Here is a 51780-nt window from a genome sequence, read left to right as displayed (position 1 = left end):
GCCGCGGTCGAAGCTCTCGCGCCGTGGGCTGCGGTGGGCGCTCGAAGCGCTGGTCGTGCAGCACCTCACCGTCACCCGGATCGCCGAGGGACTCGACGTCGCCTGGGACACCGCCAACGACGCCGTGCTTGCTGAAGGCCGACGTGTTCTCATCGACGACCCGGCCCGCTTCGACGGCGTGAGGGTCATCGGCGTCGATGAGCACGTCTGGAGGCACACCAGGCGCGGCGACAGGTACGTCACCGTGATCATCGACCTGACCCCGATCCGCGACAAGACCGGCCCCGCCAGGCTGCTGGACATGGTCGAGGGTCGCTCGAAGGAGGCCTTCAAGACCTGGCTCGCCGCCCGACCCGACACCTGGCGCGACGGGATCGAGGTCGTCGCGATGGACGGGTTCACCGGCTTCAAGACCGCCGCCGCCGAGGAGCTCCCGACGCGGTGGCGGTCATGGATCCGTTCCACGTCGTCCGCCTCGCCAGGGACGCGCTCGACCGGTGCCGGCGCCGGGTGCAGCAGGCCATCCACGGCCACCGCGGGATGAAGGGCGACCCGCTGTATGCCGCGCGGCGGACCCTGCACACCGGCGCCGAGCTGCTGACCGACAAGCAGGCCGCTCGACTCCGCACGTTGTTCGGGGCCGAGGAGCATGTCGAGGTCGAGGCGACCTGGGGGATCTACCAGCGGATGATCGCCGCCTACCGCCACGAAGACCGCCACCACGGCCGCGAGCTCATGGCCAACCTGATTGCCTCGATCAGCAGCGGTGTCCCGAGGGCGCTGGTCGAACTCACCACACTCGGCCGGACGCTGAGGAAGCGCGCCGACGACGTGCTCGCCTACTTCGACCGCCCCGGCACGTCCAACGGTCCGACCGAGGCGATCAACGGCCGCCTCGAACACCTCCGCGGCAGTGCTCTTGGGTTCCGCAACCTCACCAACTACATCGCCAGGAGCCTGCTCGAGACCGGCGGGTTCAGACCCCGTCTACACCCTCGACTGGGATGAGCCTGCAAACCCGTGGGGCCAGCCTCAAACATCCAGTAGACCAGCAGCGCCGACAGGTCCGCGACGATCATGTTCGCTCGCATTTGCTCCCACCTTCCCTACGAGTTCCGCGCTTGTGTGAGGGCCTCGATCAGCCCATCGATCAATGTCCCGGTGTTGGCGTGGTCGGCATCAAAAGCGATCCAACTCGGTATGACCGACCACTCGCCCGCTGAATCCATCCGCAGCGCCTGGTGCTCCTCGTTAGTCGAGAGCACCCTGATGACTAGCTGCCCCCGACTGTTGACTCCGGCCTCGAACTGATCCCCCTCACGAATCGAGAGGTAGGTGTCGCGTTCGTCGATAGGCAACCCCTTCACTGCGAACACTGGCCTATCGGCACCCATCACTGGTCTCCGTTCTGGCGAGGTTTGTGCTGGCAGTAACAGACCCGCTGAGGTCCCGTCCGACCCGCCTTGGTATCGATGCAATCGGCTGCGATGTGCGGCTCGCGGCAAGGTTCGCAGATCATGACGCATGCTCGTCTTGGGAGGTACGCCGCGGGAACCGCACGACCTCGAACCCTACGAACACCACGGCGAGCAGACCCAGCGCCCAGAAGTTGCTAGACCCGGCGCAGATGAAGGCTGCGGCCGCCGCTGGTGCGGCGTCTATTACCGGCCACGCCGCTGACGTGAGGGCTGATCGCGGCTCGGGCCGATGCGGGAGCTGATTCAACAGATGCCTCCGCCCGGCGAAAGCGGTGTAACCCGGGACCGCGATCCAACCAGCCGAGCTATGCAATGCCTGGCTCGCGAATGCGGCGACCGCCGCCACGAACGCTAGGACAGCGCAGATGCCCAGCACCCACGCCCGGACCGTGATCGCGACTTCCTCAGCCGCGCTCAGACCGGACCCTGTGCCGACGTGATCCTCGTCCGTCACCATCAGCCCTTCTCCTTCGTCCCGCGCGCCCAGCTCTTCTTCTTTGATCCACTCCCCCCAGTCTGGCCTCTTGCACCGACAGTAAGGTCCGCGCTGGTCGCCGCCCATTGCTCGGCGTACCGGCGCAACGCCCGAATCTGGTCAATGACGGTGTTCGCTTCGTCCCGCACCATCGCGTCAATGTCATTGCTCGCGACGGTCGAGGATCTTGCCGTAATCCGAGCGGGACGTCCCGTCGTCTGCAGCTTCGCCCTCGAGTCGGGAATGACATTGACGCGATGGTGCGGGACGAAGCGAACACCGTCATTGACCAGATTCGGGCGTTGCGCCGGTACGCCGAGCAATGGGCGGCGACCAGCGCGGACCTTACTGTCGGTGCAAGAGGCCAGACTGGGGGAGTGGATCAAAGAAGAAGAGCTGGCGCGCGGGACGAAGGAGAAGGGCTGATGGTGACGGACGAGGATCACGTCGGCACAGGGTCCGGTCTGAGCGCGGCTGAGGAAGTCGCGATCACGGTCCGGGCGTGGGTGCTGGCATCTGCGCTGTCCTAGCGTTCGTGGCGGCGGTCGCCCGCATTCGCGAGCCAGGCATTGCATAGCTCGGCTGGTTGGATCGCGGTCCCGGGTTACACCGCTTTCGCCGGGCGGAGGCATCTGTTGAATCAGCTCCCGCATCGGCCCGAGCCGCGATCAGCCCTCACGTCAGCGGCGTGGCCGGTAATAGACGCCGCACCAGCGGCGGCCGCAGCCTTCATCTGCGCCGGGTCTAGCAACTTCTGGGCGCTGGGTCTGCTCGCCGTGGTGTTCGTAGGGTTCGAGGTCGTGCGGTTCCCGCGGCGTACCTCCCAAGACGAGCATGCGTCATGATCTGCGAACCTTGCCGCGAGCCGCACATCGCAGCCGATTGCATCGATACCAAGGCGGGTCGGACGGGACCTCAGCGGGTCTGTTACTGCCAGCACAAACCTCGCCAGAACGGAGACCAGTGATGGGTGCCGATAGGCCAGTGTTCGCAGTGAAGGGGTTGCCTATCGACGAACGCGACACCTACCTCTCGATTCGTGAGGGGGATCAGTTCGAGGCCGGAGTCAACAGTCGGGGGCAGCTAGTCATCAGGGTGCTCTCGACTAACGAGGAGCACCAGGCGCTGCGGATGGATTCAGCGGGCGAGTGGTCGGTCATACCGAGTTGGATCGCTTTTGATGCCGACCACGCCAACACCGGGACATTGATCGATGGGCTGATCGAGGCCCTCACACAAGCGCGGAACTCGTAGGGAAGGTGGGAGCAAATGCGAGCGAACATGATCGTCGCGGACCTGTCGGCGCTGCTGGTCTACTGGATGTTTGAGGCTGGCCCCACGGGTTTGCAGGCTCATCCCAGTCGAGGTGTAGACGGGGTCTGAACCCGCCGGTCTCGAGCAGGCTCCTGGCGATGTAGTTGGTGAGGTTGCGGAACCCAAGAGCACTGCCGCGGAGGTGTTCGAGGCGGCCGTTGATCGCCTCGGTCGGACCGTTGGACGTGCCGGGGCGGTCGAAGTAGGCGAGCACGTCGTCGGCGCGCTTCCTCAGCGTCCGGCCGAGTGTGGTGAGTTCGACCAGCGCCCTCGGGACACCGCTGCTGATCGAGGCAATCAGGTTGGCCATGAGCTCGCGGCCGTGGTGGCGGTCTTCGTGGCGGTAGGCGGCGATCATCCGCTGGTAGATCCCCCAGGTCGCCTCGACCTCGACATGCTCCTCGGCCCCGAACAACGTGCGGAGTCGAGCGGCCTGCTTGTCGGTCAGCAGCTCGGCGCCGGTGTGCAGGGTCCGCCGCGCGGCATACAGCGGGTCGCCCTTCATCCCGCGGTGGCCGTGGATGGCCTGCTGCACCCGGCGCCGGCACCGGTCGAGCGCGTCCCTGGCGAGGCGGACGACGTGGAACGGATCCATGACCGCCACCGCGTCGGGGAGCTCCTCGGCGGCGGCGGTCTTGAAGCCGGTGAACCCGTCCATCGCGACGACCTCGATCCCGTCGCGCCAGGTGTCGGGTCGGGCGGCGAGCCAGGTCTTGAAGGCCTCCTTCGAGCGACCCTCGACCATGTCCAGCAGCCTGGCGGGGCCGGTCTTGTCGCGGATCGGGGTCAGGTCGATGATCACGGTGACGTACCTGTCGCCGCGCCTGGTGTGCCTCCAGACGTGCTCATCGACGCCGATGACCCTCACGCCGTCGAAGCGGGCCGGGTCGTCGATGAGAACACGTCGGCCTTCAGCAAGCACGGCGTCGTTGGCGGTGTCCCAGGCGACGTCGAGTCCCTCGGCGATCCGGGTGACGGTGAGGTGCTGCACGACCAGCGCTTCGAGCGCCCACCGCAGCCCACGGCGCGAGAGCTTCGACCGCGGCTCGGCCGCACGGGTGGTGTCTTGGCGCCACACGTGCCCGCAGCCGGTGCAGCGGTAGCGACGCACCGCGACCTCCAACACCGTCGGTCGCCACCCCAGCGGCTCGTGCGCGAGCCGACGGATCACGGTGTCCCGAGCAGCGCCTTCGGCGCCGCAGCGTCGACACCACTCGTCCGGGGTCAGGACTCTGCAGGCGAGCACCGCGCGGTCGGGCTCGAGGCGCTGGCCGGTCACGACGAGGTCGAGTTCGTCGAGTCGGCAGAACGTTGTCAGGTCCGGGCGAGCGAAGCGGGCCCGAGCGGTAGCGACAGGCAACGACGTCAGACCTCCGGATGTCAGGCGTGGAACGTCATCTTCCGAAGACCTCGACCACGATCTAGCCACCGTCGCGCCGGAGTCGCTTCGATCAACGAGTACACCTCATCAGAAGCCCGTTGCCAAGGCCTTGCTCCGTTGTGAGCGACGACGTCGTGGGGATGGGGATCTCAGTCAGTGCAGGGCGCCGAGCTCGACGAGAAGAACGCCGGCGATGATGAGTGCGATGCCGCCCATCATGAGCGCGGTGAGCGGCTCCTTGAAGAGGGCTTTGGACGCGACGGCCGTTAGGGCAACTCCGGACGCTGCCCAGATGCCGTAAGCGACACCGAGGCCCAGGCCCTCATTAAGGGCGAGGGTGAGAAACGCGAAGGCCAAGAGGTAGCCGCCGGCGACGGCGGCGTAGTAGGCGCGGACGCCAGTAGCTGCCATGCGCAGCGAGAGGGTAGCGCTGACCTCGGCAATGATGGCTCCGAGGAGGAACAGGTAAGCCATCAGGTGGCTTCTTCGAGGTTCTTGACCGCGTGCTGGGAGCCGAGTTCGACGGTGAGGACGCCGGCAATGATGAGGACGATGCCGACGCCCATGAGTGCGGTGAGGGTTTCATCGAAGATCAGCGACGACATCACGGCGGTGGTGGCGACACCGAGGGCGCCCCAAATGCCGTAGGCGACGCCCAGCGCCATGCCCTGACGCAGAACGAGAGCGAGGAGAATGAACGAGGCGATGTAGCCAGCCGCGACGAGCACGTACAGTCCGGGTCGATCGAGTGCTCCCTTCAGCGACAGCGAACCGGTGACCTCGCTGAGGATGGCCCCCGCGAGCAGTAGCCACTTGGTCATGAGTTCTCCTGGATGAGGTGGTGTGCGAGTGCTCGAATGGCGTCGGTGTCCTCGTCGGATAGGGCGATGCCGTTGCCGGCGGTGTTGAGCCAGATGCCGTCGGCCAAGAGTCGGACGCCGTGGAGGCGGGCCCGCTGGTCGGCCGGAAGGGTCTCGGGGACGTCGACCCAGGCCCCCATGCGGCTGTTCCATCGCTCGGTGAGCGGCTCGCGCAGGCGGGGGTCGGTGAACATGACCAGGTCGCCGTAGTCGAACGGCCCGTCGCAAGCCCAGTCAACGTAGGCGGCGAGGCGTTCGCTGATCGTGGGTACGTTTGGGTTGGTGGTAGCCAGGCGGGCGGCCAGATCCCGCTCGTAGCCGTCGAGGAGGTAATCGATGACGGCGGTCATCAGTGCTTCCTTGGTTGGGAAGTGGTACATCAGGCCAGCCTTAGTGATTCCTGCAGCGCGAGCTGCGGACACCAGGGAAACAGAGGCGCCAGTGCGGGCCCACGCAAGAGTGCTGGCGAGAACGCCGCCTCGCGCCGACGGTCGGTGGGCAGGTGCACTAGTACTCATATCGACAACTCTACCTACCGGTAGGGTAAGTAACAAACTCATGGTGAGCTGGGCCTCCCGAGCTGAGCGTCAGCATGCTAAGAGCGTGACCGCCCGGCACCTACGACGCCCCGGCCAAGGCGATCAACGGATGACTCGAACACCTCTGTGACTTCCGCGCGTGGGTTCCGAAACCTCATCAACTATCGCTAGGCCACTACTCAAAGCCGGCGACTTCCAGACCGCGACTACACCCTCGATTGGGATGAGCCGGTTTGCAGCGCACTGTGGGGATGGTGGTGTCCGGTATCGCCATCGTTGCTCTGGCCATTGCCACGCTGATTGATCTCGGTATCACGATCCGCAGAGAACTTCGAGGTCGAGAGTGATGCCGCGGACCCTGTTGTTCATCCCGGCCGGGGTATCGGTGCTCCTGGCTCTGGTTGCGATCTGGGGCGTTCCTGCCGCACATCTGAGTCACGGGTCGGCGCTGGCCGTCGGCTGGTCGCTGACCGCGCTGTCCGTGGTGTCAGCGGTTATGTCTGTGGTGCTCGCTCGCGAGTATTTGAGGGATCAGCGGTAGGGGTGCGCCGCCGCCGGTAACGGTCGTTACCGGCCGGGTCGACCTACCCTCTCGCACTGAAGGCTGCGCGCACCTCTTGCTGCTCCTCGGCTGTGATCCCCTGGGGCAGGATGGCCCACTGTAGGTTGTGAATGGCGTCCTCCCTGCTGAGCGGTGCCCATCCTGCCCGCGCTCTGGCCGCGTTGAACGAGACGAGGTAGGCGTCGACGACCTCGGCGGCCAGACCCGCGCCCGCGAGACGGTATGCGTCAGTGATCACACGCCCGGTGTCGTCCCCGAGATGGTGGATCAGATCGTCCGGCTTACTGCCGGACTTAGCGATCCCGAGTTCGAGCTCGGCGGCGTAGGCACCGATTTCTTTGGCTCGGGCGAGCAGCTCGGCGGCACGGTCTGAAGTGGACATTGGCTATCTCCTTGGTGGTCGGCACGTTCGATTCTGTCTTGGTGGTCCGACAAGGGCGCTACGCGGCGAGTCGATCTGTAGGAAGTCGACAGGACCTCTCGACGGCGCAGATTCGGTCGTTTTCGGCGCACCCGAACCGGTGCAGCGTCACCCGCGAGATTCCGCGGGTGACGCTGCACCGAAACTCGGAGCCGAAACCAATTTGCGCCGAAACTAGATCGGACCGTTTTTGACGTGATCCGCCGTAGACTTGGCGAAGGAGATCTCCACCAGCAAGGAGCGGTCATGGCATTGGACGTTGAGCAGCGTTGGCCCGAGTTGTTCGAGCAGCTCGACGCGAGGCAGCGGCGAGCGGTCCTGAACGCGCTGGCCGCGTCCTGGCATGAGGGGTGGGTCCCCAACCGCGAGGACGTGGAGAACCTGACGGATGAGGCCCGGGGAGCCATCGACGAAGAAGAATTTGTCCGCCGCGCGTTGGCAGCGGCTGAACGTCGCCATCCTGCCGCGGCGTCGACGGTCGCGTGAGCGAGTTCGATTCCTGGGAGTCGTACTTCTATCCAGAAACGATTGACTGGACCGGCAACGGCACACTCCGTAACAACTTCGGTCTGCGCGACGCCGACCGGCTCAGCGACATTGAGTACGCCATCACGGCGCGCGCTGCGCGCGAGTGGGCAACGACACCCCATCAAGATCTGGGGTGGGGCGAGGCGCGAGCAAAGGCGATCCATAAACACCTGTTCCACCGGATCTATGAGTGGGCGGGGGAGTACCGGACCGTTCCGATCGGCAAGGGGCAGAGCAGGTTCGCCCACCCCGATGAGATTCCGGCAGTGCTGCAAGCGGTCGAGGGATTCGTGCGTAGCCGCGAGTGGTCAGAGTTGGGCCGGGAGGAGTTCGCGCGCGATGTCGCAGTCACGTTCGCGTGGGTCAACGCGACCCACGCTTTCCGTGAGGGGAACGGACGCACAACCAAACTGTTCTTGGATGACGTTGCCCGGCAATCGCCGTGGGAGCTGCACTTCGATGAGGTGACTCCCGACTGGTGGAACGAGATCTCGGAGCGTACGACGCTGCGTGAGGATCGCCATCAGCCTGACCCGGCGCCGATGGTTCCGGTCCTTGCGGCGATCACTCACCCGCGCAGCACCGCACAGCCCGCAGGGTCATCGAGTGGTCTGTCGGCTGCGGTGAGGGCGTCGTACCCGCTGGCGCCGGGTTCTAGCGTGCCTGAGTCGCCGTCGAGCAGCCCGCGGCAGCAGGGCGGCTACCGGAACGACGAGCGCGGCCGTGGCCGGTGACTTGATCGGGTACGCCCGGGTCTCAACCAGGGACCAAGACCCGGGCAGCCAAGAGACCATGCTGCGGGCGGCGGGGTGTCGTCGCGTATTCGTCGACCACGGGGAGTCCTCGCGCACCGTCGACCGGCCACAGTGGCGCGAGTGTCTGACGTTCTTGCAGGAGGGCGACACGTTGGTCGTGCGCGCCTTGGACCGGTTGGCCGGCACTACGACGATGGCGATCCAGATCATCAACGAGCTGCACGATCGAGGTGTCAATATCAAGTCGTTGACCGAGCCGGATATTGACACCACCACGCCGATGGGGCGGGCGCTGTTCGGGATCGTGGCGGTGTTCGCGCAGTTACGGGTCGACACGATCCGGTCGAACACGCGCCTGGGTTTGGAGGCTGCCAGGGCGCAGGGCCGGGTTGGTGGTCGACCGTCGGTGATGACCCCGGACCGGGTTGACCAGGCGCGCAGGATGCGTGCCGAGGGTCTCACCTATGCGGCGATTGCTCGCACGCTGGGCGTCGGGGCCTCATCGGTCCGTCGGGCCCTTTAGAGCCTGAACGATCGGGTGGCAGGCGATCACTTGCACGTACCGGGTGGCCAGCTTGCCCGGTGTGACGACGGCTTCGTAAACGTCGTCGACGAGGAGTTGTGGAGCGTAGATGACTGCTTCTTGTTCGTCGGCCAGGCCGTCGTCCCGGTCGCCGACGTACAGCAGTCGTTCGACACGGATCTTGAGCAGCCACCCGCTGCCGAGAGAGGCGCTGCCGGTCCCGTAGGGGCAGAACTCGGGATTAGCCGCTGCGCGTGGTGACAGTGATGTGGACAGCGGTATTGGGACACGTGTCAGTACGTGCCCGGGCTGAGCCTCGCGCGCGGCTGCCGTGAAGCTGGTGCGGTGAGTGCTGGGACTCTCGCCGCGCCACACGGTTACGGGTCGGCGCAGTTGGCCGAGCGGACTTTGGATGAACCGGATGATGGCGGCCTCTGTAGGTGTCGGCTCCGTCCGCACCCATGACGTGCTGGGCTTGCTGGTGGTGTCGTGTGACTGCATTAGTTCAGCCGCGCGATCACCGGCGTCTTGGAACGCTTCACGGACGACTTCGAGGTCGGCCTGGACGGCTTCGAGTTCGTAGCCGCCGTGGATGGCTCGCATCAACCACGCGTCGGGTAACGGAACACTGAACCCAACCGCTCGGCGCACATCTTCGCGGACCAACTCGGCGCTGGGGCGCCCCCAGCTTGGAGCCCCCGGGGGAGGACTCAGGCGTGCCACCGACTCGGCTACTAGCGCCCGGCGCGACCCGATGACGGCACCGTCGCGCCTGTCCCTGGCGTCGAACCTCCTCTGATCCGCTCGACGCCGCCACCACCGGCTAGTGGACGCGTCGTAGCTGTCATCTGCCTGTCGCGCGGCATCACATAACGCACGGACGTGAAGCGTCACAGGCGAATCCGTCGGCCCGGGAGCGGAGCGCCCCACGTTGCCCGTCATGCCTTAATTGTCAGCCGTTACGGCAGGTGCCTCGCCCGTGCCACGCCGTGACCTACGGGAGCGTGCTCGCGCGGGTTTGGTTGGCTCGCTGATCCCGAGTTCGGCTAGCTGTTCGGGGGTCCATCCTGCCTTCCTTGCGGCCGCGTAAGCGGCCTGGTCGGCGGTTTGCGCGTCGGTGAGGCGCTGCCGCGCGTCGACCAGGCTCCGCACGGATTCCAGGCGCTTGTCGTTCATGACCCGCGCGGCGTTTTCGACTGCTTCTGCGTTGAATTCGCTCATGCCGATACTGTACGCGCCGAAACGGTCCGCGGCACGTTATCGGCGCACCCAAGCCCGCACCTACGGTGCGCAACGACCAAAGGCTGTGCCTGACGGAGCAAGCTAGGCATTTAGCATGGCTAAATGGGGTTCCGCGGCTGGACGCGCGGCGGAACTGGGGCCACACTGGGGTGTGGCCGGTCCCCGCTGGGGCGGGGTCGCTGCGCTGGGCCGAGGGACGGGCAAGGAAGGAGGCGGCGGGCGTGGATGGTGAGCAGGTGAGCGGTCGCCGTTTTGGGCGTCGTCGGCGGGCGAATGCGGCCGGTGGGCGTCAGCATCAGCACCAGGTGAAGGTGACACCGGAGGAGGAGGCGTTGTTGTTGCAGCGTGCGCTTGCTCAGGGTGTGACGGTGCCGCGGTTGTTGGTGGAGTCGGCGTTGGCTGCTGAGCGTGGTGAGACGGTCACGGAGCGGCGGAACGCTGCGGCGGAGTTGTTTGGTGTGCACCGGTTGTTGGGGACTATCGCGAACAACGTGAACCAGATGGCGAAGGCCACGAACGCGACGGGTGAGGTGCAGCGGGAGTTGTCCGGGGCGATGGCTGCGGTGCGCCGGGTCGCGGACCGGATTGATGCTGTTTTGGATGAGTTGGTGCGGTGATGGTGCCGTGATGCCGAACGTGACTCGTGGCGACCGCGCCGCGGGTTTGATGTGCTACTTGGTGGGCGAGGGTAAGCGCAACGAGCACACCGACCCGCACTTGGTTGCTGGTGACGGCGCGATGCTGGCGTGGCATGACGACAACCAGCTGGGTAAAGCGTCTGCGATGGCGATCGCACGTCACTTGGAACGTCCGAACAAGGTGTACGGCGTGGACGTTCAAGGCGGTCATGTGTGGCATTGCTCGCTGTCGCTTCGGGCTGATGAGGGTGAGTTGTCCGATGAGCGGTGGCAGGAGATCGCGAACGACTTTGTGAGTCGGATGGGCTTTGACGATCAGGAGGGAACCAAGGCCCCGTGCCGGTGGGTAGCGGTCCGTCACGGACTGTCGACGAACGGGAACGACCACATTCACGTGGTGGTGAACCTGGTCCGTGAGGATGGCACGAAGGCCGCGCCGTGGCGGGACTACAAGACCGCTCAGGACGCATGCCGGGAGCTGGAAAAGAAGTACGGCCTGATGCCAGTCGAGGGACCAGAGCGCGGCCTGGCGACGCGCGGTTACCACCCGGCCGAGGCCGAAGCTCAGGCCCGCTCGAAGGCACGGGCGAAGTACGACACGTGGCGCGAACAGGAGGCCAGGCAGGGACGCCAGCACCCGGTGTGGCGGCAGCTTCCCGCGGCCGAGCGTGGCGCCCGGATGAACGCGGAGCTGACCGCGGACCAGCCCCGGGTTGCGCTGGCCCGGGCGGTGCGGGGGTGCGCGGCCGCGGCTAAGGATGAGGCGGAGTTTGTGCGCCGGATGCGGCAGCAGAACTTGCTTGTTCGGCCGCGGTACGCCGATGGTGGAACGGACGTGATTACCGGGTATTCGGTGGCGGCGCGACCGGTCGCGGGTGAGCGCCCGATTTGGTACGGCGGGAACCGGTTGGGTCGGGATCTGTCGTTGCCGCGGTTGCGGTCGATGTGGGAGGACACACCGCAGGGCGCGCAGGCCGCAGCGGATGAGTGGGCGGCCGCCAAGCGCGGGAAGCGGCCGGTCGCACCGGGTCGGGAGACGCGCACACCACCGCCCGCGGTGTGGGAGAAATACCAGGCCGAGATGGCCACGCAGTTGAAGATCCTGGCGCAGACCCCACCGGGTGATCAGGCACGGTGGGCGATCGCGGCCCGGGACGCAGCGGGTGCGTTCGCGGCGTGGTCGACCAGGGTCGAGGCGACGCCGGGACCGTTGGCCCGGGCGGCGGATGAGCTGTCGAAGTCGGCGCAGACGAAGCGGCCGGTCACGGGTGTGCCGGTCCACAAGACCTCGTTCGCTGCGTCCGCGATGTTGCTGGCGGCCGCGGGCGGTAAGAACAATGCCGCGGCGCAGGCCGCGGTCATCGCGCAGCTGTTCCGGTCGGCCGCGGCGATCAGGGACATGCGCGCCGCTTCTGGCCAGGTCCGCAGACAAGCGGCGTTGGACCAGTTGATGCGTGAGGAGCTGGTGCAGGTTGCCCGGGCGTACGCACCGGCCGGTGTTGCGTCGTCGACCGTGCCCCAGTCGACGACGCACTCGGTTACCGGCGAGACGTTGACACCGGCTCAGGCGTCGTTCCCCAGCCCGATTCCGGGCCGGTTGACCCCTACGGGCGGCAACTCGCAGGCCCGGCCGACCGAGGCAGACGCGGCGCGTCGCCGGGGTCGCGGTCGCTGACCAAACCGACAAGACATAAACCGGAGTATCGTTAATTTTTCGCTACTGGTGTATAGTTATTGGTGGAGAGGCGGACTGACCGCATCGAGGAAGGCCGAAGATGAATACCACCGAATGGGCCAGCACCGCCGAGGCGTTGGACTGCATCAAGGACGAGACTCGGTCCCTGATCCACGAGCTGGGAACTGGACCGGCGTTCTCGTTCCTGGCCGGTGCGAATCTGCGAACCGGCGAAGGTCTGGCCGCGTGCACTTGGCAACTGGATGCGGTACGGGCCTTCCTGACCGGAAACCAGAGCGCGGACCGGACGCTCATCGCTGGTGAGTGCGTCGCCTACGCCGGTCGGCACACGGCCGGGTCTGAGCGCTACGAGTCGGCCCGTCGGCTCCTCTTCGAGCAGGGCGCGGCCGAGGCGTTGCCGTGGACCGGGCTCGCTTACGCTGCCCGCTGGTTGTCGGCCTACCTGACGGCCCAGCAGTGGGTGGAGAACGCGCAAGGTTTCGGTCGGGTCACCGACTTGGCCGACGCGATCACGGACGCCGATTGGGCTGAGATCCAGCGCGGTATCGGCGCATGAGTGAGGACCTGGCCCGCAGCGTCTACGAGCTACCCGCACGGCATGAGGAGAACCCGTGGTGGGCGGCGACGATCATCGATGACCACGGCAACCGGTTCCCCCTGGCCTACGAGCCGAACCCGGCCTGGGAGCCGCATGGGGACGAGCCGCGCGGTTTGTATCGCGGCAGCATCCCCGGCTCACGGCACACCCGGTTCTCATTGTCCCGGTCCCCGCAGGTCGGCAAGGCGATCATCTTCCACTTTGGGGAGGCGTACCCGGCACCCGACGCGGGGACCGCTCTGACCCGGATCAAATCGCATCCCGTCGTGGAAATCCTGCGTCACGACGACGGACCGGACGGCTCGGACTACAACCTCGCACCGTTGCGCCAGGCGTTGGAGGCCTTGGAGCGAGCAGAGGAGGCGATCAAGAGCGCCCGTTTCGAGCGGGATCGTCAGATCGAAGCTCTGCTGTCGCAGGGTGTGAAGGCTGCGACGCTGGCCCGGGTGAGTGGACTATCCCCGGCGATGGTCGGCCGGATCGGCACCTGGGGCGCGTTCCCCGGCGACGACGTGACCGCGCCGGATGCGGAAGGCCGCACACCCTGACCGAAACGGTCACGGCATGTCTACCCGCCTCATCACCACATCTGGTCGCTAACACGCGAAACTGCCCGCCCCTTCTTCTGGGGCGGGCAGTTTGCACGGAGTTCAGCGACGACGGCCGAGCTGCTTGCGTTTCGCCTTCGTTGCGGTGGTCGTCGCTGAGGGCGAGGACTTCTCCGGGCTGGTTGCTGCTGTCGCGGGTGCGCCGTAGGACACGTCTGCGCGGAGCCGGGTCTGCACGTTCTTTTCGGGCACGCCTTCGGCGCGCATCGAGTCCGCGAACTTCTCCCGCCGGTCGGCGCTGTCGTAGCTGCGGTCCGCGGCTCCTGCCGCTGTTGCGGCTGCTTTGCGGAATGCGGCTTCGTCGACGCGGCCGTTCTCGCTGTGCCATTCGGCTCGGTAGCCGAGTGTTTCTGGGCTGAGGTCGATTTCGAGGTCCTTGTCCGGGACCAGTTGCCCGTGCTCGGTTTCGTAGTAGCGCTGCTGGTCGTCTGCGACCGAGTTGCCCGTCAGGATCACGGGTATGTCGCCGTCCTCTGAGCGGTAGAGGGCCGGTCCGGCCGCCGGGTCGGCCTGGTCGGTGCTGAGGTCGTCGACCGGGCCGGTCGACGCTTCGCTGGTGCCGGGGGTGTCCATGTCGGGGTCGTTCTCGGCGTCGCGGTGCTCGGTGTGGGCTGAGTCCGCGAGATCGTCGAGGCCGTTGGCTCGGGCCATGAGCCGCTCGGCTTCCACCACGTCGGCGTCTGCTCGACCCTGCTCGGTGTCGGCGGCTTTGGTGTTGGTGGCGTCGTCGAGTTTGTCTTTCAGGCTCTCGGGGGTGTCATCGGGGGTGATCTCGACGTTCCACCGTTCCTTGACCTCACCCGCGATCAAGGCGGCGTTATCTGTGGCCCATTGCTGATCGGGCCAGGCGGTAGTGGTGCGGTAGGCCTCGACAACTTGGTCGGGTGTGGCGTTGTCCCACCAGTCGGTGCGGCGCAGCGGTTCTAGGGATGCCTGAGCGGCGCTCTGCTGGGCATCCAGGCGTGGCCCGCTCGGGGCGCTGTCGTCGCCTGCGGCAGCGCTTTGGCGGTCGTTGATCTTGGCGTGACGGCGCCTGGCCCATTGCTCGGCGGCCTGGGCGGCGGCCGCGACACCGGTTCGTATGGTGGAGTCGAATTCGTCTGCGATGCCGTCTGGCTGGTCGTGGATCTCGCTCATGGTGTTGTGCTCCTGTTCGGTTAGGCGGCGATCGGGTCGGCGTCGGTAGTGGTGGCGTGTTCCCCGGGTGCGGCGAGCCGCTCGTCGGGGAACATGCCCGGCGGGGGCGGGGTGTACGGCAGTGGTTCGCCGGTCCGGTTCTTGGAGTCGGAGTTGGCGAACGGGCCGCGAGAGTCGAGCAGGACGGCCATGTGGTGGTCGGCGTGGTCTTTCCACCACACGCTCATCCCGGTGGCTGGGTCGAGCCGGAGTTGTTCCCAGGACCGCCACAGGGCGGTCAGCCGGATCACGGCTTCGTCGTAGTCCCACCAGTTCGCGGCCCACACCGCTCCTTGCCCGGTGCCTGCGATGACGCGCCGGTAGGTCTGGATCAGGTATTCGCGCACGAACTCATCCACCGATCCGTACACCAGCGGCGGCGGCTCGTCTGGTGATGGCGCCGCCGGGGCTAGGCCGTTGACGGCTTCTTCCCACTCGTCAGTCGCGCTCATCTCAGTGGTGCTCATCGGTGTTTCCTTCCTGTTGGTCGACCTGGCGAAGCTGGGTGAAGGCGTCCGCGATCGTCGCGGCGCCGTTGGGGTCGTTGAGGGTGATGGAGGCTCGCACGTCGTGGGCGTGCGGACCGTTCATCCAGGGTTTGGTGCGGATCATGGCGGCGCGGTTACCAGAGGACAGCACCACGGCCCGGCCCTTGGGCAGCGCGGCGAGCTGCTCGACGTCCAAGATCCGCTCCCGGGTGAGCTGGCGGCTGGTCGACCGGTAGCCCTTGCCCGCGCTGATCGAGCTGGTGAGTTTGTCGTAGTCCCCGATGAGCTTGGACAGTTTGTCGAGGAAGTCCTCTTCGGAGACACCGCCGCCGTAAACCTTCACGTTGGCCGAGGACCAGAGCTTCTGCATCCCGGAGGCACCCCACACCTCAACGCCCTGCGACCAGGATTGAAGGATCGTCATGATGATGATTCCGCGAGATCCGAAGTGGGAGTAGAGATCTGGCAGGCGCCGCCAGCGGCACACGTTCGCGGCCTCGTCCAGGACACACAGCATCGGAGTAGCGAGCCGGCCGCCGGCCATTCGGGTGGCCAGGTCGGTCGCGGCTTCGGTCACGGCCACCGTCAAGGCGGTGGTCAGCGGCCCGGTGGTGCCTTCGCCTTCCATGCTCAGGGCGTACAGCGTTGAGCCGTCGCGCACGAAAGCGTGCGGGTCGAACTGTGGCCGCTCGTCGAGCTGGCCACGCTGGGCGGGCGAGGTCACCCAGGCAGCGACCGCGGGCGAGGTCAGGCAGGTAGCCATCTGCTTGGCCGTGCCGTAGACGCCGCCGCGCTGCTCATCCGGGTAGGCCATGATCCCGGCGAGCTGATCGGCCACCAGGTCGTAGGGGCTGTCACGCAGGATCTCCACCGGGGACTGGTCGTTGGGGCGGATCAGCCACCGGTACACCTCAGTGATCGGGCGCCGACCCAGGGCAGCGGCCAAGATCAGCGAGGCGAGGAGGTTTTGCGCGTCGCCGTCGAAGTACGCATCGGACTTGGCATCCGCCGAGCGTGACCCGGCGATGAAGTGCCCCGCCAGGCCGCGGGCCTTGGTGTCGTCGGTGACGTACGTCAGCGGGTTCCACCACCAGTCCGCCGGTTCGAGGGCAACCTGTTGAGGGTCGAATACCCACACCTGGCCGTGCCGTTCGCGGATCAAGCGGGTTGCGTCCAACAGGTCGCGTTTGTTGGAGGTACAGACCACCGCGCCCGGTGCGTCGAGCACAGCCGGGACCGCCCGGGAGGTCGTCTTACCGGTGCGTGGCCCCCAAATGTCCAGGTGCATGTCCTCCCACGAACCCAAGAGGGTTTCTCCGGTGCCGAGGGCGGCACCGATAGGAACCCCGGGCGAACCAGCCACGCCCAGCCGGGTCGCGGTCGCGGCCACGCTCTTGCGACGGATGCCTTCTACGTCGCGGCCACGGCCCATGTACGCCGCTTGGGTGTCAACGCGGCTGCGACGTGCCTTACGGCGCGAGCGGGACACCAGCACGAACACCGCCAGGACCGACAGCACCACGGCCAGGACCGCGGCCACGATCGTGACCGTCATGGTCCAGTGACTTTTGCCCTTGAAGGTGTTGAAGAACAGCTCGAAGGGGCTGGACGGGTCTTGCCCGGCAGTCCCGTCGATCAGGTGCCCCAGGCGCACGGCCAGGTTGACGAACCCGATCGCCAACCCGAAGCAGACGGCCGCGATCAACACCCAGATCCCGTCAGCCCCGGTGCGGGGTTGGTCCTTGCGGTTACTCGGAGAACTCATGATCCCGGCCCTTTCAGGAGCGCAGTTTGACGATGTGATCGGGGCGGGCCATCAGCACCGCCGCAGCGAGGGCGCAGCCAACCACCGCAGCCCAGCAGCAGCCCGGCCACCAGGCCGGGACCGCCGGGTCGCGCAGCTGGGGCAGCGTCAGCAGAACGGCCGCGACCACCGCGCCCGCCACAATCAGGAAGGTGGCCGCGGCGCGGCAGGACACCGTGCTGGCCAGTACCACCGCGACCGCGGAGAGCACCAGGTACAGGGCGAACGCACCGCCGGCCCATTCGATCTGCCGCAGCAGCTCGGGGTCGATGAGGTTCACGCCGCACCTTCTTGGCCCTGCCCGCCCTGGCCGATCCGGGACTGTTCGTGCCACTTCTTGTTCGTGTCGTTGACGCCACGCTCGGCGTCGGTCAGACCCACCCGCACCGGAACCCCGGGCCGGTGTCCGACTTTCAACAGGAACCAGCCACGCCCGGGCGGGTCGGTTTCCTCTCCGGTCTCTGCGTCCCATGCGCCGGGCGCAGTCCACTCCACCAGCGTTCGCTTCTCCACATCGGACAGGGCGACCGCCGTTGACAGCAAAGGCATCTCGGCCGAGGGCAACCCGGCCAGGCACACCATCCCTGCGCGCTCGACGAAGCCCTTGGCCTTCTTCACATCTTCGGGGTCGGCCAATGCTTCCAGGTCGGCCATCGTGTGGGAGATCATCACTTGCCCGACTCCGATGTTCCGGTTGAGCCGGGTCAGTCCGTCGATGCGGTCGACCATGCCCTTACCGGAGCGGATCGCCTTCCACAGCTCGTCGAGGATGATGAAGTAGTGCCGCTGCGGCTCGACCCCGGCCGCGGCCAGTTCGTTGGCGACGTTGATGGTTGCGAAGCCGCTGGACCAGCACGCCAGCAGCGCCGCCGCTTCGACGGAGTCGTCCTTTTGGTACAGGCTCGACACGTCATAGACGCACGGACGGTCCCGCCGCATCGGCACCGAGGTCTGTCGACCGAAGATCCCCCAACGACCGTCCGGGTTGGCCAGGCCGACCAGGGACCGTTCCAGGTCATCGACGCGTTCGTAGTAGGTGTCCAAGCGGCCCCGGTCGACCGCGACCGCGCGCAACGTTTCGGGGGCTTCCTTGATGACTTGCAGCATGTCGCCCATCACCGGGACGCCGTTGTGCCGCTCATCCAGCAACCGCAAAACCTCATCGACCAGGTTCATTTCGTGGTCGCTCGGCTCGCTGTGACGAACGATCGTCAGCAACGCTTCGAGCATGGTGCGCCGCCGGGCACGACTGTCGGCCAGGATCACCTCACGCGCGGACCCGCTCAGCAACCGACTGGCCGCAGACGCTTCTCCGGGGTCCAGGACGTTGATGGCACCCAACCCGGGGCCGAGTTTGATCACCTGGCCACCGATCCGTTCGATGATGTCGACGTGATCGGGTTTCAGGTCACCCAGGGCCACCGGCAGCACACCGCGTGCCGCCAGGCCCACAGCCCAACGTCGCGCCAGCGTTGACTTGCCCAGGCCGGGCACGCCCAAGATGAACGCCGAGGGGTTGCTGATGAGCTTGGCGCGTTGGAACCACGAGATCGGGTCACCGCACACCGCGGCCGATCCGTTACGGCCCGTACCCAACGGCACCCCGACCGTGGGTGCCCCCGAGGCGGCCGACCACGGCCACAACCCGCAGGTCTGCGCCGTTGAAGACCGCCACTGCGGCGGGTCCTGCAACACCACCGACGAACCGTTACCCGGCCCGCGCCAACCCCGCGGCCCGGGCCGGTGCCGCATCTCCTCACGCAGCTCGGCTTTCTCCTGCTTGCGTTCCGCGCGGGACGGGCGGGCGTCCTGCTCCTGACGCTGACGCGCTTTACGCGCTTTGCGGGTCTCCACGGTGCGCCGCAGCGACACCAGTTCTTCTGCGATCGGTTCCGCGCCCGTCTTAGCGGCGCGGCGCGTCACAGCGACCACCGCCCGTGCTCGACGCCATCGCCGGTCGCGCTCGCCTCAGCGGCCACGACCGGCACCGGCTCCACGTCCCGGCACTGCACATTGAGCGGGTCCGGCTCCCGCAGGCCAGGCAGCGGAACGTCCTCCCACCGCTGTCTGGTCAATACTGTCGCGCTGGTCTGTGACTGTTGGTTGGTCATGCGTTGGACCCTCCGATCTTGGGTGCCCGCAGGTGCCGGGATGGCACCAGCCCGAGCGGTAGAGCGGCCACGAAGGCCGAGTCTTGGGAGCCGTAGACGGGGCGAAGCTGAATCGCGGATTCCGCGCCCAGGTGCTCCACAGCGGTAGTCATGTCGTCCAAAGAGGCCGGGTCCAGGGCGGTCGCGGTCACGAGCATCGCGAACTGCCCCAGTCCTGCTCCCCCGGCTTCTTCCTCGGCCGTGGCCAGTGCGCTGCGTTGCGCGGCCAGCGCCCGACGCGAGGGCTTCTCTGAGGTGGAGGACAAGAACGAGGCGACCTTCACGTCCGCCTCGACCATCGCCTTGGCCCGTGCGCGGTCGATCGGCCGGTACAAAAAGGTCACCCGCTTACGGGCGAACTCGGCATCGGCCGACAGCAACGCCGACAGGATCGAGGACCGGACAAGACCGGTGGGGGCCTCCGTCATCTGCCATGTCACCGAGACACCCGAGTCGTGCCGGTAGTGGTCCCAGGCAGCCTCAGCCCCCACCGGACCCACGTCCTGCCACGTGATCAGAGGCGGCGACCCGTTCGCGTACGCCTGGTCGATCAGCTCGGCCACGGCCGGGTCGTAGGCGCGGCGGATGACCTCGCACAACCGCTGCGCGGACAACGGCCGGGCTGCACCGGCACCGGAGGCAATCAGGCCTCCGCACAGGCCCGGAATCCGCAACGCGAGATCCCGGGCCATCTGCTCATCGGTGCGACGTTTCCCACCGACCCGCACCTGCGAGTTGTACGTCAGCGTCACGTACGCCACCGTCGAGGCGGCAGCGGCCGGGAGGTGGTCGACCAGATCCAGCACCACCGCCTTGGCGAATTCGTCGGCGTGCGGGTCCAGCGTTGCGTGGACCTCCTGCGCCAGGCGCACGCCCGTGTCGGGTGCGGTCTCCACACACACCGACACCGCATCCAGGCCGCGTTCGTTGTCCAGGTTGCGCAGCCAGGACTCCCAACCGCCGACCCAGCCGTCGATCTGCTCTTGGTCGACCAGGCCCGCGCCGTCCGGCTCAGCGGCCAACACGATCGTGTGCTGGCGGGTACGCGGCCAGTAGATGATCGCGAACTCATCACCGTTAGGCAGCACGCCCGTACGTAGCCGCGTCGGTGCCGCCAACCCAGGAAGCTGGTTAGTGCCCCACCCCGCCTTACCCAACGGACCCGAGCGGTACGTCGTGGTCCCCGACGCCTTCGCCCGCGCGAACCCGACCCGCTCCGAGGACCGGTCGACCAGCGACTTCTGGTGCTTGTCGCGGCGCACCACCAGGAAAATCAACACCGCGATCACGGCAAACACCACCAGGCCGATGAAAACACCGGCCAGCATGATCGTGATCGTTCCGACCGCTACACCACCCAAGGCCAGGAACGTCCCGGCCTGACCCAAGCCGAACAGACCAATCGACGCAGGGCGTCGCCAGTTACCGAACGTCAATTGCTCACGATTTGTGGACATACACGTATCTCCTTATTCCTCAGTGCTTTTCTCGGCGGCGCCGCCGATGACCTTGCCGCCGGTACCGATCGCTTTGGCGCCCAACTGAGCGGCCACCACCGGCACGGCCGCCACGGCGCCGGCTTTCGCCCCGCTGCCGGCACCCTGGGTAGCCCCGGTCGCTCCGCTACCGGCACCCGGGGCAGCCCCGGTCGCCCCGTTACCCGCGGGCGAAACACCCTTAGCCGTCGAAGCGGACCGCATCGGGTTACCGCCCGACCCATTGCCGCCACGAGTGCCGGTGGCCGATTTACCGCCGGAGGTACCACCAGAACCGCCCGATGAGGAATGCCGCCCACCACCAGCACCGCGGGCACCCGACGGCATCCGGCTCGCCAAACCGGCCACTCCGGCCGCGCCCAGCAGGGCAGCCCCGCCAGTGCCGGAAGCCACGGCAGCGGCCAGCGGGTTGACGACCTTCACAATCGCCCCAAGGGCCACGATCGCCAGAGCGAACATCATCACGCCCTGCGCCAAGCGCACCGGTCCCTGACCGGACAGAGCATTGTTTTGCAGCAACTTGAAACCAGCCGCGTAGAACAGGGCCGCCGTCGGCGCGTACAGGATGAACGCGACCGTCCAGGCCAGCAGCCGTTGAAACCACTTCTTACCGATCTCGGCCTGCGTGAACGACCCCGACAACGGCAGCACACCGGCCAGAACGATCAGAATGTCCGTGCGGGCCAGCAGTAGGAGCCACTGCAACACCGAGGCCAGGAACCCGAAAAACAGGATCCCCAACGCGACCAGGGTTGTGACACCCGCCGCCAACCCAGACCAGTTATCCAGTTGCAGCAGGCTCTTGAAGGTCGCAGCCAGCGCGTCACCTGACCCCGCCGCTTTAGTGCCCAGCGCCGATTGCAGGAGCCACCGCGCCAACTCATCGGAGATCACCACACAGACACCGATGATCGTGGTCGACATCCCGACCGCGAGCATCTGATAAACGATCGCCACGAGAATGTCTTGCACGTTGCGATGGCCCGGCCGCAGCGCCATCTTCACGCCCGCGATGATGAAACCCATCACCATCATTCCCAGCGTGTAATACAGGAGGTGATCCCGAATCCAGGTGATCTCCGGGGGCGCCCAGCGCGTGTTATTGCCGGAACCAGTGGTGCCCGGGGTGCTGCCCAGCCACCAGGTCGCCGACCACTCGATGCCCTTAGCGAAAGCCTCCGCAGCCCACTCGATGCACTTATCAACCGCCTTCTCGAACGCCGAGGCAGCAGCCTCGCTGATCATGCACGTGGGCTCCCAGATGGCGCACATCAGTTGCCACCACCGATCGAGGACCAGGACGTGAACCCATCCAGTGATTGCAAGACCTGGGTGCCTCCTTGCAGCGGCATCCCGGCATCGGTCACCGGGGCCTTCCAGTCCCCGTCCTTCCACTGCAACGCCAGCGGGATCGCCGCATACCCCCCGTTCTCAAAGGAAAAGCCGATCGAGACAACCGCCGAGGAAGAGTCGTAGGAGGTCACCTTGAAAGCGGAGATCGTTCCCGACGGACCATCACTCAAAGCGGCCGGGACGAGCTGCTCAACAGCCGAATCGACATTCCCTCCGATCACCATCGCCTTGACCTGAGCAACGCCAGCTGAGCGAGGCACGGCGTTCACCATCGCCAACAGCGTTGCCGCTGCCTGCACCGCTCCGGCCGGTGAATGAGCAAAACAGGTACGGGACCCGTCGGCGTTCGTCACGCCCGGACCCAGCGTCTTAGGCGCAACGGGATACGACAGCTTCCCCCCGTTGCTGACGAACTGGTCTGCGACACCGGTCGTGGGGATGTTCTGATCGCCCGACGGCAGACCACACACCGAATCAGTCGCCGCCGTCGACGAACTCGTGCTGCTGCCCGTCGCCGGTGCGGTGGTGGCCCGGGTGTGGCTCTGACTCGGCGGGGTCGCCGCCGAGTCAGAGCCGTCGTCCCTGACGAAAAGCAGAACCGCCACGGCCACCACGATCAACACCAGCAGGCCCGCCAGCACTGCCCACGGGCTGACCGCGAACCGCGAACGAGTCGCATCATCGTTTCGGGACATATTTCAGATCCCCCGGCTCAGCCCAGGAAGCCCACGAGCGACACGGCGGCCGAGGACACCATGACGCCGCCGAGGATCCAACCGAGCTTGGAGACGTGCTCGCCCCCGTCGCCCTGGCGGCGACCGGAAACGGCCATCATCACGCCACCACCGATCAGCGCCAGAACGAAGATGCCCAGTGCGATCCACTTTCCCCAGCCCATGACCGTGGTGAAGTGGGAGAAGCCGGGCGGCTGCGAACCCGCACCCGGGTTGGGGACCGTCACCTGCGGCGCGACCGCGGCGAGGTGCTGAACCTGCTCGATGACGGCACCGGCCGTCAACGCGATAGTCGACATAATGTCTTTCCTTCCAATCGGTTTTCTTACCTGTTGTTGCGTCACGGCCGGTTGGCTCGGGACTCCTTGCGCGCCAGTCAGATCCGGGACCGGACCTTCCTGGCAAACCCTCACGGCCGCGGTCACGACGCGGCCTGCTCGAACGACTGACGACCAGGCATCGCCGCCGTCACCAACACGGGTGACTGGCTGTAGTCGACCCACACCGTGAAGCCGCCCTTGCTAGTCGGCACGAAGTACGCGGCCACCAACAACGCCGAGCTACCCACCAGCGCCGCCGACCCGGACACCTTCTGGTCCGGGATCTCCGAAGGCGACCCAAGCGCCAACTGGTCGCCAAACTCCTTGGTGCACAACGGGGTCAGCGCATCCGTCCACTTCGTGCGGTCCGCACCAGCCGTGTGGCCAAGCAACTGCACAAACCGCACAGCCGCCGCCGAGGCCGCCGCAGGAGGCGCCGAAACCGGCGCCGGGCTTGTCGGATAACTCGGCTCCGGGAGCCACGTCGACGAGGAGGTCGAGGAAGTCGTCACCGCGCCGGGGGTGTACGTCCCGGCAGGCGTCGTCGACGAAGCACCGCACCCCGCCAGCACGGCGACCGACCCCATCACGGCCGCAGCCCGCACCCAGCGGGCGCCCATCACCGCGCCCCCGCACTCGTCGACGGCGTGCCCGTCGGGGTCGATGCGATGTGGTGCATCACCCCGGTCACCGGGAAACCCGCAAAGTGGGAAACCAAGCTCCGGCCGTCCCAGTCGAAGTACCACATCGCCTGCGGAGTGTTCTGTGATGCCATCTGCACAACCCACTTCCCCGGCCCGGCCGGTTTGATGAAATTCACGACGCCCACGTGACCAGTCGGGGTGCTGCCCCAGCCCATCGAGAGAATGTCGCCAGCCGCGAGCTGCGTGATCGCTCCCTGCGGCTCAGAGATCGCCCCGGCCGGGGTGTCCTGCTTCCACAGCGTTTTGCCGACCCCACCGGACCAGGACTGCGGCGCCCACCCCTTGGCCTTCCAAAAGCGCCGCACCAACTCGGTGCACTGCCACCGCGTGCCGTGCACGTCACCGCCATTGGCGTAGATAGGAACCCCGTTCCCGCCGTACCAGCAAGAACCCGCGTACACCAGCGCCCCGTCGGCCGCGCCGCGTGAATCGCCATCGCCACACGTGGCCGCTACCCCAGCGCCGATCCCGGCTGCGCCCCCAGCGCCACCGCATCCACCTGACCCTCCGATGCCAACGGCACCGGAGTCATAGGCGTTCGCGTAGAACAGGACGTCCCCGACGTACCAGCGGGCGCCGCCGCCGCCGTACTGCAACAGCGCCGCCTCGATCGAGCCCTTCTGCTGCACCAGCTGGCGCACCAAATTGCCCGCCGAATAGATCGCATCAGAGCGGTCCATCCGGTCCGGCTTTCCCGTGTGACCCGGAGCAAGGACGCCGTACTGGTTCCACGCCTCCGGCGTAAACGCCATCGGCCCGGCCGCACCAAACACGTTCGTCGAGACCATGTGGCCGTGACCGGTCTCGATCATCCCGACCCCAGCCAGCACCGACCACGGCAACCCGTACTTGGCCGCCGCCCCCTTGTAGTCGGCCGCGTAATCCGGTGGCACTGGCAACGGCGGGTTAGCCAACGAGTTCCGTCGCGGCCAATTCCCCACCGGGGGAACCGGCAACGCTCCCCCACCAGAGCCACCAGTCGCGGACGCGCCCGGCACATCGGCAGCACCATCACACGCGGCCTGAGCTGCGTTCCAACCAGCACCGCCCGACGCCACCGTCGCAGCAATCAGTAATGGCACCATCAAGAACAGCAGCAGCGGCACCACCAGAACCAGCACGAGCTTCTTCATCGCGCGGTTCCCGCTGCCAGGACCGTCCGCAGTGCTGACGCATGCTCTCGTTCCAACGTCCACGCCGACCAGCGGTCGAGCAAGGGGACCGTCGCGGATGACGGGACAAGGAGGGTTAGCCAGGTGAGTCCCGAAACCGAGGCGGCACGGCGCCGCTCGAAGCACCACAGCAGAAATCTCAGACGCCGACGACTAACCCCGAAGATCGTGACTTCTCGACCTGTCGAGCTGAGTTCCGCGCGGGCGCCTGCCACGTCGCAGACGATGTGGGACGCCACCTCCGGGTAGACACCCGCAGCGAGAAAGACGGTGATCCGGGAGCTAGCCACGACACCCCTCCTGTCTGTTTACTACGGTAGACGTTGGGGTTATGTATACCGTCGTAGACATTGGCTTTGCAAGCGGTCTCTGGCCGGTAGGTTGAGGGGTGAACCAGGTGCAGCTAGTCCGCGGAGGGAGCCTCATGCCGTCGTCTCAGTCCTCGGGGGAGATTCCCGAGCTGGTCGAGAGCATGGAGTGGCTGCGCGACAACATCCCTAACGACAGCGGATGGCGCTATACCTGGGCCGAAATCGCGGACGGCATGACGGAGATGGGATTCCCGATCACCCGATCTGGAATCCACCACCTAGCCACCGGACGCACCAAGATCCCATCGGCGGCGACGATCTACGGACTGACCCGATTCTTCGGCGTTCCTGCTGACTTCTTCTTCAACCCGGACACCCGGGTACAAGTGCGCGAGACTCGCGAGTTGCTGGGCCGCATGCGAACGGACGACTAACTAGCTACTCGCCCGGCTGGAGATCCACTGGATCGTAGAAGCCCCCCCACACGAGCACGGTCGCTGGACTCACGCACAGATTGAGAACCTGAACGATCACCCTTGCGCTCTCCGCCGTCCAGGGGAGCTCGCACCCCACCGCGCGCACCGTGAGACGGTGCCACGCGCTTACGTCAACCGACCTCGTTTCCATCGGCGGAATGGCCTGCGCCGCAACAACACTCATCGGGGTCTCCTTGCGCCAGTCCGGGGTTGGGGAAGTCCGGACTGAGGAAACTAAAGCACGACGTAGCCAGCAAAAATACGGGTGCGGCCCATCTTTACCAAAGATTGGAAATGTCTACGAACGTAGACACCTGGCGTATAGTTACCGTATGGCGGCCAAGGTTCTAAGCAACTTCACCGAGCGTTACTGCAACCTGATTGACGCCAGTGCCTGGGCTACTCCTGACGGGCGTCTTGCCCGCCCGTCGCTGCGGGCGATGGCGTATCGCGCCCAACAGTTGGGCTATGACATATCCGTGCCGCTGCTGAATAAGTGGCGTACTGCGCCCGCCGCGAACCCCGGCGGCTACTACCTGGTCGCGCTCAGCGCGATGTTCGAGGTGTCCCCGATGATCTGGTTTGACGAAGCGACGTTCACTGCTGAGCTTCGACGTTTGACGGATCTGGCTCGTCAACGCCGCCCAACCCTGCGTCAGGGGTCGCAGCCCACAGTCGCGGCCGACTAAGGCAGAACAGCGCGAAAAGCATCAACACCACGGCCAACGTCACTCCCGCTACGGGAGGGGAGAAGACAGCGGCTAGCGCGGCGTACGCGCCGTAGCCGATCGGGATTCCTACATAGACCGCGGCCTGCGTCAGTCCCATCACCCGGCCCAGGAATCGGCGCGGAGATCGCGATCGGATCTGAGCGAACAACAGCCGTCCGGCGAACTGACACGCGACCCCCATCACCGCGGCCGCGATGAAAACTAGGACCGGTGTACCGGCGACCGAGAACAAGGCCAGCGACCCTGCCGCAGGAATGAGCGCGACCAAAGCAGCCAACGTCTTCCTTGGCATGGGCCAGTCCTTCAGAAGCGTTGCCAAGTACGCGCCACCGATGGCGCCAAGGGCAAATGCAACAGCCACGAAGCCGAACGTTTCCGCCGTCCAATGGTGCGTGCGAGCAATCACTGGCAATGCCCCGACGAGCGGAGCGGTCGCGGCCGAGTTCGCGACTGTAAGTAGCCCCAGGATCGGCATTAGACCGACTGAACGGGCTACCCCCAGGCCCGCAATCGCATCGCTCCACAGACCTTCCGAGCTGTCACGCTCCTCAGGGCGCCCCTTGGACACCCGCCCGAACAGCACGAGCGCGACAAACACCAGGCCGACCGCGACGGCCGCCGGGCCTCCGACCCACCAGGCGATGAGCAGGCCAACCACTGGCCCGGCGAGGACCTCGGCGGTTTGCATGACGACCCCAGCCATCCCGGTCAAGGAGGTCTGTTCGTCATCACGAGGGGCCATTAGGCCCGCCGCCGCGTCCAGTGCAGGTTCGTGGATGGCATCCAGCAAACCCAGGACAAGCGCCAACAGCATTAGCGCGACGATCTGACCCGATCCTGCGAGCAGAGCAAACACTGGGACTGCCGCCGCAGCAAGCACCACCCGCGCCGCCAGGGTGTAACGACCTGTCCGCCAGACACCCCAACGATCGGCCAGGGCGCCGCCGAACAGACCCAGCAGCATCTTGGGCACGGTTTCTAGGCCCAGGACAACCGGCGCAACCCACACCTGCGAAGAGGCTGACGCAGCGATCCACGCGAGACCGAAGTAAACCAGGTACGTCGAAGCCGTATCAGCGCCGAGGGCAGCGAGATACGAACCGGCGCGATCAACTTGGCGCCACGTCCCTGCCTGCTCAGCCATCGCCACCTAGACGGATCGGGAAGGCCGCCAAAGTCACGAACACGTCCTGTCGCCCTTCCGGTGCCGAGATCTCACCGTTTGGGGCACAGCGAGCCTTGAACTCCCCCATCAAGCTCAGAAGCCGTTCCTCGAACTCGGTGAGATCCTCTAAACGCATCGACAGCAGGTAGTCCCTGGCGATCGCAGCCTCCGCCCATTCCGGTGACCACTCCCCGGCCTCGACCTCACCATCGAAGCGTTCCACCCTTCGGGCGCGGCGATCGCTGGTGATTCGTTCGAGTTCGCGGATGACTAGCTCGACACGAGGGTCGGCCGCTGCTTCCTGGGTCCACTCAACTACTGGCCCTTCATGGACCGTTAGCTTCCACGTCCCCTCGGCGTCATCCTCTTCGATGTAGCCAGCGTCCCGCAACACTCGTAAGTGATGCTTGATGCTCCTGGTCGACGCCAACCGACGTAGCTCGCGCTCAGACAACGATCCGCGCAGCTCCAATGCCTCGACTAACTCGAAGCGAACGGGATTTGCCATGGCGCGGAACCGTTCGAGGTCCTCCTCGCTCACAGGTGATGCCGGGGAATCTTCCACGACCGGAGCATATTCCCCAGTGACGGTGCCGCTGTATGATGCGGCAAGGCCACGTGTGCCTGAGTTTTCGTAACCGGCGGGGGTACCCCTAGGAGACGACCCATGAAACAGAAGTTCGTCGCGGCACTGATTGCCGCCAGCGCGCTCATCGGCGTGGTTGGAGTAGGTGCCAGCACCGCTGACAGCAGTACCGTCGCCGGACGGTGCGCCATCTGTCGGTAGGCCCCAAAGCACGGTCTTCACCAAACGCTCGACCCCATCTCTCGCGCCGAGGTGGGGTCTTTCCTTGCCCGCCATGTATACTACGGTAGCCTTGCCGCGATGAGTCCTCGACACGCCACGCGTATCAGAATCAGGGCGACTACGGCCCTGCTCTGATTGGATGGGACACATGCCGCGAGCAAGCAAGGGAGACCGGGACATCATGGTCACGCGCCCACCGCGCGCCGTCGGTGACGCAATTCGACGCCGAGCGGACGAGACCGGGCTGTCCATCAGCGAATACATCGCCCATGTGCTGGCCAACGACGTTGGTCGTCCCGACCTGGCGCCCAGGGCGCAGCCCCGCGAGCAGAAGAGGCTCGACATAGCCGTATAGGGGAACGGGCGAAGCGCCCGTAGAAACACGAAAGCCGCCGTTACCAGCGGCGGCTCAGTGTTCAAGCAACTGACGTTTCGTGTGACCGGTTACCAGCCGGTCGAAGCGAATCCCAACCATCACGAAAGGCGGCTTCGTGCTGCCCACGATACCGCACGCCTACGCGCGTGCTCAACACCTGACACGCACCCCGGTGCACGACACGTTGCGGACGCACCGGCAGTGCGCACCCGAGCACGCCCGGCTCGTTGAGCTGGCCTGCCGGGCCGGGCGCACTAACCGTGACCTACTCCCCCGGCGGCACCAGGACGACCGTGGCGGCGTCGGTGGCCTGCGCACCACCGCCCCAGACGGCGCGTACGCGAAGATCCCGGCCTGGCTCTCCCGGGATCACTGGCTGTCCCGAGTGGTGCCGATCGTGGTTGCCTGCGAGGCGTACCGCCTGGCTGGCACGGTCTCCAAGGAGCTGCTGATCCGGTACCTGACGGTCCGCTCGGCGTACGCCGACCCGCTCACCGGCCGCCGCTGCATCGTGCGGCCGGACACCCTGGCCTCTGTGCTGGGGTGCAGCGTCCGCGCCGTCAAATACTGCCAGCGGGTGGCCCGGATGATCGGGCTAGAGAAGGTCATCACACCGGGGCGGATGCTCACATGGAAGGAGCGCGCCCCGTTGATGCGGGCCGGGTCCCGCCAGCGCGGTTTATCCACAGAAGTCGCGTTCACGGTGCCGTGGAGGTACCGGCGCATCTTGGGGATTTGCACCCCCCCAGGAGGTCAAGCTTTAGATAGAAACATCACTTACACACCTGGTCACCTGACGCACGAACAACCGACCGCAAGCGGTCGAAAGACGGTCGCGGCTTCGCCGCGGCGATCACCACGAAGGTGGGCGACGGTGCCGGGGCGTCGTCTGGCCGCTGAGGTGGCCTCAGCGCTGCCCTGGTGCGCCTCAGAGCCGCTAGGACGCCTCGCCCCAGCCCTGACAAGGTTCGCCGCCGCGCAGATCCCGTGGAGCGGCGCTGACGTAGTGACCGCGTTACGGTCCGCCGCGATCCGCCGTGGCCACGACTTCGAGGCACTGGCCACGATCGAGATACGCACCCGCCCCGCGATCCTGCTGGCCGGGCTGCTGCGCGACCTCGACCCCGACGCCGACCACCCCGCCCACGAACCTGCGACGACCGGTGACCCGTGGGTGACCGATCCGGTACTCGTCGACGGCGACCTCGACGAGTACGGCGAGGCCCTGCACCCCGCCCGCTGCCACGGGTCGCGGTGCGACGGCCGAGGCTGGATCGTCGAGGACCTCCTACAGGCCGGTGAAGACCGGCGCTGCCCGAACTGTCCCCCGCAGATCCGCGGGTGGCGGCCGCACTCCCCGTCCGCGGCTGCGGACGGCGAACCGCTGTTCTGACGACCGCGGTCTATCGCGGTGGCTGAGGTGGCCGACGCAGGCGGCGGCCACCTAGTAAGGCCGGGCCATCGTCGACCAGGCCGGGGATCTCAGCCAGGTAATCAGCCGCTTGCCTCTCGCTGGTTGCGACAGTGCGGACCGTTACCTCGGCTTCGTCGACGACCACGGTCAACTCAGGGATCACCACATCTCGAAGCGCCTTGCCCGTCCCCGACCGCAGAGATGGCGTCATATGGTCGCCCACGAACCAGCCGCGTCTCGTGCGATGAACACCGAGCACTGCGTCGCGCTTCGGGGAGGCGTAATACACCCACCGGCTGCGCGCACAACCCATCCGGTAGGCGAATAGCCCGGCCATCGGCCAGAACGCCACCACTAAAACCCTGGCCAGTACGACCAGCAGCATCTTCCGCGCACCGCTGCTCTTACTCGACCCGTGTCGCAGACCGGTGATCATCCACCGGACCAGCATCGGAGCATCACGCCACGACGGCGGCGGCGCACCGGCAATCGGCGGCGGCACAGGAATCTGGTTTTTCGTCATGGCGTCATTGACGCAGAGCACCACGACAATCGGCGCCCGTCCGGCCGCCCCCGTCCCCGATTTGCTTCATCGCAGGCCCCACAGCCGATTGGGGTCGGAGGCCACTGGTCGTACCTGGCCCGCGTCGACCCAGGCCGCGATGACCCGGCCCTCTGGGGTGCCGTCGTCGACCAGGCACAGCACATGCGCGCGCCAGGTGCCGGAGCGTCTGGCCCAGCCCAGCACCAGCCCCGCAGAGGGCGGCGCTAACGGGTGCCGATCATCGAGGCCGCGCACCCACACGTGCTTGACGCGGGCCGGACGCGGCCAGGTCCGCTCCGCACGTGTTTGTCCCACGCACGCCAGTATCTATCGAACACCCGTACTAATCACGGGATGATCCCAGCGACCACCGATTCGACGCCCGGCACCCGTCGCCATCGCTGCGGCGCGACCCCGGGCAAGCGTTCCACCAGGCCCGCGTCCCGCAACACCGCCAGATCCCGCTCCGGCGCTAGCGCTCCGATCCTCATCCGCAGCTGCGGCACGGTCAGCTCCTCGACCAGGGCCGCGAAAACCGCCAACCGCCGCGTCGTCGACAACGCCCGAAAAACCGCCGCCTTCGCGGCCAGGTCGTCGAGCTGAACCGCATCATCCAGCGCATTCATCACCACCGGCCCGAGGTTATGACCTTCGCGGGCGCCAACCGGCCCCAGCCGGGCCGCCGAAAGGCAAAGACGCAAGGAGGAGGGGGTGGGTCCGGGTCGGTGGTCCAGGGGGAATCCCCCGCGGAAAGCCCGAGAATCCGTGAGAAATCAGACGAAAGACAGGCTAAAACTACTAGACAGCATTGACCAACTAGACTAGACTGACAGTATCAACACGGCAGACCAACCCAGGGGAACTTACCAACCCCACCACCACCAAGGGAGCACACCATGAGCATTGACCACCAGGCCACACGCGACGCGATCAAAGACCAGGCGGCGGCGTTCATCGCCAACCCCAAGGGCTGGCCCGCTGCGATGGCGGCCCGGGCGCTGCGGCTGCGGGCAGGTCACCCCGCGTACTCCCCCACCAATCAGGCGTTGATCGTGTGCCAGTTGTGGAGCCGCTTCGAGCGTCAGGGCATGGGCGAGGGTGCTGCGTTCGATGCTGCGATCCGTGCAGCGGCCGAGGAGATCGCACCCCGGTATGTCTGGGCCAAGCGAGGTTTCACCCCGACCGGCGGCGCGTTGTCGATCTGGTCGCGGCCGGTGCCGCTGTGGATCGACCCGACCACCGGTAAGAAGGTCAGCAAGGACACCCCCGAAGCGGTCGAGCGGCGCGTCTTTCGCATCGAGCAGACTTACCGCGCCGTAGACGTGGCCGACCAGGACGGGCAGACCGGCGCGGCTGCGTTCACGGCGCCCGAGCTGCCCGAAGGCGAAGCGCGGGAGATCTTCGCGCGGCTGTCCGCATGGATCACCGATCAGGGTTGGACGGTGGAGCGGTCCGGCCGGGACATGGTGGCGAGCGGTCGCACCGTGCATGTGGCCCGGCGAATCGTGATTCACGGCGGCCTAGCCGGATGGGCGGCCGTCGAAACGCTGGCACACGAGATCGCACATGCCCTGTTGCACGGCGCCGATGATGACCGCCCCTACGCCGGAGAGCACCGCGGCGATATGGAAGCCGAGGCCGAAGCGGTGGCATTTGGTCTGCTGCGCGCGTTCGGTCACGACGAGCAGGCCCGCGGATCGGCCCGGTACGCGGCCGAGTGGACCCGCAGCCCCGAGCGGGTCGCCGCCGCCTATGAGCGCTCCTGTCACGTGCTCGACGCACTGGCCGCGGTGGCGCTGGGAACCGAAGGCGTCACGGTCGCGGCATCCGCCAAAGCGGAGAAGGCCCAAGCCAAGGCCGACAACAAAGCCCTAGCCGCCGCGCTGCGTGCGGCAGGTTTGGAGCCCAAGGGCGAGGCGTGGACCCGGGCCAAGGCAGGCGAGCCGGTCGAGCAGATCGCCGCCGAGCTGGCCGCCTAACCCGCCGCAGGCGGATCGGACCGGGCCACTACGGCCCGGTCCGGTCCGGCGAGGGGGCAGGCCCCCTCGCGCTCCCCCACCAGCGGGCCGACCCAGCGCCGGACCTGCGGCACCGGGTCGGAGCAACTCAGGGGCAATCAAGGCAAGAACGCGAGGATGAGGGGATGGGTCCGGGTCGATAGTCCAGGGGGAATCCCCCGCGGAAAGCCCGAGAATCCGGCGAGAAATCAGACGAAAGATCGGCTAAAACTACTAGACAGCATTGACCAACTAGACTAGAATGACAGTATCAACACGGCAGACCAACCCGGGGAACTTACCAGCCCCACCACCAAGGGAGCACACCATGAGTTGGACCGCAGCAAAACTCAGCACGGACCGTCGCGAAGCGATCGCGCGAGCTGCCCGGGCCGTTACGCGCCTGGCCGCTGACACGCAGGCCAAGCAGGAAGCGCACCAGCAGAACTCGATTGTGAACGACGTGTGCGCATTCACTGACCTAGAGGCATGGGATGCCGTGGCGGTGTTGGAGGGGTTGGTGTTGAGCCGGGGTCTTGCCACCAGCGCGCAGATCGAGGCCGACCGGCGAGCGTGCCGCTTCACCGCACCCGCTCCGCAGGCACCGGTCGAGGAGCTGGACCCGATGCGCCGGGAGTGCGAGGAGTGCGGAGCCGAACCCGGCCGGGACTGCGGACCGTTCTGCACGGGCCAAGACCAGGCGATCGGCCAGTAACGCGAGGCCGAGGAGAGCACCGGCCCCCCGGTGAGCCACGAGAGCGAACCGGGGGGACGGCATCAACACGGCGACCGGTTACCACGCCGGACGCACACCATGAGTCTACGAGGACAGGAAGCACACCAGATGGACGCTCAGAAGCCCACAGCAACACTGACCGAGGTATGGCGCACCCTCGACGAGCTGGTCGCGGCCGTGCGCGCCGCAGACGGCGACCGATACCGGGAGCTGCTGAACCAGGCCGAGCGGCAAGAGATCACCGAGGAGCAGATCCGCGACGCCCATGCCTGGGCTATGCGGACACCCAGCGCGCTACAGCTACACCCCGCGGACTTCGACTGGCGCGGAAGGACGGTGAAATAGAGCAAAGAACTCGTAGACAGTATTGACCAACTAGGCCATAATTAGAGCATCAACACGGCAGACCAACCACCACAACTAAGGAGCACACCATGAGCTACATCACCCGCACCGGCAACCTGGCCGCAGCGCCGGAGTTGCGCGAAGGAATCAATGGCCCGTACACCTTCGCCCGCGTGATCGTCACCGACCGGATCAAGGACGATGACGGCGCTTACAGCGATGGTCCCGCGATCGGCTACGACGTGGCCGTGTCCGGTTCCCAGGCCGTCAACCTCGTCGAGGCCGCGAAGGCCTCCGGCAACATCCGGGTCACGTTCAGCGGCCGGTACCGGGTCAGTGAGTACCGCAGCGAGAACGGAACGCGGTTGCAGCACGAGGTACGCGCCGAGGAGATCGGCGTGAGTCTGCGAGGGCAGCGCGTGACGATCACCAAGGGCACCGCGGCCGTGGCTGAGGACGAACCGCCGTTCTAAGAGGACCGCGACAGATGGCGGGGGAGTGGTCCAGGTGGCTCGCTTCCCCGCCGCACCGCATGATGACAGCCGCCAGCCGAAACCAGCAGCAGGAGTAGACGAATGAGCACCAGCCGACCAGCTCCGATCGTGGGAGATCTGAGCCTGACCACCGAGGACGGCGCGACCCTGAGCGCCCGCACCGATGTCGGACTAGCCGAGGCATGGGTACGTCACACGCTGGGCCGGCAGTGGGACCAGCTCACCTACGGCGAGCAGACCCGCCAGGTCAGCGAGGCGCTAGCTGAGCTGCGCCGGGCGCACAGTCAGAGCGCGTCATGAGCGCCCGGATCATCACCTTGTGCAACCAGAAAGGCGGGGTCGGCAAGAGCACCACGACCTTCCAGTTGGCCCGGGCGGCCGTGTTGCGTGGTCGCCGCGTGCTGGTGGTCGACAACGACCCGCAAGGCAATCTGACAACGGTCGCGGCCGAGAAGGAAGTCGAGGAGGACCAGGCGGGCCTCGCGGACGCCCTCAGCAGTCGAGCGGACGAGGCGATCAAGGACGTGATCGTTGCCGGGGTCTGGCCCGGCATGGACGTGGTGCCCACCAGCGGCGCCACCCTGGGATCAGTACGTGACGAGCTGGTGATCGCTGGCGCGGGCCGCGAAGGCCGGTTAGCGCGAGCCCTGGCCGAGGTAGTCGACGAGTACGACCTGATCCTGATCGACTGCGCGCCCAGCTTGGATCAGCTCACGATCAACGGCCTGACGGCCGCCGACGGCGTTCTCGTGGTCACGCACTCAAAACTGTTCAGCAGCAACGGACTTGGGCAACTGCTGACCACCATCGATGAAGTACGCACCTACTACAACGCCGGTCTGATCGTGGCCGGAGTGCTGGTGAACCAGCACGAGGAACGCACGGTCAGCGGTAAGACCTGGGTTGAGGAGTTGAACGCCGCAGCAGATACGCGGGGTCTACAGGTGCTCGATCCTCCCATTCCCAAGCGAGTAGTGATCTCTGATGCCACCGAGGCCGCGCGCGGCCTCGATGAGTGGGGGACGCCCGAGGCGGCCGCGATCGGCCAGATTTACGCCCACCACCTGACCGCAATCGAAGGAGCCTGGACATGAACCGCCCCGCACCCCGCAAATCGACCCTGGCCGGATCAACACCGGTAGCCCCGCCACCGGCTCCGGAGACCGCCGCGGCCCCCGCACCAAGTGCGCCCAAGCGGGCGGTCACGAAAACCTCGAGTTCAGCAACGGCACCGCGCAAGGCTGTAGCGGCTGCCGCGGACACGACCCGGATTGGGATCTACCTGACACCAGCCGAATTCGACAACGCCAAGGCCGCTTACCTGGCCGACTGGACCAACGGGGGAGAGGCCGACACCTTCGGACGGTGGATCGGTGCCGCGATCGACACCTACGCCGCACGCACCCCCAAACAGCGCTCCGGTGCACAACCGCGAGGCCGCGCCGATGAGCGCACCGGCGCGACCCGCTCATTCCTGGTCCCGACCGAGATCCTCGAACGGATGCGGGCCGCGATCACCGCCGATCGGTCCGCCGGACGCTGGCCCTCCGACAGCGCATGGTGCGGCGAAGCGATCGCATACAGCGTCGAGGAAGCCCGCGACCGCAACGGCGGCGACCTACCCACCCCGCCGCCACGGCTGCCGAACCGACTCGTGCGCTGAATGACCTCACACACCTACTAGACCACCGTGACCAACTAGACCAAGGAGCACGCCATGAGCGACGTTGATCCGCAGCACCAGGCCGTGAAAGACGCTGCCGTCCTCCTCAAAGCCGAGCGGTACTGGCAGCGCGGCCCGGAAGCGCAAGAGCATTACCTCAACGACGTGACCGAGCTGGCCCGCGAGGTCGCGTTCATACTCACCCAAGCAGGCGTCACATGGGAGGACGTGGCAGGCAGTGTCAGGGACGCCACCGGCACCATCGGGCAGCTGCTCGCCCTCGACCCCAGCGGACGCCTCGAATACGCCCTCACATCGGCGGTCGATCGCAGGATCGGCAAACCGCAACTCCGAGTAATTGACCAGTGACTATCTAGCCAGCATTGACCAACTAGACTAGACTGACAGTATCAACACGGCAGACCAACCCCGGGGAACTTACCAGCCCCACCACCAAGGGAGCACACCATGAGCATTCAGCACAGCAACACCTACATCGTGAAGGTCACCGACACGGACGAGGACGGATCGGAGGAGGTCTGGTTCGTTGGTCCCCTCGGCGCTGATGAGGCCGACCAGATGGCCGATGCGCTCGAATGCGATCCCAACGTTGGCCATCTCGGCCCGTTCCGGCGGCGCCGTGAGTGCTGCGTCGAGGACCTCTATTCCGCCAATAACTGCCGCACCGTGCAGCCGTAGGGACGTCGGGACACCGACTCCCTCTACTAACCCCAACCAGTGGTGGCCTGGCCAGCGAGGCAACGCTGACCAGGCCCGGATCGAGATAGGAGCTCGAACCATGAACAACTTTACGAACCTCGCGGGCAGCGCGACTCCGGGTCCAGGCGTACCAGCCGGAGAAGCCGCATTCGAGCACGTGATGAGCTGGTGCATCTGGCTCGCCAGCGTGCTGGCGGTCCTTTCAGTAAGCCTCTGGATCATCCGGTCTTGCTGGCAGCGCGGGAGTTTGGCGCCCTACACACTGACCGAGCGCACACCCAAGAGTGAAAAGCCCGCGGTGGTCAGGTCGAAGAGTGAAAAGCCCGCGGTGGTCAGGTCGAAGAGTGAAAAGCCCGCGGTGGTCAGGTCGAACCCAGAGCCTGAGGCAGTTCAAATTCTCCGGCGGAGCGCGCGGACGGGCGCAGCCAGCACCCTCCTGCGCCTGCTGAACGGGGACCTCGATGCGGGCCGTCGGGATCGTGTGAATCGTGTCTGTGAAGCCATCATCAACGCGGCCACCAGCTTTGAGGACATTCCCCCGACTCTGAGGGCTGAAGTGACAGACGACGGGACGACACCCGCTCAGGATTACGGCAAGATCCTCGACCTCGCGAGCAATGACATTGACGCGATGGTGCGGGACGAAGCGAACACCGTCATTGACCAGATTCGGGCGTTGCGCCGGTACGCCGAGCAATGGGCGGCGACCAGCGCGGACCTTACTGTCGGTGCAAGAGGCCAGACTGGGGGGAGTGGATCAAAGAAGAAGAGCTGGGCGCGCGGGACGAAGGAGAAGGGCTGATGGTGACGGACGAGGATCACGTCGGCACAGGGTCCGGTCTGAGCGCGGCTGAGGAAGTCGCGATCACGGTCCGGGCGTGGGTGCTGGGCATCTGCGCTGTCCTAGCGTTCGTGGCGGCGGTCGCCGCATTCGCGAGCCAGGCATTGCATAGCTCGGCTGGTTGGATCGCGGTCCCGGGTTACACCGCTTTCGCCGGGCGGAGGCATCTGTTGAATCAGCTCCCGCATCGGCCCGAGCCGCGATCAGCCCTCACGTCAGCGGCGTGGCCGGTAATAGACGCCGCACCAGCGGCGGCCGCAGCCTTCATCTGCGCCGGGTCTAGCAACTTCTGGGCGCTGGGTCTGCTCGCCGTGGTGTTCGTAGGGTTCGAGGTCGTGCGGTTCCCGCGGCGTACCTCCCAAGACGAGCATGCGTCATGATCTGCGAACCTTGCCGCGAGCCGCACATCGCAGCCGATTGCATCGATACCAAGGCGGGTCGGACGGGACCTCAGCGGGTCTGTTACTGCCAGCACAAACCTCGCCAGAACGGAGACCAGTGATGGGTGCCGATAGGCCAGTGTTCGCAGTGAAGGGGTTGCCTATCGACGAACGCGACACCTACCTCTCGATTCGTGAGGGGGATCAGTTCGAGGCCGGAGTCAACAGTCGGGGGCAGCTAGTCATCAGGGTGCTCTCGACTAACGAGGAGCACCAGGCGCTGCGGATGGATTCAGCGGGCGAGTGGTCGGTCATACCGAGTTGGATCGCTTTTGATGCCGACCACGCCAACACCGGGACATTGATCGATGGGCTGATCGAGGCCCTCACACAAGCGCGGAACTCGTAGGGAAGGTGGGAGCAAATGCGAGCGAACATGATCGTCGCGGACCTGTCGGCGCTGCTGGTCTACTGGATGTTTGAGGCTGGCCCCACGGGTTTGCAGGCTCATCCCAGTCGAGGGTGTAGACGGGGTCTGAACCCGCCGGTCTCGAGCAGGCTCCTGGCGATGTAGTTGGTGAGGTTGCGGAACCCAAGAGCACTGCCGCGGAGGTGTTCGAGGCGGCCGTTGATCGCCTCGGTCGGACCGTTGGACGTGCCGGGGCGGTCGAAGTAGGCGAGCACGTCGTCGGCGCGCTTCCTCAGCGTCCGGCCGAGTGTGGTGAGTTCGACCAGCGCCCTCGGGACACCGCTGCTGATCGAGGCAATCAGGTTGGCCATGAGCTCGCGGCCGTGGTGGCGGTCTTCGTGGCGGTAGGCGGCGATCATCCGCTGGTAGATCCCCCAGGTCGCCTCGACCTCGACATGCTCCTCGGCCCCGAACAACGTGCGGAGTCGAGCGGCCTGCTTGTCGGTCAGCAGCTCGGCGCCGGTGTGCAGGGTCCGCCGCGCGGCATACAGCGGGTCGCCCTTCATCCCGCGGTGGCCGTGGATGGCCTGCTGCACCCGGCGCCGGCACCGGTCGAGCGCGTCCCTGGCGAGGCGGACGACGTGGAACGGATCCATGACCGCCACCGCGTCGGGGAGCTCCTCGGCGGCGGCGGTCTTGAAGCCGGTGAACCCGTCCATCGCGACGACCTCGATCCCGTCGCGCCAGGTGTCGGGTCGGGCGGCGAGCCAGGTCTTGAAGGCCTCCTTCGAGCGACCCTCGACCATGTCCAGCAGCCTGGCGGGGCCGGTCTTGTCGCGGATCGGGGTCAGGTCGATGATCACGGTGACGTACCTGTCGCCGCGCCTGGTGTGCCTCCAGACGTGCTCATCGACGCCGATGACCCTCACGCCGTCGAAGCGGGCCGGGTCGTCGATGAGAACACGTCGGCCTTCAGCAAGCACGGCGTCGTTGGCGGTGTCCCAGGCGACGTCGAGTCCCTCGGCGATCCGGGTGACGGTGAGGTGCTGCACGACCAGCGCTTCGAGCGCCCACCGCAGCCCACGGCGCGAGAGCTTCGACCGCGGCTCGGCCGCACGGGTGGTGTCTTGGCGCCACACGTGCCCGCAGCCGGTGCAGCGGTAGCGACGCACCGCGACCTCCAACACCGTCGGTCGCCACCCCAGCGGCTCGTGCGCGAGCCGACGGATCACGGTGTCCCGAGCAGCGCCTTCGGCGCCGCAGCGTCGACACCACTCGTCCGGGGTCAGGACTCTGCAGGCGAGCACCGCGCGGTCGGGCTCGAGGCGCTGGCCGGTCACGACGAGGTCGAGTTCGTCGAGTCGGCAGAACGTTGTCAGGTCCGGGCGAGCGAAGCGGGCCCGAGCGGTAGCGACAGGCAACGACGTCAGACCTCCGGATGTCAGGCGTGGAACGTCATCTTCCGAAGACCTCGACCACGATCTAGCCACCGTCGCGCCGGAGTCGCTTCGATCAACGAGTACACCTCATCAGAAGCCCGTTGCCAAGGCCTTGCTCCGTTGTGAGCGACGACGTCGTGGGGATGGGGATCTCAGTCAGTGCAGGGCGCCGAGCTCGACGAGAAGAACGCCGGCGATGATGAGTGCGATGCCGCCCATCATGAGCGCGGTGAGCGGCTCCTTGAAGAGGGCTTTGGACGCGACGGCCGTTAGGGCAACTCCGGACGCTGCCCAGATGCCGTAAGCGACACCGAGGCCCAGGCCCTCATTAAGGGCGAGGGTGAGAAACGCGAAGGCCAAGAGGTAGCCGCCGGCGACGGCGGCGTAGTAGGCGCGGACGCCAGTAGCTGCCATGCGCAGCGAGAGGGTAGCGCTGACCTCGGCAATGATGGCTCCGAGGAGGAACAGGTAAGCCATCAGGTGGCTTCTTCGAGGTTCTTGACCGCGTGCTGGGAGCCGAGTTCGACGGTGAGGACGCCGGCAATGATGAGGACGATGCCGACGCCCATGAGTGCGGTGAGGGTTTCATCGAAGATCAGCGACGACATCACGGCGGTGGTGGCGACACCGAGGGCGCCCCAAATGCCGTAGGCGACGCCCAGCGCCATGCCCTGACGCAGAACGAGAGCGAGGAGAATGAACGAGGCGATGTAGCCAGCCGCGACGAGCACGTACAGTCCGGGTCGATCGAGTGCTCCCTTCAGCGACAGCGAACCGGTGACCTCGCTGAGGATGGCCCCCGCGAGCAGTAGCCACTTGGTCATGAGTTCTCCTGGATGAGGTGGTGTGCGAGTGCTCGAATGGCGTCGGTGTCCTCGTCGGATAGGGCGATGCCGTTGCCGGCGGTGTTGAGCCAGATGCCGTCGGCCAAGAGTCGGACGCCGTGGAGGCGGGCCCGCTGGTCGGCCGGAAGGGTCTCGGGGACGTCGACCCAGGCCCCCATGCGGCTGTTCCATCGCTCGGTGAGCGGCTCGCGCAGGCGGGGGTCGGTGAACATGACCAGGTCGCCGTAGTCGAACGGCCCGTCGCAAGCCCAGTCAACGTAGGCGGCGAGGCGTTCGCTGATCGTGGGTACGTTTGGGTTGGTGGTAGCCAGGCGGGCGGCCAGATCCCGCTCGTAGCCGTCGAGGAGGTAATCGATGACGGCGGTCATCAGTGCTTCCTTGGTTGGGAAGTGGTACATCAGGCCAGCCTTAGTGATTCCTGCAGCGCGAGCTGCGGACACCAGGGAAACAGAGGCGCCAGTGCGGGCCCACGCAAGAGTGCTGGCGAGAACGCCGCCTCGCGCCGACGGTCGGTGGGCAGGTGCACTAGTACTCATATCGACAACTCTACCTACCGGTAGGGTAAGTAACAAACTCATGGTGAGCTGGGCCTCCCGAGCTGAGCGTCAGCATGCTAAGAGCGTGACCGCCCGGCACCTACGACGCCCCGGCCAAGGCGATCAACGGATGACTCGAACACCTCTGTGACTTCCGCGCGTGGGTTCCGAAACCTCATCAACTATCGCTAGGCCACTACTCAAAGCCGGCGACTTCCAGACCGCGACTACACCCTCGATTGGGATGAGCCGGTTTGCAGCGCACTGTGGGGATGGTGGTGTCCGGTATCGCCATCGTTGCTCTGGCCATTGCCACGCTGATTGATCTCGGTATCACGATCCGCAGAGAACTTCGAGGTCGAGAGTGATGCCGCGGACCCTGTTGTTCATCCCGGCCGGGGTATCGGTGCTCCTGGCTCTGGTTGCGATCTGGGGCGTTCCTGCCGCACATCTGAGTCACGGGTCGGCGCTGGCCGTCGGCTGGTCGCTGACCGCGCTGTCCGTGGTGTCAGCGGTTATGTCTGTGGTGCTCGCTCGCGAGTATTTGAGGGATCAGCGGTAGGGGTGCGCCGCCGCCGGTAACGGTCGTTACCGGCCGGGTCGACCTACCCTCTCGCACTGAAGGCTGCGCGCACCTCTTGCTGCTCCTCGGCTGTGATCCCCTGGGGCAGGATGGCCCACTGTAGGTTGTGAATGGCGTCCTCCCTGCTGAGCGGTGCCCATCCTGCCCGCGCTCTGGCCGCGTTGAACGAGACGAGGTAGGCGTCGACGACCTCGGCGGCCAGACCCGCGCCCGCGAGACGGTATGCGTCAGTGATCACACGCCCGGTGTCGTCCCCGAGATGGTGGATCAGATCGTCCGGCTTACTGCCGGACTTAGCGATCCCGAGTTCGAGCTCGGCGGCGTAGGCACCGATTTCTTTGGCTCGGGCGAGCAGCTCGGCGGCACGGTCTGAAGTGGACATTGGCTATCTCCTTGGTGGTCGGCACGTTCGATTCTGTCTTGGTGGTCCGACAAGGGCGCTACGCGGCGAGTCGATCTGTAGGAAGTCGACAGGACCTCTCGACGGCGCAGATTCGGTCGTTTTCGGCGCACCCGAACCGGTGCAGCGTCACCCGCGAGATTCCGCGGGTGACGCTGCACCGAAACTCGGAGCCGAAACCAATTTGCGCCGAAACTAGATCGGACCGTTTTTGACGTGATCCGCCGTAGACTTGGCGAAGGAGATCTCCACCAGCAAGGAGCGGTCATGGCATTGGACGTTGAGCAGCGTTGGCCCGAGTTGTTCGAGCAGCTCGACGCGAGGCAGCGGCGAGCGGTCCTGAACGCGCTGGCCGCGTCCTGGCATGAGGGGTGGGTCCCCAACCGCGAGGACGTGGAGAACCTGACGGATGAGGCCCGGGGAGCCATCGACGAAGAAGAATTTGTCCGCCGCGCGTTGGCAGCGGCTGAACGTCGCCATCCTGCCGCGGCGTCGACGGTCGCGTGAGCGAGTTCGATTCCTGGGAGTCGTACTTCTATCCAGAAACGATTGACTGGACCGGCAACGGCACACTCCGTAACAACTTCGGTCTGCGCGACGCCGACCGGCTCAGCGACATTGAGTACGCCATCACGGCGCGCGCTGCGCGCGAGTGGGCAACGACACCCCATCAAGATCTGGGGTGGGGCGAGGCGCGAGCAAAGGCGATCCATAAACACCTGTTCCACCGGATCTATGAGTGGGCGGGGGAGTACCGGACCGTTCCGATCGGCAAGGGGCAGAGCAGGTTCGCCCACCCCGATGAGATTCCGGCAGTGCTGCAAGCGGTCGAGGGATTCGTGCGTAGCCGCGAGTGGTCAGAGTTGGGCCGGGAGGAGTTCGCGCGCGATGTCGCAGTCACGTTCGCGTGGGTCAACGCGACCCACGCTTTCCGTGAGGGGAACGGACGCACAACCAAACTGTTCTTGGATGACGTTGCCCGGCAATCGCCGTGGGAGCTGCACTTCGATGAGGTGACTCCCGACTGGTGGAACGAGATCTCGGAGCGTACGACGCTGCGTGAGGATCGCCATCAGCCTGACCCGGCGCCGATGGTTCCGGTCCTTGCGGCGATCACTCACCCGCGCAGCACCGCACAGCCCGCAGGGTCATCGAGTGGTCTGTCGGCTGCGGTGAGGGCGTCGTACCCGCTGGCGCCGGGTTCTAGCGTGCCTGAGTCGCCGTCGAGCAGCCCGCGGCAGCAGGGCGGCTACCGGAACGACGAGCGCGGCCGTGGCCGGTGACTTGATCGGGTACGCCCGGGTCTCAACCAGGGACCAAGACCCGGGCAGCCAAGAGACCATGCTGCGGGCGGCGGGGTGTCGTCGCGTATTCGTCGACCACGGGGAGTCCTCGCGCACCGTCGACCGGCCACAGTGGCGCGAGTGTCTGACGTTCTTGCAGGAGGGCGACACGTTGGTCGTGCGCGCCTTGGACCGGTTGGCCGGCACTACGACGATGGCGATCCAGATCATCAACGAGCTGCACGATCGAGGTGTCAATATCAAGTCGTTGACCGAGCCGGATATTGACACCACCACGCCGATGGGGCGGGCGCTGTTCGGGATCGTGGCGGTGTTCGCGCAGTTACGGGTCGACACGATCCGGTCGAACACGCGCCTGGGTTTGGAGGCTGCCAGGGCGCAGGGCCGGGTTGGTGGTCGACCGTCGGTGATGACCCCGGACCGGGTTGACCAGGCGCGCAGGATGCGTGCCGAGGGTCTCACCTATGCGGCGATTGCTCGCACGCTGGGCGTCGGGGCCTCATCGGTCCGTCGGGCCCTTTAGAGCCTGAACGATCGGGTGGCAGGCGATCACTTGCACGTACCGGGTGGCCAGCTTGCCCGGTGTGACGACGGCTTCGTAAACGTCGTCGACGAGGAGTTGTGGAGCGTAGATGACTGCTTCTTGTTCGTCGGCCAGGCCGTCGTCCCGGTCGCCGACGTACAGCAGTCGTTCGACACGGATCTTGAGCAGCCACCCGCTGCCGAGAGAGGCGCTGCCGGTCCCGTAGGGGCAGAACTCGGGATTAGCCGCTGCGCGTGGTGACAGTGATGTGGACAGCGGTATTGGGACACGTGTCAGTACGTGCCCGGGCTGAGCCTCGCGCGCGGCTGCCGTGAAGCTGGTGCGGTGAGTGCTGGGACTCTCGCCGCGCCACACGGTTACGGGTCGGCGCAGTTGGCCGAGCGGACTTTGGATGAACCGGATGATGGCGGCCTCTGTAGGTGTCGGCTCCGTCCGCACCCATGACGTGCTGGGCTTGCTGGTGGTGTCGTGTGACTGCATTAGTTCAGCCGCGCGATCACCGGCGTCTTGGAACGCTTCACGGACGACTTCGAGGTCGGCCTGGACGGCTTCGAGTTCGTAGCCGCCGTGGATGGCTCGCATCAACCACGCGTCGGGTAACGGAACACTGAACCCAACCGCTCGGCGCACATCTTCGCGGACCAACTCGGCGCTGGGGCGCCCCCAGCTTGGAGCCCCCGGGGGAGGACTCAGGCGTGCCACCGACTCGGCTACTAGCGCCCGGCGCGACCCGATGACGGCACCGTCGCGCCTGTCCCTGGCGTCGAACCTCCTCTGATCCGCTCGACGCCGCCACCACCGGCTAGTGGACGCGTCGTAGCTGTCATCTGCCTGTCGCGCGGCATCACATAACGCACGGACGTGAAGCGTCACAGGCGAATCCGTCGGCCCGGGAGCGGAGCGCCCCACGTTGCCCGTCATGCCTTAATTGTCAGCCGTTACGGCAGGTGCCTCGCCCGTGCCACGCCGTGACCTACGGGAGCGTGCTCGCGCGGGTTTGGTTGGCTCGCTGATCCCGAGTTCGGCTAGCTGTTCGGGGGTCCATCCTGCCTTCCTTGCGGCCGCGTAAGCGGCCTGGTCGGCGGTTTGCGCGTCGGTGAGGCGCTGCCGCGCGTCGACCAGGCTCCGCACGGATTCCAGGCGCTTGTCGTTCATGACCCGCGCGGCGTTTTCGACTGCTTCTGCGTTGAATTCGCTCATGCCGATACTGTACGCGCCGAAACGGTCCGCGGCACGTTATCGGCGCACCCAAGCCCGCACCTACGGTGCGCAACGACCAAAGGCTGTGCCTGACGGAGCAAGCTAGGCATTTAGCATGGCTAAATGGGGTTCCGCGGCTGGACGCGCGGCGGAACTGGGGCCACACTGGGGTGTGGCCGGTCCCCGCTGGGGCGGGGTCGCTGCGCTGGGCCGAGGGACGGGCAAGGAAGGAGGCGGCGGGCGTGGATGGTGAGCAGGTGAGCGGTCGCCGTTTTGGGCGTCGTCGGCGGGCGAATGCGGCCGGTGGGCGTCAGCATCAGCACCAGGTGAAGGTGACACCGGAGGAGGAGGCGTTGTTGTTGCAGCGTGCGCTTGCTCAGGGTGTGACGGTGCCGCGGTTGTTGGTGGAGTCGGCGTTGGCTGCTGAGCGTGGTGAGACGGTCACGGAGCGGCGGAACGCTGCGGCGGAGTTGTTTGGTGTGCACCGGTTGTTGGGGACTATCGCGAACAACGTGAACCAGATGGCGAAGGCCACGAACGCGACGGGTGAGGTGCAGCGGGAGTTGTCCGGGGCGATGGCTGCGGTGCGCCGGGTCGCGGACCGGATTGATGCTGTTTTGGATGAGTTGGTGCGGTGATGGTGCCGTGATGCCGAACGTGACTCGTGGCGACCGCGCCGCGGGTTTGATGTGCTACTTGGTGGGCGAGGGTAAGCGCAACGAGCACACCGACCCGCACTTGGTTGCTGGTGACGGCGCGATGCTGGCGTGGCATGACGACAACCAGCTGGGTAAAGCGTCTGCGATGGCGATCGCACGTCACTTGGAACGTCCGAACAAGGTGTACGGCGTGGACGTTCAAGGCGGTCATGTGTGGCATTGCTCGCTGTCGCTTCGGGCTGATGAGGGTGAGTTGTCCGATGAGCGGTGGCAGGAGATCGCGAACGACTTTGTGAGTCGGATGGGCTTTGACGATCAGGAGGGAACCAAGGCCCCGTGCCGGTGGGTAGCGGTCCGTCACGGACTGTCGACGAACGGGAACGACCACATTCACGTGGTGGTGAACCTGGTCCGTGAGGATGGCACGAAGGCCGCGCCGTGGCGGGACTACAAGACCGCTCAGGACGCATGCCGGGAGCTGGAAAAGAAGTACGGCCTGATGCCAGTCGAGGGACCAGAGCGCGGCCTGGCGACGCGCGGTTACCACCCGGCCGAGGCCGAAGCTCAGGCCCGCTCGAAGGCACGGGCGAAGTACGACACGTGGCGCGAACAGGAGGCCAGGCAGGGACGCCAGCACCCGGTGTGGCGGCAGCTTCCCGCGGCCGAGCGTGGCGCCCGGATGAACGCGGAGCTGACCGCGGACCAGCCCCGGGTTGCGCTGGCCCGGGCGGTGCGGGGTGCGCGGCCGCGGCTAAGGATGAGGCGGAGTTTGTGCGCCGGATGCGGCAGCAGAACTTGCTTGTTCGGCCGCGGTACGCCGATGGTGGAACGGACGTGATTACCGGGTATTCGGTGGCGGCGCGACCGGTCGCGGGTGAGCGCCCGATTTGGTACGGCGGGAACCGGTTGGGTCGGGATCTGTCGTTGCCGCGGTTGCGGTCGATGTGGGAGGACACACCGCAGGGCGCGCAGGCCGCAGCGGATGAGTGGGCGGCCGCCAAGCGCGGGAAGCGGCCGGTCGCACCGGGTCGGGAGACGCGCACACCACCGCCCGCGGTGTGGGAGAAATACCAGGCCGAGATGGCCACGCAGTTGAAGATCCTGGCGCAGACCCCACCGGGTGATCAGGCACGGTGGGCGATCGCGGCCCGGGACGCAGCGGGTGCGTTCGCGGCGTGGTCGACCAGGGTCGAGGCGACGCCGGGACCGTTGGCCCGGGCGGCGGATGAGCTGTCGAAGTCGGCGCAGACGAAGCGGCCGGTCACGGGTGTGCCGGTCCACAAGACCTCGTTCGCTGCGTCCGCGATGTTGCTGGCGGCCGCGGGCGGTAAGAACAATGCCGCGGCGCAGGCCGCGGTCATCGCGCAGCTGTTCCGGTCGGCCGCGGCGATCAGGGACATGCGCGCCGCTTCTGGCCAGGTCCGCAGACAAGCGGCGTTGGACCAGTTGATGCGTGAGGAGCTGGTGCAGGTTGCCCGGGCGTACGCACCGGCCGGTGTTGCGTCGTCGACCGTGCCCCAGTCGACGACGCACTCGGTTACCGGCGAGACGTTGACACCGGCTCAGGCGTCGTTCCCCAGCCCGATTCCGGGCCGGTTGACCCCTACGGGCGGCAACTCGCAGGCCCGGCCGACCGAGGCAGACGCGGCGCGTCGCCGGGGTCGCGGTCGCTGACCAAACCGACAAGACATAAACCGGAGTATCGTTAATTTTTCGCTACTGGTGTATAGTTATTGGTGGAGAGGCGGACTGACCGCATCGAGGAAGGCCGAAGATGAATACCACCGAATGGGCCAGCACCGCCGAGGCGTTGGACTGCATCAAGGACGAGACTCGGTCCCTGATCCACGAGCTGGGAACTGGACCGGCGTTCTCGTTCCTGGCCGGTGCGAATCTGCGAACCGGCGAAGGTCTGGCCGCGTGCACTTGGCAACTGGATGCGGTACGGGCCTTCCTGACCGGAAACCAGAGCGCGGACCGGACGCTCATCGCTGGTGAGTGCGTCGCCTACGCCGGTCGGCACACGGCCGGGTCTGAGCGCTACGAGTCGGCCCGTCGGCTCCTCTTCGAGCAGGGCGCGGCCGAGGCGTTGCCGTGGACCGGGCTCGCTTACGCTGCCCGCTGGTTGTCGGCCTACCTGACGGCCCAGCAGTGGGTGGAGAACGCGCAAGGTTTCGGTCGGGTCACCGACTTGGCCGACGCGATCACGGACGCCGATTGGGCTGAGATCCAGCGCGGTATCGGCGCATGAGTGAGGACCTGGCCCGCAGCGTCTACGAGCTACCCGCACGGCATGAGGAGAACCCGTGGTGGGCGGCGACGATCATCGATGACCACGGCAACCGGTTCCCCCTGGCCTACGAGCCGAACCCGGCCTGGGAGCCGCATGGGGACGAGCCGCGCGGTTTGTATCGCGGCAGCATCCCCGGCTCACGGCACACCCGGTTCTCATTGTCCCGGTCCCCGCAGGTCGGCAAGGCGATCATCTTCCACTTTGGGGAGGCGTACCCGGCACCCGACGCGGGGACCGCTCTGACCCGGATCAAATCGCATCCCGTCGTGGAAATCCTGCGTCACGACGACGGACCGGACGGCTCGGACTACAACCTCGCACCGTTGCGCCAGGCGTTGGAGGCCTTGGAGCGAGCAGAGGAGGCGATCAAGAGCGCCCGTTTCGAGCGGGATCGTCAGATCGAAGCTCTGCTGTCGCAGGGTGTGAAGGCTGCGACGCTGGCCCGGGTGAGTGGACTATCCCCGGCGATGGTCGGCCGGATCGGCACCTGGGGCGCGTTCCCCGGCGACGACGTGACCGCGCCGGATGCGGAAGGCCGCACACCCTGACCGAAACGGTCACGGCATGTCTACCCGCCTCATCACCACATCTGGTCGCTAACACGCGAAACTGCCCGCCCCTTCTTCTGGGCGGGCAGTTTGCACGGAGTTCAGCGACGACGGCCGAGCTGCTTGCGTTTCGCCTTCGTTGCGGTGGTCGTCGCTGAGGGCGAGGACTTCTCCGGGCTGGTTGCTGCTGTCGCGGGTGCGCCGTAGGACACGTCTGCGCGGAGCCGGGTCTGCACGTTCTTTTCGGGCACGCCTTCGGCGCGCATCGAGTCCGCGAACTTCTCCCGCCGGTCGGCGCTGTCGTAGCTGCGGTCCGCGGCTCCTGCCGCTGTTGCGGCTGCTTTGCGGAATGCGGCTTCGTCGACGCGGCCGTTCTCGCTGTGCCATTCGGCTCGGTAGCCGAGTGTTTCTGGGCTGAGGTCGATTTCGAGGTCCTTGTCCGGGACCAGTTGCCCGTGCTCGGTTTCGTAGTAGCGCTGCTGGTCGTCTGCGACCGAGTTGCCCGTCAGGATCACGGGTATGTCGCCGTCCTCTGAGCGGTAGAGGGCCGGTCCGGCCGCCGGGTCGGCCTGGTCGGTGCTGAGGTCGTCGACCGGGCCGGTCGACGCTTCGCTGGTGCCGGGGGTGTCCATGTCGGGGTCGTTCTCGGCGTCGCGGTGCTCGGTGTGGGCTGAGTCCGCGAGATCGTCGAGGCCGTTGGCTCGGGCCATGAGCCGCTCGGCTTCCACCACGTCGGCGTCTGCTCGACCCTGCTCGGTGTCGGCGGCTTTGGTGTTGGTGGCGTCGTCGAGTTTGTCTTTCAGGCTCTCGGGGGTGTCATCGGGGGTGATCTCGACGTTCCACCGTTCCTTGACCTCACCCGCGATCAAGGCGGCGTTATCTGTGGCCCATTGCTGATCGGGCCAGGCGGTAGTGGTGCGGTAGGCCTCGACAACTTGGTCGGGTGTGGCGTTGTCCCACCAGTCGGTGCGGCGCAGCGGTTCTAGGGATGCCTGAGCGGCGCTCTGCTGGGCATCCAGGCGTGGCCCGCTCGGGGCGCTGTCGTCGCCTGCGGCAGCGCTTTGGCGGTCGTTGATCTTGGCGTGACGGCGCCTGGCCCATTGCTCGGCGGCCTGGGCGGCGGCCGCGACACCGGTTCGTATGGTGGAGTCGAATTCGTCTGCGATGCCGTCTGGCTGGTCGTGGATCTCGCTCATGGTGTTGTGCTCCTGTTCGGTTAGGCGGCGATCGGGTCGGCGTCGGTAGTGGTGGCGTGTTCCCCGGGTGCGGCGAGCCGCTCGTCGGGGAACATGCCCGGCGGGGGCGGGGTGTACGGCAGTGGTTCGCCGGTCCGGTTCTTGGAGTCGGAGTTGGCGAACGGGCCGCGAGAGTCGAGCAGGACGGCCATGTGGTGGTCGGCGTGGTCTTTCCACCACACGCTCATCCCGGTGGCTGGGTCGAGCCGGAGTTGTTCCCAGGACCGCCACAGGGCGGTCAGCCGGATCACGGCTTCGTCGTAGTCCCACCAGTTCGCGGCCCACACCGCTCCTTGCCCGGTGCCTGCGATGACGCGCCGGTAGGTCTGGATCAGGTATTCGCGCACGAACTCATCCACCGATCCGTACACCAGCGGCGGCGGCTCGTCTGGTGATGGCGCCGCCGGGGCTAGGCCGTTGACGGCTTCTTCCCACTCGTCAGTCGCGCTCATCTCAGTGGTGCTCATCGGTGTTTCCTTCCTGTTGGTCGACCTGGCGAAGCTGGGTGAAGGCGTCCGCGATCGTCGCGGCGCCGTTGGGGTCGTTGAGGGTGATGGAGGCTCGCACGTCGTGGGCGTGCGGACCGTTCATCCAGGGTTTGGTGCGGATCATGGCGGCGCGGTTACCAGAGGACAGCACCACGGCCCGGCCCTTGGGCAGCGCGGCGAGCTGCTCGACGTCCAAGATCCGCTCCCGGGTGAGCTGGCGGCTGGTCGACCGGTAGCCCTTGCCCGCGCTGATCGAGCTGGTGAGTTTGTCGTAGTCCCCGATGAGCTTGGACAGTTTGTCGAGGAAGTCCTCTTCGGAGACACCGCCGCGTAAACCTTCACGTTGGCCGAGGACCAGAGCTTCTGCATCCCGGAGGCACCCCACACCTCAACGCCCTGCGACCAGGATTGAAGGATCGTCATGATGATGATTCCGCGAGATCCGAAGTGGGAGTAGAGATCTGGCAGGCGCCGCCAGCGGCACACGTTCGCGGCCTCGTCCAGGACACACAGCATCGGAGTAGCGAGCCGGCCGCCGGCCATTCGGTGGCCAGGTCGGTCGCGGCTTCGGTCACGGCCACCGTCAAGGCGGTGGTCAGCGGCCCGGTGGTGCCTTCGCCTTCCATGCTCAGGGCGTACAGCGTTGAGCCGTCGCGCACGAAAGCGTGCGGGTCGAACTGTGGCCGCTCGTCGAGCTGGCCACGCTGGGCGGGCGAGGTCACCCAGGCAGCGACCGCGGGCGAGGTCAGGCAGGTAGCCATCTGCTTGGCCGTGCCGTAGACGCCGCCGCGCTGCTCATCCGGGTAGGCCATGATCCCGGCGAGCTGATCGGCCACCAGGTCGTAGGGGCTGTCACGCAGGATCTCCACCGGGGACTGGTCGTTGGGGCGGATCAGCCACCGGTACACCTCAGTGATCGGGCGCCGACCCAGGGCAGCGGCAAGATCAGCGAGGCGAGGAGGTTTTGCGCGTCGCCGTCGAAGTACGCATCGGACTTGGCATCCGCCGAGCGTGACCCGGCGATGAAGTGCCCGCCAGGCCGCGGGCCTTGGTGTCGTCGGTGACGTACGTCAGCGGGTTCCACCACCAGTCCGCCGGTTCGAGGGCAACCTGTTGAGGGTCGAATACCCACACCTGGCCGTGCCGTTCGCGGATCAAGCGGGTTGCGTCCAACAGGTCGCGTTTGTTGGAGGTACAGACCACCGCGCCCGGTGCGTCGAGCACAGCCGGGACCGCCCGGGAGGTCGTCTTACCGGTGCGTGGCCCCCAAATGTCCAGGTG

73 protein-coding genes and 3 pseudogenes (1 of these 76 only partly in view) are annotated in these 51780 nt (G+C 66.4%); 37 read left to right on the top strand and 39 right to left on the bottom strand.

Going from position 1 to position 51780, the window contains the following annotated elements; genetic code table 11:
• Positions 1-1008, top strand: a pseudogene (locus tag DR843_RS19530) (ISL3 family transposase) (it extends 314 nt beyond the left edge of the window).
• A gap of 98 nt (positions 1009-1106) precedes the next feature.
• Here DR843_RS19530 and DR843_RS19525 read toward each other — a convergent pair.
• Positions 1107-1367, bottom strand: a complete 261-nt coding sequence (locus DR843_RS19525) for a hypothetical protein (RefSeq protein WP_146202662.1) — start codon at positions 1365-1367, stop codon at positions 1107-1109.
• Positions 1368-1515: 148 nt separating this feature from the next.
• A complete protein-coding gene (locus DR843_RS19520; RefSeq protein WP_109689458.1) occupies positions 1516-1935 on the bottom strand; it encodes a hypothetical protein in 420 nt (139 codons plus the stop codon).
• A gap of 275 nt (positions 1936-2210) precedes the next feature.
• Between DR843_RS19520 and DR843_RS19910 the strand changes: the two genes are divergently transcribed.
• The 3 genes from DR843_RS19910 to DR843_RS19515 all read left to right on the top strand — a co-directional run bounded on the left by DR843_RS19910 (position 2211) and on the right by DR843_RS19515 (position 3207).
• Positions 2211-2483, top strand: coding sequence for a hypothetical protein (locus tag DR843_RS19910; RefSeq protein ID WP_146202672.1), 273 nt, complete (start codon positions 2211-2213; stop codon positions 2481-2483).
• A gap of 105 nt (positions 2484-2588) precedes the next feature.
• On the top strand, positions 2589-2798 hold the full coding sequence (locus DR843_RS19905) for a hypothetical protein (protein WP_146202671.1): 210 nt from the start codon (positions 2589-2591) through the stop codon (positions 2796-2798).
• Between the two features lie 148 nt (positions 2799-2946).
• The gene (locus tag DR843_RS19515) at positions 2947-3207 is read left to right on the top strand and encodes a hypothetical protein (protein ID WP_146202662.1); all 261 of its coding nucleotides are present in this window, start codon (positions 2947-2949) and stop codon (positions 3205-3207) included.
• Positions 3208-3319: 112 nt separating this feature from the next.
• Here DR843_RS19515 and DR843_RS19510 read toward each other — a convergent pair.
• The 4 genes and pseudogenes from DR843_RS19510 to DR843_RS20435 form a co-directional block, all read right to left on the bottom strand.
• A pseudogene (locus DR843_RS19510) lies at positions 3320-4627 on the bottom strand (ISL3 family transposase); the annotation flags it as partial.
• A 174-nt stretch (positions 4628-4801) separates the two neighbouring features.
• The gene (locus DR843_RS19505) at positions 4802-5122 is read right to left on the bottom strand and encodes a DMT family transporter (RefSeq protein WP_006947550.1); all 321 of its coding nucleotides are present in this window, start codon (positions 5120-5122) and stop codon (positions 4802-4804) included.
• Entirely contained in the window at positions 5122-5469 is a 348-nt protein-coding gene (locus tag DR843_RS19500) for a DMT family transporter (protein WP_006947560.1), read from the bottom strand. Before DR843_RS19500 ends, DR843_RS19505 begins: the two co-directional genes overlap by 1 nt.
• Complete coding sequence (locus DR843_RS20435; protein ID WP_170119972.1) at positions 5466-5888, bottom strand: TetR/AcrR family transcriptional regulator; 423 nt, start codon at positions 5886-5888, stop codon at positions 5466-5468. Before DR843_RS20435 ends, DR843_RS19500 begins: the two co-directional genes overlap by 4 nt.
• A gap of 505 nt (positions 5889-6393) precedes the next feature.
• On the opposite strand from DR843_RS20435, the gene DR843_RS19490 reads away from it, so the two are divergent.
• Positions 6394-6588: a hypothetical protein gene (locus DR843_RS19490; RefSeq protein WP_146202661.1), complete on the top strand. Its 195-nt coding sequence runs from the start codon at positions 6394-6396 to the stop codon at positions 6586-6588.
• 43 nt (positions 6589-6631) lie between these two features.
• On the opposite strand, the gene DR843_RS19485 is transcribed toward DR843_RS19490, so the two are convergent.
• A complete protein-coding gene (locus tag DR843_RS19485) occupies positions 6632-6991 on the bottom strand; it encodes a hypothetical protein (RefSeq protein ID WP_109689449.1) in 360 nt (119 codons plus the stop codon).
• A 285-nt stretch (positions 6992-7276) separates the two neighbouring features.
• Here DR843_RS19485 and DR843_RS19480 point away from each other — a divergent pair, with 285 nt between their 5' ends.
• The 3 genes from DR843_RS19480 to DR843_RS19470 are packed head-to-tail and all read left to right on the top strand — an operon-like array spanning position 7277 to position 8836.
• Positions 7277-7516 carry an antitoxin VbhA family protein gene (locus tag DR843_RS19480; protein WP_109689447.1) on the top strand — a complete coding sequence of 80 codons (240 nt, stop codon included), beginning with the start codon at positions 7277-7279 and terminating at the stop codon, positions 7514-7516.
• Complete coding sequence (locus DR843_RS19475) at positions 7513-8292, top strand: Fic/DOC family protein (RefSeq protein WP_109689445.1); 780 nt, start codon at positions 7513-7515, stop codon at positions 8290-8292. Before DR843_RS19480 ends, DR843_RS19475 begins: the two co-directional genes overlap by 4 nt.
• On the top strand, positions 8282-8836 hold the full coding sequence (locus DR843_RS19470; RefSeq protein ID WP_172461526.1) for a recombinase family protein: 555 nt from the start codon (positions 8282-8284) through the stop codon (positions 8834-8836). The genes DR843_RS19475 and DR843_RS19470 overlap by 11 nt, the downstream gene beginning before the upstream one ends.
• Here the strand turns inward: DR843_RS19470 and DR843_RS19465 are convergent.
• Positions 8813-9439, bottom strand: coding sequence for a hypothetical protein (locus tag DR843_RS19465; RefSeq protein ID WP_109689443.1), 627 nt, complete (start codon positions 9437-9439; stop codon positions 8813-8815). The genes DR843_RS19470 and DR843_RS19465 overlap by 24 nt on opposite strands.
• A 342-nt stretch (positions 9440-9781) precedes the next feature.
• Positions 9782-10057, bottom strand: a complete 276-nt coding sequence (locus DR843_RS19460) for a hypothetical protein (protein WP_109689441.1) — start codon at positions 10055-10057, stop codon at positions 9782-9784.
• A gap of 257 nt (positions 10058-10314) precedes the next feature.
• On the opposite strand from DR843_RS19460, the gene DR843_RS19455 reads away from it, so the two are divergent.
• From DR843_RS19455 to DR843_RS19440, 4 genes are all read left to right on the top strand, one after another.
• Positions 10315-10695 (top strand): MobC family plasmid mobilization relaxosome protein, encoded by a 381-nt coding sequence (locus DR843_RS19455; RefSeq protein WP_245934268.1) that lies wholly within the window; start codon positions 10315-10317, stop codon positions 10693-10695.
• Positions 10696-10705: 10 nt separating this feature from the next.
• Positions 10706-12391: a relaxase/mobilization nuclease domain-containing protein gene (locus DR843_RS19450; RefSeq protein WP_245934270.1), complete on the top strand. Its 1686-nt coding sequence runs from the start codon at positions 10706-10708 to the stop codon at positions 12389-12391.
• Between the two features lie 100 nt (positions 12392-12491).
• A complete protein-coding gene (locus DR843_RS19445) occupies positions 12492-12968 on the top strand; it encodes a hypothetical protein (RefSeq protein ID WP_109689435.1) in 477 nt (158 codons plus the stop codon).
• Positions 12965-13558 carry a hypothetical protein gene (locus DR843_RS19440; protein WP_109689433.1) on the top strand — a complete coding sequence of 198 codons (594 nt, stop codon included), beginning with the start codon at positions 12965-12967 and terminating at the stop codon, positions 13556-13558. Before DR843_RS19445 ends, DR843_RS19440 begins: the two co-directional genes overlap by 4 nt.
• Positions 13559-13660: 102 nt before the next feature.
• Here DR843_RS19440 and DR843_RS19435 read toward each other — a convergent pair whose 3' ends face one another.
• The 12 genes from DR843_RS19435 to DR843_RS20830 form a co-directional block, all read right to left on the bottom strand.
• Entirely contained in the window at positions 13661-14755 is a 1095-nt protein-coding gene (locus DR843_RS19435; protein ID WP_109689431.1) for a hypothetical protein, read from the bottom strand.
• Positions 14756-14775: 20 nt separating this feature from the next.
• Positions 14776-15261, bottom strand: coding sequence for a DUF4913 domain-containing protein (locus tag DR843_RS19430; protein WP_245934267.1), 486 nt, complete (start codon positions 15259-15261; stop codon positions 14776-14778).
• Positions 15248-17047, bottom strand: coding sequence for a type IV secretory system conjugative DNA transfer family protein (locus DR843_RS19425; RefSeq protein WP_109689509.1), 1800 nt, complete (start codon positions 17045-17047; stop codon positions 15248-15250). The genes DR843_RS19430 and DR843_RS19425 overlap by 14 nt, the downstream gene beginning before the upstream one ends.
• Positions 17048-17060: 13 nt before the next feature.
• On the bottom strand, positions 17061-17366 hold the full coding sequence (locus DR843_RS19420) for a hypothetical protein (RefSeq protein ID WP_109689507.1): 306 nt from the start codon (positions 17364-17366) through the stop codon (positions 17061-17063).
• Positions 17363-19009: an ATP/GTP-binding protein gene (locus DR843_RS19415; protein WP_245934269.1), complete on the bottom strand. Its 1647-nt coding sequence runs from the start codon at positions 19007-19009 to the stop codon at positions 17363-17365. The genes DR843_RS19420 and DR843_RS19415 overlap by 4 nt, the downstream gene beginning before the upstream one ends.
• Positions 19006-19197 (bottom strand): hypothetical protein, encoded by a 192-nt coding sequence (locus DR843_RS20255; RefSeq protein ID WP_170119971.1) that lies wholly within the window; start codon positions 19195-19197, stop codon positions 19006-19008. Before DR843_RS20255 ends, DR843_RS19415 begins: the two co-directional genes overlap by 4 nt.
• Positions 19194-20693, bottom strand: a complete 1500-nt coding sequence (locus tag DR843_RS19410) for an SCO6880 family protein (protein ID WP_109689505.1) — start codon at positions 20691-20693, stop codon at positions 19194-19196. Before DR843_RS19410 ends, DR843_RS20255 begins: the two co-directional genes overlap by 4 nt.
• A 12-nt stretch (positions 20694-20705) precedes the next feature.
• A complete protein-coding gene (locus DR843_RS20250) occupies positions 20706-22004 on the bottom strand; it encodes a TrbL/VirB6 family protein (RefSeq protein ID WP_109689503.1) in 1299 nt (432 codons plus the stop codon).
• Positions 22004-22780, bottom strand: coding sequence for a DUF8175 domain-containg protein (locus DR843_RS19400; protein ID WP_109689501.1), 777 nt, complete (start codon positions 22778-22780; stop codon positions 22004-22006). Before DR843_RS19400 ends, DR843_RS20250 begins: the two co-directional genes overlap by 1 nt.
• Before the next feature lie 17 nt (positions 22781-22797).
• A complete protein-coding gene (locus tag DR843_RS19395; RefSeq protein ID WP_211310356.1) occupies positions 22798-23118 on the bottom strand; it encodes a hypothetical protein in 321 nt (106 codons plus the stop codon).
• Positions 23119-23240: 122 nt separating this feature from the next.
• Positions 23241-23759, bottom strand: coding sequence for a hypothetical protein (locus DR843_RS19390; protein ID WP_109689499.1), 519 nt, complete (start codon positions 23757-23759; stop codon positions 23241-23243).
• Positions 23759-24976: a lysozyme family protein gene (locus DR843_RS20830; RefSeq protein WP_109689497.1), complete on the bottom strand. Its 1218-nt coding sequence runs from the start codon at positions 24974-24976 to the stop codon at positions 23759-23761. The genes DR843_RS19390 and DR843_RS20830 overlap by 1 nt, the downstream gene beginning before the upstream one ends.
• A 463-nt stretch (positions 24977-25439) precedes the next feature.
• Between DR843_RS20830 and DR843_RS19380 the strand changes: the two genes are divergently transcribed.
• A complete protein-coding gene (locus tag DR843_RS19380) occupies positions 25440-25760 on the top strand; it encodes a helix-turn-helix domain-containing protein (protein ID WP_109689494.1) in 321 nt (106 codons plus the stop codon).
• A gap of 374 nt (positions 25761-26134) precedes the next feature.
• A complete protein-coding gene (locus tag DR843_RS19895) occupies positions 26135-26491 on the top strand; it encodes a hypothetical protein (RefSeq protein ID WP_146202670.1) in 357 nt (118 codons plus the stop codon).
• Here DR843_RS19895 and DR843_RS19370 read toward each other — a convergent pair.
• Together DR843_RS19370 and DR843_RS19365 are read right to left on the bottom strand one after the other, a co-directional pair.
• Positions 26400-27677, bottom strand: coding sequence for an MFS transporter (locus tag DR843_RS19370; RefSeq protein ID WP_146202669.1), 1278 nt, complete (start codon positions 27675-27677; stop codon positions 26400-26402). The two genes, DR843_RS19895 and DR843_RS19370, sit on opposite strands and share 92 nt — an antisense overlap.
• Positions 27670-28560 (bottom strand): helix-turn-helix domain-containing protein, encoded by an 891-nt coding sequence (locus DR843_RS19365; RefSeq protein WP_170119970.1) that lies wholly within the window; start codon positions 28558-28560, stop codon positions 27670-27672. The genes DR843_RS19370 and DR843_RS19365 overlap by 8 nt, the downstream gene beginning before the upstream one ends.
• Positions 28561-28654: 94 nt before the next feature.
• Between DR843_RS19365 and DR843_RS19360 the strand changes: the two genes are divergently transcribed.
• A complete protein-coding gene (locus tag DR843_RS19360) occupies positions 28655-28861 on the top strand; it encodes a toxin-antitoxin system (RefSeq protein WP_109689518.1) in 207 nt (68 codons plus the stop codon).
• Positions 28862-29251: 390 nt separating this feature from the next.
• On the opposite strand, the gene DR843_RS19355 is transcribed toward DR843_RS19360, so the two are convergent.
• Entirely contained in the window at positions 29252-29608 is a 357-nt protein-coding gene (locus tag DR843_RS19355; RefSeq protein ID WP_146202668.1) for a hypothetical protein, read from the bottom strand.
• A gap of 148 nt (positions 29609-29756) precedes the next feature.
• On the opposite strand from DR843_RS19355, the gene DR843_RS19350 reads away from it, so the two are divergent.
• Positions 29757-30275 (top strand): hypothetical protein, encoded by a 519-nt coding sequence (locus tag DR843_RS19350; protein WP_146202667.1) that lies wholly within the window; start codon positions 29757-29759, stop codon positions 30273-30275.
• A gap of 10 nt (positions 30276-30285) precedes the next feature.
• On the opposite strand, the gene DR843_RS19345 is transcribed toward DR843_RS19350, so the two are convergent.
• The 3 genes from DR843_RS19345 to DR843_RS19340 all read right to left on the bottom strand — a co-directional run bounded on the left by DR843_RS19345 (position 30286) and on the right by DR843_RS19340 (position 31466).
• Positions 30286-30819, bottom strand: coding sequence for a hypothetical protein (locus tag DR843_RS19345; protein ID WP_146202666.1), 534 nt, complete (start codon positions 30817-30819; stop codon positions 30286-30288).
• 66 nt (positions 30820-30885) lie between these two features.
• Positions 30886-31155, bottom strand: a complete 270-nt coding sequence (locus DR843_RS19890) for a hypothetical protein (protein ID WP_146202665.1) — start codon at positions 31153-31155, stop codon at positions 30886-30888.
• A 32-nt stretch (positions 31156-31187) separates the two neighbouring features.
• Positions 31188-31466 carry a hypothetical protein gene (locus DR843_RS19340; RefSeq protein WP_146202664.1) on the bottom strand — a complete coding sequence of 93 codons (279 nt, stop codon included), beginning with the start codon at positions 31464-31466 and terminating at the stop codon, positions 31188-31190.
• 270 nt (positions 31467-31736) lie between these two features.
• Between DR843_RS19340 and DR843_RS19335 the strand changes: the two genes are divergently transcribed.
• The 12 genes from DR843_RS19335 to DR843_RS19280 all read left to right on the top strand — a co-directional run bounded on the left by DR843_RS19335 (position 31737) and on the right by DR843_RS19280 (position 38425).
• Entirely contained in the window at positions 31737-32819 is a 1083-nt protein-coding gene (locus DR843_RS19335) for an ImmA/IrrE family metallo-endopeptidase (RefSeq protein ID WP_109689478.1), read from the top strand.
• Between the two features lie 346 nt (positions 32820-33165).
• Positions 33166-33552, top strand: coding sequence for a hypothetical protein (locus DR843_RS19330; RefSeq protein WP_109689476.1), 387 nt, complete (start codon positions 33166-33168; stop codon positions 33550-33552).
• Positions 33553-33681: 129 nt separating this feature from the next.
• Positions 33682-33918 carry a hypothetical protein gene (locus tag DR843_RS19325; RefSeq protein WP_109689474.1) on the top strand — a complete coding sequence of 79 codons (237 nt, stop codon included), beginning with the start codon at positions 33682-33684 and terminating at the stop codon, positions 33916-33918.
• Between the two features lie 89 nt (positions 33919-34007).
• Entirely contained in the window at positions 34008-34391 is a 384-nt protein-coding gene (locus DR843_RS19320) for a single stranded DNA-binding domain-containing protein (protein WP_109689472.1), read from the top strand.
• 102 nt (positions 34392-34493) lie between these two features.
• Positions 34494-34712: a hypothetical protein gene (locus DR843_RS19315; protein WP_109689470.1), complete on the top strand. Its 219-nt coding sequence runs from the start codon at positions 34494-34496 to the stop codon at positions 34710-34712.
• Positions 34709-35506: a ParA family protein gene (locus tag DR843_RS19310; RefSeq protein ID WP_109689468.1), complete on the top strand. Its 798-nt coding sequence runs from the start codon at positions 34709-34711 to the stop codon at positions 35504-35506. The genes DR843_RS19315 and DR843_RS19310 overlap by 4 nt, the downstream gene beginning before the upstream one ends.
• Positions 35503-36075, top strand: a complete 573-nt coding sequence (locus DR843_RS19305; RefSeq protein WP_109689466.1) for a hypothetical protein — start codon at positions 35503-35505, stop codon at positions 36073-36075. Before DR843_RS19310 ends, DR843_RS19305 begins: the two co-directional genes overlap by 4 nt.
• A gap of 54 nt (positions 36076-36129) precedes the next feature.
• Positions 36130-36444: a hypothetical protein gene (locus DR843_RS19300; protein WP_109689464.1), complete on the top strand. Its 315-nt coding sequence runs from the start codon at positions 36130-36132 to the stop codon at positions 36442-36444.
• 99 nt (positions 36445-36543) lie between these two features.
• Positions 36544-36774: a hypothetical protein gene (locus DR843_RS19295; RefSeq protein ID WP_109689462.1), complete on the top strand. Its 231-nt coding sequence runs from the start codon at positions 36544-36546 to the stop codon at positions 36772-36774.
• Positions 36775-36874: 100 nt separating this feature from the next.
• Positions 36875-37597, top strand: coding sequence for a hypothetical protein (locus DR843_RS19290; RefSeq protein WP_146202663.1), 723 nt, complete (start codon positions 36875-36877; stop codon positions 37595-37597).
• The gene (locus DR843_RS19285) at positions 37597-38016 is read left to right on the top strand and encodes a hypothetical protein (RefSeq protein ID WP_109689458.1); all 420 of its coding nucleotides are present in this window, start codon (positions 37597-37599) and stop codon (positions 38014-38016) included. The genes DR843_RS19290 and DR843_RS19285 overlap by 1 nt, the downstream gene beginning before the upstream one ends.
• Positions 38017-38164: 148 nt before the next feature.
• On the top strand, positions 38165-38425 hold the full coding sequence (locus DR843_RS19280) for a hypothetical protein (RefSeq protein WP_146202662.1): 261 nt from the start codon (positions 38165-38167) through the stop codon (positions 38423-38425).
• 98 nt (positions 38426-38523) lie between these two features.
• Here DR843_RS19280 and DR843_RS19275 read toward each other — a convergent pair whose 3' ends face one another.
• From DR843_RS19275 to DR843_RS20430, 4 genes are all read right to left on the bottom strand, one after another.
• Positions 38524-39846, bottom strand: coding sequence for an ISL3 family transposase (locus DR843_RS19275; RefSeq protein ID WP_109689454.1), 1323 nt, complete (start codon positions 39844-39846; stop codon positions 38524-38526).
• A gap of 174 nt (positions 39847-40020) precedes the next feature.
• Positions 40021-40341, bottom strand: a complete 321-nt coding sequence (locus DR843_RS19270; RefSeq protein ID WP_006947550.1) for a DMT family transporter — start codon at positions 40339-40341, stop codon at positions 40021-40023.
• Positions 40341-40688 (bottom strand): DMT family transporter, encoded by a 348-nt coding sequence (locus tag DR843_RS19265; protein ID WP_006947560.1) that lies wholly within the window; start codon positions 40686-40688, stop codon positions 40341-40343. Before DR843_RS19265 ends, DR843_RS19270 begins: the two co-directional genes overlap by 1 nt.
• Positions 40685-41107 (bottom strand): TetR/AcrR family transcriptional regulator, encoded by a 423-nt coding sequence (locus DR843_RS20430; RefSeq protein WP_170119972.1) that lies wholly within the window; start codon positions 41105-41107, stop codon positions 40685-40687. Before DR843_RS20430 ends, DR843_RS19265 begins: the two co-directional genes overlap by 4 nt.
• A gap of 505 nt (positions 41108-41612) precedes the next feature.
• Here DR843_RS20430 and DR843_RS19255 point away from each other — a divergent pair.
• A complete protein-coding gene (locus tag DR843_RS19255) occupies positions 41613-41807 on the top strand; it encodes a hypothetical protein (RefSeq protein WP_146202661.1) in 195 nt (64 codons plus the stop codon).
• A 43-nt stretch (positions 41808-41850) separates the two neighbouring features.
• On the opposite strand, the gene DR843_RS19250 is transcribed toward DR843_RS19255, so the two are convergent.
• Positions 41851-42210: a hypothetical protein gene (locus DR843_RS19250; protein WP_109689449.1), complete on the bottom strand. Its 360-nt coding sequence runs from the start codon at positions 42208-42210 to the stop codon at positions 41851-41853.
• Between the two features lie 285 nt (positions 42211-42495).
• On the opposite strand from DR843_RS19250, the gene DR843_RS19245 reads away from it, so the two are divergent.
• From DR843_RS19245 to DR843_RS19235, 3 genes are read left to right on the top strand one after another with little or no spacing between them, the layout of a single operon-like run.
• Positions 42496-42735 (top strand): antitoxin VbhA family protein, encoded by a 240-nt coding sequence (locus DR843_RS19245; protein WP_109689447.1) that lies wholly within the window; start codon positions 42496-42498, stop codon positions 42733-42735.
• Positions 42732-43511, top strand: coding sequence for a Fic/DOC family protein (locus DR843_RS19240; protein WP_109689445.1), 780 nt, complete (start codon positions 42732-42734; stop codon positions 43509-43511). Before DR843_RS19245 ends, DR843_RS19240 begins: the two co-directional genes overlap by 4 nt.
• A complete protein-coding gene (locus DR843_RS19235; RefSeq protein WP_172461526.1) occupies positions 43501-44055 on the top strand; it encodes a recombinase family protein in 555 nt (184 codons plus the stop codon). Before DR843_RS19240 ends, DR843_RS19235 begins: the two co-directional genes overlap by 11 nt.
• Here DR843_RS19235 and DR843_RS19230 read toward each other — a convergent pair.
• Entirely contained in the window at positions 44032-44658 is a 627-nt protein-coding gene (locus DR843_RS19230; RefSeq protein ID WP_109689443.1) for a hypothetical protein, read from the bottom strand. The two genes, DR843_RS19235 and DR843_RS19230, sit on opposite strands and share 24 nt — an antisense overlap.
• A gap of 342 nt (positions 44659-45000) precedes the next feature.
• Positions 45001-45276, bottom strand: a complete 276-nt coding sequence (locus DR843_RS19225; protein WP_109689441.1) for a hypothetical protein — start codon at positions 45274-45276, stop codon at positions 45001-45003.
• A gap of 257 nt (positions 45277-45533) precedes the next feature.
• Between DR843_RS19225 and DR843_RS19220 the strand changes: the two genes are divergently transcribed.
• From DR843_RS19220 to DR843_RS19200, 5 genes are all read left to right on the top strand, one after another.
• Entirely contained in the window at positions 45534-45914 is a 381-nt protein-coding gene (locus DR843_RS19220; RefSeq protein WP_245934268.1) for a MobC family plasmid mobilization relaxosome protein, read from the top strand.
• A gap of 10 nt (positions 45915-45924) precedes the next feature.
• Positions 45925-46773: a relaxase/mobilization nuclease domain-containing protein gene (locus DR843_RS20885; protein WP_342767202.1), complete on the top strand. Its 849-nt coding sequence runs from the start codon at positions 45925-45927 to the stop codon at positions 46771-46773.
• A complete protein-coding gene (locus DR843_RS20880) occupies positions 46770-47609 on the top strand; it encodes a hypothetical protein (protein WP_109689437.1) in 840 nt (279 codons plus the stop codon). Before DR843_RS20885 ends, DR843_RS20880 begins: the two co-directional genes overlap by 4 nt.
• Positions 47610-47709: 100 nt before the next feature.
• Positions 47710-48186 (top strand): hypothetical protein, encoded by a 477-nt coding sequence (locus tag DR843_RS19205; RefSeq protein WP_109689435.1) that lies wholly within the window; start codon positions 47710-47712, stop codon positions 48184-48186.
• On the top strand, positions 48183-48776 hold the full coding sequence (locus DR843_RS19200) for a hypothetical protein (protein ID WP_109689433.1): 594 nt from the start codon (positions 48183-48185) through the stop codon (positions 48774-48776). Before DR843_RS19205 ends, DR843_RS19200 begins: the two co-directional genes overlap by 4 nt.
• Positions 48777-48877: 101 nt before the next feature.
• Here the strand turns inward: DR843_RS19200 and DR843_RS19195 are convergent, their stop codons facing one another.
• From DR843_RS19195 to DR843_RS20690, 5 genes and pseudogenes are all read right to left on the bottom strand, one after another.
• The gene (locus DR843_RS19195; protein ID WP_109689431.1) at positions 48878-49972 is read right to left on the bottom strand and encodes a hypothetical protein; all 1095 of its coding nucleotides are present in this window, start codon (positions 49970-49972) and stop codon (positions 48878-48880) included.
• Positions 49973-49992: 20 nt separating this feature from the next.
• Positions 49993-50478, bottom strand: a complete 486-nt coding sequence (locus DR843_RS19190; protein WP_245934267.1) for a DUF4913 domain-containing protein — start codon at positions 50476-50478, stop codon at positions 49993-49995.
• A complete protein-coding gene (locus DR843_RS20700) occupies positions 50465-50884 on the bottom strand; it encodes a TraM recognition domain-containing protein (protein WP_425451582.1) in 420 nt (139 codons plus the stop codon). Before DR843_RS20700 ends, DR843_RS19190 begins: the two co-directional genes overlap by 14 nt.
• A 5-nt stretch (positions 50885-50889) precedes the next feature.
• Positions 50890-51015 (bottom strand): annotated as a pseudogene (locus DR843_RS20955) (TraM recognition domain-containing protein); the annotation flags it as partial.
• Between the two features lie 429 nt (positions 51016-51444).
• Positions 51445-51780 (bottom strand): type IV secretory system conjugative DNA transfer family protein (locus DR843_RS20690; RefSeq protein WP_170119969.1); only part of this gene is annotated, 336 nt, incomplete at its 5' end.

The sequence above is a fragment of the Branchiibius hedensis genome (genome assembly GCF_900108585.1).
GTDB lineage: Bacteria > Actinomycetota > Actinomycetes > Actinomycetales > Dermatophilaceae > Branchiibius > Branchiibius hedensis.
The sequence above is the reverse complement of the archived record's forward strand: the minus strand, read 5'-3'. Positions and strand labels throughout refer to the sequence as shown.

What these genes read in the sequence shown, in the direction of transcription:
- DR843_RS19445 (WP_109689435.1), top strand. Translation starts at nt 12,492, where the DNA reads ATGAATACCACCGAATGGGCCAGCACCGCCGAGGCGTTGGACTGCATC.
- DR843_RS19310 (WP_109689468.1), top strand. Translation starts at nt 34,709, where the DNA reads ATGAGCGCCCGGATCATCACCTTGTGCAACCAGAAAGGCGGGGTCGGC.
- DR843_RS19380 (WP_109689494.1), top strand. Translation starts at nt 25,440, where the DNA reads ATGCCGTCGTCTCAGTCCTCGGGGGAGATTCCCGAGCTGGTCGAGAGC.
- DR843_RS19365 (WP_170119970.1), bottom strand. Translation starts at nt 28,560, where the DNA reads ATGGCGGGCAAGGAAAGACCCCACCTCGGCGCGAGAGATGGGGTCGAG.
- DR843_RS20885 (WP_342767202.1), top strand. Translation starts at nt 45,925, where the DNA reads ATGCCGAACGTGACTCGTGGCGACCGCGCCGCGGGTTTGATGTGCTAC.
- DR843_RS19200 (WP_109689433.1), top strand. Translation starts at nt 48,183, where the DNA reads ATGAGTGAGGACCTGGCCCGCAGCGTCTACGAGCTACCCGCACGGCAT.
- DR843_RS19285 (WP_109689458.1), top strand. Translation starts at nt 37,597, where the DNA reads ATGGTGACGGACGAGGATCACGTCGGCACAGGGTCCGGTCTGAGCGCG.
- DR843_RS19245 (WP_109689447.1), top strand. Translation starts at nt 42,496, where the DNA reads ATGGCATTGGACGTTGAGCAGCGTTGGCCCGAGTTGTTCGAGCAGCTC.
- DR843_RS19430 (WP_245934267.1), bottom strand. Translation starts at nt 15,261, where the DNA reads ATGAGCACCACTGAGATGAGCGCGACTGACGAGTGGGAAGAAGCCGTC.
- DR843_RS19425 (WP_109689509.1), bottom strand. Translation starts at nt 17,047, where the DNA reads ATGAGTTCTCCGAGTAACCGCAAGGACCAACCCCGCACCGGGGCTGAC.
- DR843_RS19910 (WP_146202672.1), top strand. Translation starts at nt 2,211, where the DNA reads ATGGTGCGGGACGAAGCGAACACCGTCATTGACCAGATTCGGGCGTTG.
- DR843_RS19450 (WP_245934270.1), top strand. Translation starts at nt 10,706, where the DNA reads ATGCCGAACGTGACTCGTGGCGACCGCGCCGCGGGTTTGATGTGCTAC.
- DR843_RS19315 (WP_109689470.1), top strand. Translation starts at nt 34,494, where the DNA reads ATGAGCACCAGCCGACCAGCTCCGATCGTGGGAGATCTGAGCCTGACC.
- DR843_RS19255 (WP_146202661.1), top strand. Translation starts at nt 41,613, where the DNA reads ATGCCGCGGACCCTGTTGTTCATCCCGGCCGGGGTATCGGTGCTCCTG.
- DR843_RS20430 (WP_170119972.1), bottom strand. Translation starts at nt 41,107, where the DNA reads ATGTACCACTTCCCAACCAAGGAAGCACTGATGACCGCCGTCATCGAT.
- DR843_RS19225 (WP_109689441.1), bottom strand. Translation starts at nt 45,276, where the DNA reads ATGAGCGAATTCAACGCAGAAGCAGTCGAAAACGCCGCGCGGGTCATG.
- DR843_RS19265 (WP_006947560.1), bottom strand. Translation starts at nt 40,688, where the DNA reads ATGACCAAGTGGCTACTGCTCGCGGGGGCCATCCTCAGCGAGGTCACC.
- DR843_RS19435 (WP_109689431.1), bottom strand. Translation starts at nt 14,755, where the DNA reads ATGAGCGAGATCCACGACCAGCCAGACGGCATCGCAGACGAATTCGAC.
- DR843_RS19340 (WP_146202664.1), bottom strand. Translation starts at nt 31,466, where the DNA reads ATGAATGCGCTGGATGATGCGGTTCAGCTCGACGACCTGGCCGCGAAG.
- DR843_RS19335 (WP_109689478.1), top strand. Translation starts at nt 31,737, where the DNA reads ATGAGCATTGACCACCAGGCCACACGCGACGCGATCAAAGACCAGGCG.
- DR843_RS19190 (WP_245934267.1), bottom strand. Translation starts at nt 50,478, where the DNA reads ATGAGCACCACTGAGATGAGCGCGACTGACGAGTGGGAAGAAGCCGTC.
- DR843_RS19485 (WP_109689449.1), bottom strand. Translation starts at nt 6,991, where the DNA reads ATGTCCACTTCAGACCGTGCCGCCGAGCTGCTCGCCCGAGCCAAAGAA.
- DR843_RS19410 (WP_109689505.1), bottom strand. Translation starts at nt 20,693, where the DNA reads ATGTCCACAAATCGTGAGCAATTGACGTTCGGTAACTGGCGACGCCCT.
- DR843_RS19440 (WP_109689433.1), top strand. Translation starts at nt 12,965, where the DNA reads ATGAGTGAGGACCTGGCCCGCAGCGTCTACGAGCTACCCGCACGGCAT.
- DR843_RS19355 (WP_146202668.1), bottom strand. Translation starts at nt 29,608, where the DNA reads ATGCGCCGGTACCTCCACGGCACCGTGAACGCGACTTCTGTGGATAAA.
- DR843_RS19345 (WP_146202666.1), bottom strand. Translation starts at nt 30,819, where the DNA reads ATGACGAAAAACCAGATTCCTGTGCCGCCGCCGATTGCCGGTGCGCCG.
- DR843_RS19320 (WP_109689472.1), top strand. Translation starts at nt 34,008, where the DNA reads ATGAGCTACATCACCCGCACCGGCAACCTGGCCGCAGCGCCGGAGTTG.
- DR843_RS19305 (WP_109689466.1), top strand. Translation starts at nt 35,503, where the DNA reads ATGAACCGCCCCGCACCCCGCAAATCGACCCTGGCCGGATCAACACCG.
- DR843_RS19500 (WP_006947560.1), bottom strand. Translation starts at nt 5,469, where the DNA reads ATGACCAAGTGGCTACTGCTCGCGGGGGCCATCCTCAGCGAGGTCACC.
- DR843_RS19230 (WP_109689443.1), bottom strand. Translation starts at nt 44,658, where the DNA reads ATGCGAGCCATCCACGGCGGCTACGAACTCGAAGCCGTCCAGGCCGAC.
- DR843_RS19360 (WP_109689518.1), top strand. Translation starts at nt 28,655, where the DNA reads ATGCCGCGAGCAAGCAAGGGAGACCGGGACATCATGGTCACGCGCCCA.
- DR843_RS19325 (WP_109689474.1), top strand. Translation starts at nt 33,682, where the DNA reads ATGGACGCTCAGAAGCCCACAGCAACACTGACCGAGGTATGGCGCACC.
- DR843_RS19520 (WP_109689458.1), bottom strand. Translation starts at nt 1,935, where the DNA reads ATGGTGACGGACGAGGATCACGTCGGCACAGGGTCCGGTCTGAGCGCG.
- DR843_RS20435 (WP_170119972.1), bottom strand. Translation starts at nt 5,888, where the DNA reads ATGTACCACTTCCCAACCAAGGAAGCACTGATGACCGCCGTCATCGAT.
- DR843_RS20830 (WP_109689497.1), bottom strand. Translation starts at nt 24,976, where the DNA reads ATGAAGAAGCTCGTGCTGGTTCTGGTGGTGCCGCTGCTGCTGTTCTTG.
- DR843_RS19205 (WP_109689435.1), top strand. Translation starts at nt 47,710, where the DNA reads ATGAATACCACCGAATGGGCCAGCACCGCCGAGGCGTTGGACTGCATC.
- DR843_RS19370 (WP_146202669.1), bottom strand. Translation starts at nt 27,677, where the DNA reads ATGGCTGAGCAGGCAGGGACGTGGCGCCAAGTTGATCGCGCCGGTTCG.
- DR843_RS19460 (WP_109689441.1), bottom strand. Translation starts at nt 10,057, where the DNA reads ATGAGCGAATTCAACGCAGAAGCAGTCGAAAACGCCGCGCGGGTCATG.
- DR843_RS19295 (WP_109689462.1), top strand. Translation starts at nt 36,544, where the DNA reads ATGAGCATTCAGCACAGCAACACCTACATCGTGAAGGTCACCGACACG.
- DR843_RS19270 (WP_006947550.1), bottom strand. Translation starts at nt 40,341, where the DNA reads ATGGCTTACCTGTTCCTCCTCGGAGCCATCATTGCCGAGGTCAGCGCT.
- DR843_RS19400 (WP_109689501.1), bottom strand. Translation starts at nt 22,780, where the DNA reads ATGTCCCGAAACGATGATGCGACTCGTTCGCGGTTCGCGGTCAGCCCG.
- DR843_RS19505 (WP_006947550.1), bottom strand. Translation starts at nt 5,122, where the DNA reads ATGGCTTACCTGTTCCTCCTCGGAGCCATCATTGCCGAGGTCAGCGCT.
- DR843_RS19195 (WP_109689431.1), bottom strand. Translation starts at nt 49,972, where the DNA reads ATGAGCGAGATCCACGACCAGCCAGACGGCATCGCAGACGAATTCGAC.
- DR843_RS19300 (WP_109689464.1), top strand. Translation starts at nt 36,130, where the DNA reads ATGAGCGACGTTGATCCGCAGCACCAGGCCGTGAAAGACGCTGCCGTC.
- DR843_RS19290 (WP_146202663.1), top strand. Translation starts at nt 36,875, where the DNA reads ATGAACAACTTTACGAACCTCGCGGGCAGCGCGACTCCGGGTCCAGGC.
- DR843_RS19465 (WP_109689443.1), bottom strand. Translation starts at nt 9,439, where the DNA reads ATGCGAGCCATCCACGGCGGCTACGAACTCGAAGCCGTCCAGGCCGAC.
- DR843_RS19330 (WP_109689476.1), top strand. Translation starts at nt 33,166, where the DNA reads ATGAGTTGGACCGCAGCAAAACTCAGCACGGACCGTCGCGAAGCGATC.
- DR843_RS20255 (WP_170119971.1), bottom strand. Translation starts at nt 19,197, where the DNA reads ATGACCAACCAACAGTCACAGACCAGCGCGACAGTATTGACCAGACAG.
- DR843_RS19250 (WP_109689449.1), bottom strand. Translation starts at nt 42,210, where the DNA reads ATGTCCACTTCAGACCGTGCCGCCGAGCTGCTCGCCCGAGCCAAAGAA.
- DR843_RS20250 (WP_109689503.1), bottom strand. Translation starts at nt 22,004, where the DNA reads ATGTGCGCCATCTGGGAGCCCACGTGCATGATCAGCGAGGCTGCTGCC.
- DR843_RS19895 (WP_146202670.1), top strand. Translation starts at nt 26,135, where the DNA reads ATGGCGGCCAAGGTTCTAAGCAACTTCACCGAGCGTTACTGCAACCTG.
- DR843_RS19480 (WP_109689447.1), top strand. Translation starts at nt 7,277, where the DNA reads ATGGCATTGGACGTTGAGCAGCGTTGGCCCGAGTTGTTCGAGCAGCTC.
- DR843_RS19395 (WP_211310356.1), bottom strand. Translation starts at nt 23,118, where the DNA reads ATGTCGACTATCGCGTTGACGGCCGGTGCCGTCATCGAGCAGGTTCAG.
- DR843_RS19490 (WP_146202661.1), top strand. Translation starts at nt 6,394, where the DNA reads ATGCCGCGGACCCTGTTGTTCATCCCGGCCGGGGTATCGGTGCTCCTG.
- DR843_RS19390 (WP_109689499.1), bottom strand. Translation starts at nt 23,759, where the DNA reads ATGGGCGCCCGCTGGGTGCGGGCTGCGGCCGTGATGGGGTCGGTCGCC.